General features: G+C 71.5%; 57 protein-coding genes and 1 riboswitch. Of the genes, 32 read left to right on the forward strand and 25 right to left on the reverse strand.

Annotated elements, in window-relative coordinates; genetic code table 11:
- Window positions 1–180: 180 nt before the first annotated feature.
- Window positions 181–1959, reverse strand: a complete 1779-nt coding sequence (gcl, locus tag ACGFML_RS12395; protein WP_393543739.1) for a glyoxylate carboligase — start codon at window positions 1957–1959, stop codon at window positions 181–183.
- A gap of 861 nt (window positions 1960–2820) precedes the next feature.
- Here gcl and ACGFML_RS12400 point away from each other — a divergent pair.
- On the forward strand, window positions 2821–2970 hold the full coding sequence (locus ACGFML_RS12400; RefSeq protein ID WP_393542763.1) for a hypothetical protein: 150 nt from the start codon (window positions 2821–2823) through the stop codon (window positions 2968–2970).
- Between the two features lie 317 nt (window positions 2971–3287).
- On the opposite strand, the gene ACGFML_RS12405 is transcribed toward ACGFML_RS12400, so the two are convergent.
- From ACGFML_RS12405 to ACGFML_RS12420, 4 genes are all read right to left on the reverse strand, one after another.
- A complete protein-coding gene (locus ACGFML_RS12405; protein WP_393542764.1) occupies window positions 3288–3941 on the reverse strand; it encodes a hypothetical protein in 654 nt (217 codons plus the stop codon).
- A gap of 378 nt (window positions 3942–4319) precedes the next feature.
- A complete protein-coding gene (locus tag ACGFML_RS12410; RefSeq protein ID WP_393542766.1) occupies window positions 4320–4718 on the reverse strand; it encodes a DUF6234 family protein in 399 nt (132 codons plus the stop codon).
- A 157-nt stretch (window positions 4719–4875) separates the two neighbouring features.
- Entirely contained in the window at window positions 4876–5442 is a 567-nt protein-coding gene (locus ACGFML_RS12415) for a YrhB domain-containing protein (RefSeq protein WP_393543741.1), read from the reverse strand.
- A gap of 80 nt (window positions 5443–5522) precedes the next feature.
- Window positions 5523–5867, reverse strand: coding sequence for a barstar family protein (locus ACGFML_RS12420; protein ID WP_393542768.1), 345 nt, complete (start codon window positions 5865–5867; stop codon window positions 5523–5525).
- A gap of 761 nt (window positions 5868–6628) precedes the next feature.
- Here ACGFML_RS12420 and ACGFML_RS12425 point away from each other — a divergent pair.
- Complete coding sequence (locus tag ACGFML_RS12425) at window positions 6629–7546, forward strand: GNAT family N-acetyltransferase (protein ID WP_393542770.1); 918 nt, start codon at window positions 6629–6631, stop codon at window positions 7544–7546.
- Window positions 7547–7596: 50 nt separating this feature from the next.
- On the opposite strand, the gene ACGFML_RS12430 is transcribed toward ACGFML_RS12425, so the two are convergent.
- Window positions 7597–8475, reverse strand: a complete 879-nt coding sequence (locus tag ACGFML_RS12430; protein ID WP_393543743.1) for a DMT family transporter — start codon at window positions 8473–8475, stop codon at window positions 7597–7599.
- Between the two features lie 161 nt (window positions 8476–8636).
- On the opposite strand from ACGFML_RS12430, the gene ACGFML_RS12435 reads away from it, so the two are divergent.
- The gene (locus ACGFML_RS12435) at window positions 8637–9557 is read left to right on the forward strand and encodes a LysR family transcriptional regulator (protein WP_393542771.1); all 921 of its coding nucleotides are present in this window, start codon (window positions 8637–8639) and stop codon (window positions 9555–9557) included.
- Window positions 9558–9941: 384 nt separating this feature from the next.
- Here ACGFML_RS12435 and ACGFML_RS12440 read toward each other — a convergent pair whose 3' ends face one another.
- Window positions 9942–11168: an acyl-CoA dehydrogenase family protein gene (locus ACGFML_RS12440; protein ID WP_393542773.1), complete on the reverse strand. Its 1227-nt coding sequence runs from the start codon at window positions 11166–11168 to the stop codon at window positions 9942–9944.
- Window positions 11169–11327: 159 nt separating this feature from the next.
- Here ACGFML_RS12440 and ACGFML_RS12445 point away from each other — a divergent pair, with 159 nt between their 5' ends.
- The gene (locus ACGFML_RS12445; RefSeq protein ID WP_393542775.1) at window positions 11328–11975 is read left to right on the forward strand and encodes a TetR family transcriptional regulator; all 648 of its coding nucleotides are present in this window, start codon (window positions 11328–11330) and stop codon (window positions 11973–11975) included.
- Window positions 11976–11995: 20 nt separating this feature from the next.
- On the opposite strand, the gene def is transcribed toward ACGFML_RS12445, so the two are convergent.
- Entirely contained in the window at window positions 11996–12550 is a 555-nt protein-coding gene (gene def / locus ACGFML_RS12450) for a peptide deformylase (protein WP_393542776.1), read from the reverse strand.
- A gap of 200 nt (window positions 12551–12750) precedes the next feature.
- On the opposite strand from def, the gene ACGFML_RS12455 reads away from it, so the two are divergent.
- The 5 genes from ACGFML_RS12455 to ACGFML_RS12475 all read left to right on the forward strand — a co-directional run bounded on the left by ACGFML_RS12455 (window position 12751) and on the right by ACGFML_RS12475 (window position 17307).
- Window positions 12751–13989 (forward strand): MurT ligase domain-containing protein, encoded by a 1239-nt coding sequence (locus ACGFML_RS12455; RefSeq protein WP_393542778.1) that lies wholly within the window; start codon window positions 12751–12753, stop codon window positions 13987–13989.
- A gap of 38 nt (window positions 13990–14027) precedes the next feature.
- A complete protein-coding gene (locus ACGFML_RS12460) occupies window positions 14028–14756 on the forward strand; it encodes a type 1 glutamine amidotransferase (protein ID WP_393542780.1) in 729 nt (242 codons plus the stop codon).
- A 185-nt stretch (window positions 14757–14941) separates the two neighbouring features.
- On the forward strand, window positions 14942–15967 hold the full coding sequence (locus tag ACGFML_RS12465; RefSeq protein ID WP_393542782.1) for a 6-phosphofructokinase: 1026 nt from the start codon (window positions 14942–14944) through the stop codon (window positions 15965–15967).
- Between the two features lie 117 nt (window positions 15968–16084).
- The gene (locus ACGFML_RS12470; RefSeq protein WP_393542784.1) at window positions 16085–17044 is read left to right on the forward strand and encodes a cytochrome c oxidase assembly protein; all 960 of its coding nucleotides are present in this window, start codon (window positions 16085–16087) and stop codon (window positions 17042–17044) included.
- Window positions 17045–17145: 101 nt separating this feature from the next.
- Window positions 17146–17307, forward strand: a complete 162-nt coding sequence (locus ACGFML_RS12475) for a hypothetical protein (RefSeq protein ID WP_393542786.1) — start codon at window positions 17146–17148, stop codon at window positions 17305–17307.
- Between the two features lie 25 nt (window positions 17308–17332).
- Here the strand turns inward: ACGFML_RS12475 and ACGFML_RS12480 are convergent, their stop codons facing one another.
- Window positions 17333–17737, reverse strand: coding sequence for an SSI family serine proteinase inhibitor (locus tag ACGFML_RS12480; RefSeq protein ID WP_393542787.1), 405 nt, complete (start codon window positions 17735–17737; stop codon window positions 17333–17335).
- A gap of 213 nt (window positions 17738–17950) precedes the next feature.
- Entirely contained in the window at window positions 17951–18937 is a 987-nt protein-coding gene (locus ACGFML_RS12485; protein ID WP_393542789.1) for a LacI family DNA-binding transcriptional regulator, read from the reverse strand.
- A 153-nt stretch (window positions 18938–19090) separates the two neighbouring features.
- On the opposite strand from ACGFML_RS12485, the gene ACGFML_RS12490 reads away from it, so the two are divergent.
- From ACGFML_RS12490 to ACGFML_RS12510, 5 genes are all read left to right on the forward strand, one after another.
- The gene (locus ACGFML_RS12490; RefSeq protein WP_393542791.1) at window positions 19091–20530 is read left to right on the forward strand and encodes an NCS2 family permease; all 1440 of its coding nucleotides are present in this window, start codon (window positions 19091–19093) and stop codon (window positions 20528–20530) included.
- A gap of 52 nt (window positions 20531–20582) precedes the next feature.
- Entirely contained in the window at window positions 20583–22292 is a 1710-nt protein-coding gene (locus ACGFML_RS12495; RefSeq protein WP_393542792.1) for an adenine deaminase C-terminal domain-containing protein, read from the forward strand.
- 116 nt (window positions 22293–22408) lie between these two features.
- Window positions 22409–22987 (forward strand): dihydrofolate reductase family protein, encoded by a 579-nt coding sequence (locus ACGFML_RS12500; RefSeq protein WP_393542794.1) that lies wholly within the window; start codon window positions 22409–22411, stop codon window positions 22985–22987.
- Window positions 22988–23059: 72 nt separating this feature from the next.
- Window positions 23060–23794, forward strand: a complete 735-nt coding sequence (locus tag ACGFML_RS12505; RefSeq protein WP_393542796.1) for a lysophospholipid acyltransferase family protein — start codon at window positions 23060–23062, stop codon at window positions 23792–23794.
- Between the two features lie 117 nt (window positions 23795–23911).
- Window positions 23912–24754, forward strand: a complete 843-nt coding sequence (locus ACGFML_RS12510) for a TIGR02452 family protein (protein WP_393542798.1) — start codon at window positions 23912–23914, stop codon at window positions 24752–24754.
- Between the two features lie 102 nt (window positions 24755–24856).
- On the opposite strand, the gene ACGFML_RS12515 is transcribed toward ACGFML_RS12510, so the two are convergent.
- Window positions 24857–26491, reverse strand: coding sequence for an alpha/beta hydrolase (locus tag ACGFML_RS12515; protein ID WP_393542800.1), 1635 nt, complete (start codon window positions 26489–26491; stop codon window positions 24857–24859).
- A 594-nt stretch (window positions 26492–27085) separates the two neighbouring features.
- Here ACGFML_RS12515 and ACGFML_RS12520 point away from each other — a divergent pair.
- From ACGFML_RS12520 to ACGFML_RS12535, 4 genes are all read left to right on the forward strand, one after another.
- Window positions 27086–27469, forward strand: a complete 384-nt coding sequence (locus tag ACGFML_RS12520) for a hypothetical protein (protein ID WP_393542801.1) — start codon at window positions 27086–27088, stop codon at window positions 27467–27469.
- A gap of 8 nt (window positions 27470–27477) precedes the next feature.
- A complete protein-coding gene (locus ACGFML_RS12525; RefSeq protein WP_393542803.1) occupies window positions 27478–28317 on the forward strand; it encodes a hypothetical protein in 840 nt (279 codons plus the stop codon).
- Between the two features lie 79 nt (window positions 28318–28396).
- Window positions 28397–28777 carry a roadblock/LC7 domain-containing protein gene (locus ACGFML_RS12530; protein WP_393542805.1) on the forward strand — a complete coding sequence of 127 codons (381 nt, stop codon included), beginning with the start codon at window positions 28397–28399 and terminating at the stop codon, window positions 28775–28777.
- 145 nt (window positions 28778–28922) lie between these two features.
- Entirely contained in the window at window positions 28923–29297 is a 375-nt protein-coding gene (locus ACGFML_RS12535; protein ID WP_393542807.1) for a hypothetical protein, read from the forward strand.
- Here the strand turns inward: ACGFML_RS12535 and ACGFML_RS12540 are convergent.
- From ACGFML_RS12540 to ACGFML_RS12565, 6 genes are read right to left on the reverse strand one after another with little or no spacing between them, the layout of a single operon-like run.
- Window positions 29274–30098: an urease accessory protein UreD gene (locus ACGFML_RS12540; protein WP_393542809.1), complete on the reverse strand. Its 825-nt coding sequence runs from the start codon at window positions 30096–30098 to the stop codon at window positions 29274–29276. The two genes, ACGFML_RS12535 and ACGFML_RS12540, sit on opposite strands and share 24 nt — an antisense overlap.
- Window positions 30095–30790, reverse strand: a complete 696-nt coding sequence (ureG, locus tag ACGFML_RS12545) for an urease accessory protein UreG (protein ID WP_393542811.1) — start codon at window positions 30788–30790, stop codon at window positions 30095–30097. The genes ACGFML_RS12540 and ureG overlap by 4 nt, the downstream gene beginning before the upstream one ends.
- Before the next feature lie 53 nt (window positions 30791–30843).
- Complete coding sequence (locus tag ACGFML_RS12550; protein ID WP_393542813.1) at window positions 30844–31518, reverse strand: urease accessory protein UreF; 675 nt, start codon at window positions 31516–31518, stop codon at window positions 30844–30846.
- A gap of 32 nt (window positions 31519–31550) precedes the next feature.
- Window positions 31551–33272, reverse strand: coding sequence for an urease subunit alpha (locus tag ACGFML_RS12555; protein ID WP_393542814.1), 1722 nt, complete (start codon window positions 33270–33272; stop codon window positions 31551–31553).
- The gene (locus ACGFML_RS12560; protein ID WP_393542816.1) at window positions 33265–33576 is read right to left on the reverse strand and encodes an urease subunit beta; all 312 of its coding nucleotides are present in this window, start codon (window positions 33574–33576) and stop codon (window positions 33265–33267) included. Before ACGFML_RS12560 ends, ACGFML_RS12555 begins: the two co-directional genes overlap by 8 nt.
- A 17-nt stretch (window positions 33577–33593) precedes the next feature.
- Window positions 33594–33896, reverse strand: a complete 303-nt coding sequence (locus ACGFML_RS12565; RefSeq protein WP_393542817.1) for an urease subunit gamma — start codon at window positions 33894–33896, stop codon at window positions 33594–33596.
- A 522-nt stretch (window positions 33897–34418) separates the two neighbouring features.
- Here ACGFML_RS12565 and ACGFML_RS12570 point away from each other — a divergent pair.
- A complete protein-coding gene (locus ACGFML_RS12570; RefSeq protein WP_393542819.1) occupies window positions 34419–35363 on the forward strand; it encodes a M28 family metallopeptidase in 945 nt (314 codons plus the stop codon).
- Between the two features lie 38 nt (window positions 35364–35401).
- Here the strand turns inward: ACGFML_RS12570 and ACGFML_RS12575 are convergent, their stop codons facing one another.
- A complete protein-coding gene (locus ACGFML_RS12575) occupies window positions 35402–35716 on the reverse strand; it encodes a type II toxin-antitoxin system Phd/YefM family antitoxin (RefSeq protein WP_393542820.1) in 315 nt (104 codons plus the stop codon).
- 58 nt (window positions 35717–35774) lie between these two features.
- Here ACGFML_RS12575 and ACGFML_RS12580 point away from each other — a divergent pair, with 58 nt between their 5' ends.
- The 3 genes from ACGFML_RS12580 to ACGFML_RS12590 all read left to right on the forward strand — a co-directional run bounded on the left by ACGFML_RS12580 (window position 35775) and on the right by ACGFML_RS12590 (window position 37703).
- On the forward strand, window positions 35775–36410 hold the full coding sequence (locus tag ACGFML_RS12580) for an ATP-dependent Clp protease proteolytic subunit (protein ID WP_393542822.1): 636 nt from the start codon (window positions 35775–35777) through the stop codon (window positions 36408–36410).
- A gap of 6 nt (window positions 36411–36416) precedes the next feature.
- Window positions 36417–36725 (forward strand): hypothetical protein, encoded by a 309-nt coding sequence (locus ACGFML_RS12585; protein ID WP_393542824.1) that lies wholly within the window; start codon window positions 36417–36419, stop codon window positions 36723–36725.
- 309 nt (window positions 36726–37034) lie between these two features.
- Window positions 37035–37226: riboswitch (cyclic di-AMP (ydaO/yuaA leader) on the forward strand.
- Between the two features lie 3 nt (window positions 37227–37229).
- Entirely contained in the window at window positions 37230–37703 is a 474-nt protein-coding gene (locus ACGFML_RS12590; protein WP_393542826.1) for a C40 family peptidase, read from the forward strand.
- Between the two features lie 155 nt (window positions 37704–37858).
- Here ACGFML_RS12590 and ACGFML_RS12595 read toward each other — a convergent pair whose 3' ends face one another.
- Window positions 37859–38533 carry a LysE family translocator gene (locus ACGFML_RS12595; protein WP_393542827.1) on the reverse strand — a complete coding sequence of 225 codons (675 nt, stop codon included), beginning with the start codon at window positions 38531–38533 and terminating at the stop codon, window positions 37859–37861.
- Window positions 38534–38703: 170 nt separating this feature from the next.
- Here ACGFML_RS12595 and ACGFML_RS12600 point away from each other — a divergent pair, with 170 nt between their 5' ends.
- Window positions 38704–39609 carry a LysR family transcriptional regulator gene (locus ACGFML_RS12600; RefSeq protein ID WP_393542829.1) on the forward strand — a complete coding sequence of 302 codons (906 nt, stop codon included), beginning with the start codon at window positions 38704–38706 and terminating at the stop codon, window positions 39607–39609.
- Between the two features lie 181 nt (window positions 39610–39790).
- Here ACGFML_RS12600 and ACGFML_RS12605 read toward each other — a convergent pair whose 3' ends face one another.
- The 4 genes from ACGFML_RS12605 to ACGFML_RS12620 form a co-directional block, all read right to left on the reverse strand.
- Window positions 39791–42178, reverse strand: a complete 2388-nt coding sequence (locus ACGFML_RS12605; RefSeq protein WP_393542831.1) for an ATP-binding cassette domain-containing protein — start codon at window positions 42176–42178, stop codon at window positions 39791–39793.
- A gap of 158 nt (window positions 42179–42336) precedes the next feature.
- Window positions 42337–42747 carry a VOC family protein gene (locus ACGFML_RS12610; protein ID WP_393542833.1) on the reverse strand — a complete coding sequence of 137 codons (411 nt, stop codon included), beginning with the start codon at window positions 42745–42747 and terminating at the stop codon, window positions 42337–42339.
- A 10-nt stretch (window positions 42748–42757) separates the two neighbouring features.
- Complete coding sequence (locus ACGFML_RS12615) at window positions 42758–43201, reverse strand: helix-turn-helix transcriptional regulator (RefSeq protein WP_393542835.1); 444 nt, start codon at window positions 43199–43201, stop codon at window positions 42758–42760.
- 160 nt (window positions 43202–43361) lie between these two features.
- A complete protein-coding gene (locus ACGFML_RS12620) occupies window positions 43362–44576 on the reverse strand; it encodes an 8-amino-7-oxononanoate synthase (RefSeq protein ID WP_393542837.1) in 1215 nt (404 codons plus the stop codon).
- A gap of 169 nt (window positions 44577–44745) precedes the next feature.
- Between ACGFML_RS12620 and bioB the strand changes: the two genes are divergently transcribed.
- Genes bioB through bioD form a run of 3 tightly spaced genes read left to right on the forward strand, consistent with a single transcriptional unit; the run spans window position 44746 to window position 47922 of the window.
- Window positions 44746–45906: a biotin synthase BioB gene (gene bioB, locus ACGFML_RS12625; protein WP_393542839.1), complete on the forward strand. Its 1161-nt coding sequence runs from the start codon at window positions 44746–44748 to the stop codon at window positions 45904–45906.
- Window positions 45899–47206 (forward strand): adenosylmethionine--8-amino-7-oxononanoate transaminase, encoded by a 1308-nt coding sequence (locus ACGFML_RS12630; protein WP_393542841.1) that lies wholly within the window; start codon window positions 45899–45901, stop codon window positions 47204–47206. The genes bioB and ACGFML_RS12630 overlap by 8 nt, the downstream gene beginning before the upstream one ends.
- 14 nt (window positions 47207–47220) lie before the next feature.
- The gene (gene bioD / locus ACGFML_RS12635; protein WP_393542843.1) at window positions 47221–47922 is read left to right on the forward strand and encodes a dethiobiotin synthase; all 702 of its coding nucleotides are present in this window, start codon (window positions 47221–47223) and stop codon (window positions 47920–47922) included.
- A gap of 19 nt (window positions 47923–47941) precedes the next feature.
- Here bioD and ACGFML_RS12640 read toward each other — a convergent pair whose 3' ends face one another.
- Complete coding sequence (locus tag ACGFML_RS12640; RefSeq protein WP_393542844.1) at window positions 47942–48313, reverse strand: fic family toxin-antitoxin system, toxin component; 372 nt, start codon at window positions 48311–48313, stop codon at window positions 47942–47944.
- Window positions 48310–48573: a hypothetical protein gene (locus ACGFML_RS12645; protein ID WP_393542846.1), complete on the reverse strand. Its 264-nt coding sequence runs from the start codon at window positions 48571–48573 to the stop codon at window positions 48310–48312. The genes ACGFML_RS12640 and ACGFML_RS12645 overlap by 4 nt, the downstream gene beginning before the upstream one ends.
- A 280-nt stretch (window positions 48574–48853) precedes the next feature.
- Here ACGFML_RS12645 and ACGFML_RS12650 point away from each other — a divergent pair, with 280 nt between their 5' ends.
- The 6 genes from ACGFML_RS12650 (at window position 48854) to ACGFML_RS12675 (ending at window position 55155) form a co-directional block, all read left to right on the forward strand.
- Window positions 48854–49744: an LLM class F420-dependent oxidoreductase gene (locus tag ACGFML_RS12650; RefSeq protein WP_393542848.1), complete on the forward strand. Its 891-nt coding sequence runs from the start codon at window positions 48854–48856 to the stop codon at window positions 49742–49744.
- Window positions 49745–50136: 392 nt separating this feature from the next.
- Window positions 50137–50706 (forward strand): carbonic anhydrase, encoded by a 570-nt coding sequence (locus ACGFML_RS12655; protein WP_393542849.1) that lies wholly within the window; start codon window positions 50137–50139, stop codon window positions 50704–50706.
- A gap of 186 nt (window positions 50707–50892) precedes the next feature.
- A complete protein-coding gene (locus tag ACGFML_RS12660) occupies window positions 50893–51465 on the forward strand; it encodes a hypothetical protein (protein ID WP_393542851.1) in 573 nt (190 codons plus the stop codon).
- A gap of 454 nt (window positions 51466–51919) precedes the next feature.
- Window positions 51920–53500 (forward strand): PP2C family protein-serine/threonine phosphatase, encoded by a 1581-nt coding sequence (locus tag ACGFML_RS12665; RefSeq protein ID WP_393542853.1) that lies wholly within the window; start codon window positions 51920–51922, stop codon window positions 53498–53500.
- On the forward strand, window positions 53497–54576 hold the full coding sequence (locus tag ACGFML_RS12670; protein ID WP_393542855.1) for a B12-binding domain-containing protein: 1080 nt from the start codon (window positions 53497–53499) through the stop codon (window positions 54574–54576). The genes ACGFML_RS12665 and ACGFML_RS12670 overlap by 4 nt, the downstream gene beginning before the upstream one ends.
- A gap of 153 nt (window positions 54577–54729) precedes the next feature.
- Window positions 54730–55155: a GNAT family N-acetyltransferase gene (locus tag ACGFML_RS12675; RefSeq protein WP_393542857.1), complete on the forward strand. Its 426-nt coding sequence runs from the start codon at window positions 54730–54732 to the stop codon at window positions 55153–55155.
- Window positions 55156–55348: the final 193 nt, after the last annotated feature.

Below are 55348 nucleotides of genomic sequence, written 5' to 3' on the forward strand. Positions count from 1 at the left end.
CAACAACGGAAGCTCGGTGAACAGAATCGACAGATTGACGTTGAAGCGCGTGTCCGTGAAACCCATGAAGGTCGGCGCCCCTTCCGAATAGCGGATTTATATTTCTGTTGTACGGGATAGTGGCGACACCGGGCGCGGGGGTCAAGCGCGCCCGGCACACCGTCCGGATCGGGTCCGGCGTCAGCCCTTGAGGGGCTTGATCGCGGTGGGCGCGTGGCCCGGTTCGGTCGCGATCTCCTCGAACTCGGTGACATCACTGATGTCCGCGGTCTTGCTCATCGCGATGTTGGTGATGCGCTCCAGGATCGCCTCGACGACGACCGGCACGCGGTGCTCGGCGGCGAGCTTCTTGGCCTCCTCGAAGGCGGCGCCCAGCTCGTTCGGGTCGGTGACCCGGATCGCCTTGCAGCCCAGCCCCTCGGCGACCTTGACGTGGTCGACGCCGTAGACGCCCAGCTCGGGCGAGTTGATGTTCTCGAACTCCAGGTTGACCTGGAAGTTGATGTCCAGACCGATCTGCGCCTGACGGATCAGGCCCAGGTAGGAGTTGTTCACCAGGACGTGGACGTACGGGATCCGGTGCTGCGCACCGACCGCCAACTCCTCGATCATGAACTGGAAGTCGTAGTCGCCGGAGAGGGCGACGACCGGCGACTGCGGGTCGGCGGTGGCGACACCGAGCGCGGCCGGGATGGTCCAGCCCAGCGGGCCCGCCTGGCCGCAGTTGATCCAGTGGCGCGGCTTGTAGACGTGCAGCATCTGCGCGCCGGCGATCTGGGAGAGGCCGATGGTGGAGACGTAGCGGGTCTCCGGGCCGAACGCCTTGTTCATCTCCTCGTAGACGCGCTGCGGCTTCATCGGGATGTCGTCGAAGTGCGTACGGCGCTGGAGTTCGGCCTTGCGCTGCTGGGTGGAGGCGGCCCAGTCGCTGCGGTCGGGCAGCTTGCCCTCGGCCTTGAGCTCCTTGGCGACCTCGACGAACAGCTCCAGCGCGGCCTTGGCGTCCGAGGCGATGCCGTAGTCGGGTGCGAAGATCTTGCCGATCTGGGTGGGCTCGATGTCGACGTGGACGAACTTCCGGCCCTTGGTGTAGACGTCCAGCTTGTAACCGGTGTGGCGGTTGGCCCAGCGGTTGCCGATGCCGAGGACGAAGTCCGACTCCAGGAAGTTGGCGTTGCCGTAGCGGTGGGCGGTCTGCAGACCGACCATGCCGGCGTTCAGCTCGTGGTCGTCACCGAGGATACCCCAGCCCATCAGGGTGGGAATGACCGGGGTCCCGGTCAGCTCGGCGAACTCGACCAGCAGCTCGGAGGCGTCGGCGTTGATGACACCGCCGCCCGCGACGATCAGCGGGCGCTCCGACTGGAGGTAGAGGGAGAGTGCCTTCTCGATCTGGGCGCGGCTGGCGACCGGCTTGTAGACGGGGAGCGGCTGGTACGTGTCGGGGTCGAACTCGATCTCGGTCTGCTGGACGTCGATCGGCAGGTCGATCAGCACCGGGCCGGGCCGACCGGAGCGCATCAGGTGGAAGGCCTGCTGGAAGACGCCGGGGACCTGTGCCGCCTCGAGCACCGTGGTCGCCGCCTTGGTGACGGGCTTGGCGATCGACGCGATGTCGACGGCCTGGAAGTCCTCCTTGTGGATCACATGGGTCGGCGCCTGGCCGGTGATGCACAGGATCGGGATCGAGTCACCGATCGCGGAGTACAGGCCGGTGATCATGTCGGTGCCGGCCGGGCCGGACGTCCCGATACAGACACCGATGTTGCCCGGGTGGGTCCGGGTGTATCCCTCGGCCATGTGCGAGGCGCCCTCGACGTGGCGAGCGAGCGTGTGATCAATGCCGCCGCCCTCCTTCAGCGCCTTGTAGAAGGGGTTGATCGCCGCGCCCGGCACTCCGAAGGCGTTGGTCACGCCCTCGCGCTTGAGGATCTCCACTGCAGCGCGGGCGGCTGTCATTCGAGGCATCGAGTACTCCTGCGTCGACCTGTCAGGGGCATGTTCCGGCGAAGGGCCGGAGGAACCAGAAAGTTCTTAATTCCGCATCATGGAATCAATGTTTTGCTTTATGGAAGAAACGTAGAACGAGTCGATCCCCTCGTCAAGGCCCGGATGCGGATGCGGACGCCACTGAGCCGCGCCCGGACATCTGCTCGGGGCGCGGCTCAGTGGCGTGCGGGTTGCCCGCTCAGGGCCGCCGACGACAACGGCGGACGCCCAGGCGGCGGACGGTGGTGCGGTGCGGGGCCACGCCCACGGGGCGGGTGAACAGCGACACCCAGCAACACCCACGCAACCGACTTGTTCGCTCGTCCCTGACTCGGCAACAGGCGATGGGACGGCTCTCGACGGGCCAAATCGAGCGACGGTGATGCAGCTTCGTGCCGGCATGAGTCGCCGTGATCAAGACGCAGACGGTTGCCGAGGAGCCAGCGTGAGACAGACCGCCGGATTGGCGATATCCCTGGCGGCTCTGGCGCTGCTGACCGCGTGCGAGGGTGCCGCGGGAGACACCCGTCCCTGCACCCTGGTGGATGCGCCCGCCGGGATCCGAGTAGAGGTCCACCCGCAACTGGCGAACAGGGTGGCCGACGCGACCCTTACGGCCTGCTGGGACGGCACATGCCGGCAGCGCACGCTCCGAGTTCGGGAGACCCCGTCCGGAGAACTGCCGCCCCCGGGGAACCCCGTGATGACCACGGAATCCCCCACCGCCGCACAGAGCCCGGCAGCGAGCCCGACTCAATCCCCCGAGCCGCTCATCGGGCATGGCTTCGCGGCCGTACGCGGCCTCCCGGAAAAGTCGATTCCGTCAGGCTGGTGTTCAAGAACCAGCAGGGCAGCGTCGTGCTCGACCGACCGATCAGCGTCACGCCGAAACCCACCTACCCCAACGGCCGCAACTGCTCGCCGGGCGGCCACCAGGCACACCTGACGGTCACGAAAGACGGCTCACTGATCCCGCGCTGACCGCGCGCTCCCCACCTGATGTGCTCCGGAGAGGCGCCGGGACCGCCCGACTCTCCAGGGATGGAAGGCGATGGCGACCGCTGCGGTGGGCGCGCTGATCGGGGAGATCGGAGGGATCGGGGAGATCCGGGGAGATTCGGGGGGGATCGGGGGGATCGGGGGGATCGGGGGGGAACCCCGTCCAGCGCACCGAGCTCGTCTTCCAGCCGGAGCTGTTCGTGTGTGTGGGGGGCCACGGGGAGCGTGCGCACCTGACGACGGCCCACGGGATGGTGCGCAGCCCCGAGCCCCCCGGCCCGGGGCTGAGCGTGCCCGGCTCAGCCCACGGCCACGCCGCCGTCCAGGCCCGAGCGGCGCAGGTCCGCCGCCATCGCGGAGGTGGCGCCGTCCGGGTTGCCGGACGCGATGCGGAAGGCATCCAGCAACTCCCTCGTCAGGGTGTGCTGTTCGGCGTGGGCGAGGAGTTCCGCTGCGCTCTGGTCATCGACCTCTCCGTCGAGATACCCGGCCAGCTCGGCCGCTGCGTCCTCCAGCGTGGCGAACCGGGCCATTCCGCAGTCGAGTCCGTCGTCGGCGAGGCTCGCGGGATAGGGCGCGCGGGCCCAGGCGCCGTTCTCGTACCAGTAGACGCAGCCCAGTTCGTACCCTTCGAGCAGGTCGCGGAGGGTCTTGTGGGGGAGCCAGTCCGGGGCGCCCGCCAGCATGTCGATGGGCGGCTTGTGCCATTTGACGTCGCTCGACTCGTCCTCGCCGTAGAGGACGGCCCGGCCGTCACCGGCCCGCACCAGCGTCCACCATGTACATCCGCAGTCGTCGAAATGCAGGCCGCCGCCGTCCAGCCAACAGCCCGTGGGGTACCGGCCCCGCTCCGCCGGGTCCTGCGCGGTGACGACGGCGATCGCCGCCCACCGCGCCCACAGCAGCTCGGGATCCGGCAGCTCCTCCGGCAGTCCGGGACGGTGCAGGCTCATGTGTTCCCCCTGGGTGTGCCGCGGCTCTCCGCCGTGGCCCGACGCTTGTGCGGCGTTCTTCCGACGCCCTTTCGCACAGGTTAGGCGCTGCCACCGACAACGCCCCTGCCGGACCGGACGGGCGGCGTAGGGGGTGAACGCCGTCGGCCGTGGGGCCGGTCCGGCCGGCACGATCGAAGGGGTCCTGGCTGCACGGACGGGACATGACGGATCATGACGGATGGGACATGGTCGTGCACGGCATCACCCGATCCAGCGCGGATGGCTGCGGTGGCCGTGACGGCCGGCCGCGTCGGGTCGGGTCGGCTTGCCGACGTAGCCGGAGCCGACCGCGCGACGGCCGCCGCAACCGCGTGGTCCGCGCCGCGCCCGGCTGTCTCAGCAGTTCGCGCTGTAGCGGATGCACCCGGGCGGCGGGGCGTGGCTGTTGTCCCACTGGTGTCGCGCGACCACCAGCACCCCGCCGGCCAGGAGAGCCACCAGCAGGTGCGTGATCACCGTCCAGCGGGCACGGAAGACCCCCGCGAGCACTGCCAAGGTGAGTACGGCGACCAGCAGTATCCACACCCGACCGATGTGTGCGAGGCCGGCCGCGTCGATCCGCACTTGGTCGCCTTGCGCCGCCCATACCTCCAAGCCGAAGCCGAAGATCCAGTCCAGCACGAGCCACGCGATCTCCAGCAGGAACAACGGGATCGCGAGGGCAAGGTCCACACCCGAGCGTGTTCGGTGCGACCAGGGGCGCCGGCGTTTCGGCGTGAGATGGGCGTCCGGCATGGCCTCAGGGTGCCGATCCTCGTGGTGATGCGCATGAGTAGGCGTACTCAACTCTGCGCCTCACCTCTCGCCGCCGGCCTTGACGACGTTCGGTCGCGCCGGCTTCTCCCTCCTGCGCACGCGAGTTCTCCTCGCTTCGTGAGGGCATCTGCTGCGGTCAGGCACCTCGGCGGTGCCCGGCTCCGCGGATGGTCACTACGGACAGAACCGGGTCGGTAGGCGGCACCAGCTCTCCGGAGGCGACCTCTACAAGGTGCGCCGGAGCATCGCCGTGCAGCAAGGCGGTCACGTACTCGATGATCTGAGCGTGGGAGAGCACCGGCACTCTTTGTCGCAGAGCGTGCATGGCATGCACCCTCCCGCGAGCGTCTGCCGCTGCCCGGACCTCATCGTGCAGATCGTCCACTGCGGTCCGCGTGACCTGCCTTCGAATACGGGCTCGGTAGTCCGACTCCCACGCACCGGTTACTGCAGAGACGACACCGATCTGGTGCAGGCTTCCGTCGACGCGGTCAACTAGGTAGGGCCCGTTCCCGGCCAGCATGAAGTCTGGATTCCGGGTGCGCAGATACTCCTCAGATGTCCAGGAGACGATCCATACCAGCTCGTGCTGCTCTACGTGCGATACAGCCAGGCGCATCGGGTCGATCCCCATCGACAGCTCCCGCTGGTAGTCGCGTTCCAGCTCTTCCTCAACCATCCGAACCGCGGCATCTCGCTTCATCACTCCGTCAGCATCCCGTACGGCCCGAATGGCTACCACCAGGTCTCCTGTGGGCTCCACGGTTGGGCAGACCACAGTCATCAGCGCAGCAGGACGTCGATGCGGCTCTCCTGGAGGACCTCCAGGATCCTGTCGAACGTAGTGGGACTGTTGGCAGCTTCCGTGCTGCTCTTCGACAGATACGTGGCAGCTGTTTCCGAGTGTTGCCAGTCCAGGGCGAACGGTGAGGCCGCTCCCCAGCGGCCGCGCAGGCAGTCGTCCAGCGCATCGAGGTTCCAGCCGAAGTAGCCGCCCGGTCCGTTCACCGCTTCGCCAAGGGCACAGTAGAAGCTGTCTTCGTCCACGATGTACCGGCCGTCGAGCGTGAACGTGGAACCTGCGGGGCTGTCGGGGAGGTTCCGACAGGCGTGATGCCGCAAGGCCACCGACAGCCAGCGAGACGCCCGGCCGGATCAAGTGGCTGCCACAATCCCCTGCGATCCAGTCGTCCAGTGCGGATCAGCTCCCAAGGCCCCTCGGACTGTGGAAGCAGGTCGTCGCACCACAGGCCCACCGTCAGGTCGACCAGGCCCGGCCCCATCGTCGAGGGCTGGACCGATTCGGGTGTCAGCCCGTTGACGAAGTAGCTGCCTGTCTCAGCCCCTGATGGAGCCAGCACGGCGAGATAGGCGTTGCCGGCGAGAGCACTTGCTACCGATCCGAGGGACGCGGGCCAGGAGCCCTCCTTGTGGCGCGCATCCGCGCAATTCGACCCGTCGCCGACCGTCCTCCAACGGGGCGAAGAGCCCGGACGCGTCCAGCGCATACCCCCAGAAGTCGCCTTCGTCCTCGTCACTGACCAGGGAGTACTTGGCCCCGCTCGCTGCGCCACTCATGCGCCAATTCTCGTCCGCGGGTGCGCCGCCGTGCTTCTCGGGGTCACCGATCTCTCGAATCCGGATCGGCTGTCCGTTCCGGATGCCTGCGGGGATACGGACCTTGTGGGTGCGTTGCTCGTGGGTGACCCGGTCTCCAGGCAATCGCCTCTTGCCCCCCGGCCGGATACCGCCCCCGACGACGGTCGGTCCTGCCCCTGGGACCGGCTCGGGCGGGCACAGGCCCACCCGGCGGCCTCGCCCAGTCGGCCCAGCGAACGAAACGCCACCACACGTGCTTCGTTGGCGCTCGCATGGGACGAGCATCAAAGATGCGGCAGACAGCGCGCCTCGGTCGCGAAGCCGAGGGAGACATCGTTCTCCGATCTGCAGGTGAGGACGACCATGACGCAGTCGAAGCTCTGCTGGCGACCGTGGAGTACCCGGACGCGCAGGGAGCCTTCGACACGGCCCGTCTGATCACCGCTTTGGGCCGCAAGGCGTCCTCACTCGGCGCCTGCGGGTGGGTGGCTGAGGCCCCCGATCGGCGAGTGGTGGGCGTGGCCGCCGCCTGCCCACCCGTGGACTGGATCTCCTCCATCGCCGGTATCAGCGACGCACACCGCCGACGGCTTGGGCGCCAGCTGGTGGAGGCAGAGGCCATCGCAGTCGCCGAGGGGTACCGGGGCAGCCGCCTGGGACACCGGCTCCTCGAGCAGGTCCGTATGCACTACCAACGCGTCGGTTACCGGTTGTTGACCGTCACCTGCTCGCGGAAGAACAGCCGTCTGAGCGACTACTACGCCCAGGCCGGCTTCACGATGCTGCCGTTGGGTGAACCGCTGCACCTTGTCGATCCCCTGGGCGTGGTGCTGTCCCGGCCGGTCGGGCCCGACATGATGCGGGGATGGCATCCGTTGCACCCTGCAGTGGAGGCAGTGCAGATCCCAGGGCCGCAGGGACCGTACGTTACGGCGCTCACTGGAGCTCTGGCGCCGCCGGCCGGTGCGCCCCAGGTCCTTGCCCACGGCGCGGACGGCAGCGCGACGGTCGACTTTGACGGCCAGGCCGTGAGCGTGTCGGCTCAGATGGTCAGGCTTGTTCTGGCGGCACGGGCCCAAGCGGTGAGCGCCTCCGAGATCATGGCTGCCGTTGCGGAAGCGGCGCACTACGGGCTGGAGCCGTTCGTCGTCGCTCAGCTGCGAAAGGCCTCCGGACACCCCACGCTGGCTTCTCTGTTCAGCCGCTGAGTCTCCCGCCCGGACAGCCCCACCGCCTGTGGGCGGCCGTGGCTCTGACCTCAACCCGCCCGTGGTGACGCCGCCTTCGGCTCCCGTCCTCCGGAGGTGCGGCTGTGGTACCAGACGGCGGCGACCACCAGGGCACAGCCGCCGGCCTGGGTGGGTGTCGGGCGTTCGCCGATGGCGACGCCGAGGCCGAATGCGAGTACCGGCTGCAGCAGCAACAGTGCCGCGCCGGTATGTGGCATCAGGCGGGGCAGGGCGGTGGTGATCAGCAGCCAGGCCAGCACCTGGCCCACCAGGGCCAAGGCGATCAGCCAGCCCCAGGCGGGCCAGCCGGGGGTGAGATCGATTCCTGTCCACAGGCTGCCCAGTCCCGCCGCGGCCGTGGCGGCCGCCATGGTCGACACACACACCGGTGCGACGGTGTGCTCACGGCCGCCGCCGAGCCGCATCAGGAACAGATATCCCGCGTAGGTCACGCCGGCCGCCGTTCCGAACGTCACACCGGCGACCGGATCGCTGCCTGGCGCCGGATGTCCGATTGCGCCACTCGCCAACGCGACACCCACGAGCATGAGCGGAGCCATCAGCACGAACCGCCCGGAGAGTTCGGCGCCCGACACCAGTCGGGCAAGGAGCGGAAAGACCACGACCTGGAGATTCAGCAGAACTGTGGCGACCGAGGCGCCGACGGTGCGAACGGCAGCCGCCCAGAACACCATGTCGATGCCGAGCAGCACCCCGGCCCCGATGTCCATCGCCATATAGCGCAGGGGCCGTGCGCCCACCTTGCGCCATTCTCGGCCGGCGAGTGGGACGAGGACGACCAGGGCGAGCGCACAGCGCAGAAACGCCGCCGTCCCCGCGTTCGTTCCTGAGAGCTTCATGAACACGGCCGAGGCCGAAATGCAGGCGGACCCTGCGACGGCCGCCACGACCGGCCGTGCCGGTCCATCGGCCGCCCGTTCTTTGACGCCGCTCTCGGCCGGCCGTATGGATGGAGACTTCTCCTGCAACGTCATGAAAGCCACTGTGCCCGGCGGGACTCATAACGAAAAGCATTGATTCGATGAGGGTATTCGGTAGCATCGCTGTCGTGTTCAGTGTAGACAGACTCCGCGCCCTGGCCGCAGTGGCCGCCCACGGTTCGATCGCCCAGGCCTCCCGCACTCTGCACATGACGCCATCAGGGGTGTCACAGCAACTGGCCAAACTGGAACGCGAGGCCGGACACTCCCTCCTGGAGCCGCACGGGCGCAGCATCCGCCTTACCCATGCCGGCCGGGTTCTGGCAGGTCACGCCGACCGGCTCCTCGAGCAACTCGCGGCGGCGCAGAGCGACTTGGCCGACCTCGGGGAGGAGGTGCTGGGCCCGCTCCGCATCGGTGGCGTGGGCAGCGCCGTCCGCACCCTGCTGCCTGACGCCCTGGCCGCCCTCGCCGCCGACCACCCCCGCCTCACTCCGACCGTCGTCGACGGAGAGGTTCTCGACCTGGTGCCCCGGCTGATCCATGGCGAACTCGACCTGCTGTTGATCGAGAGCTGGGCCGATCGCCCGGTGTCCGTCCCCGAGGGCGTGACACTGCGCACCCTTGTCAGCGAGGACGTCCACGTTGCCCTGTCCGAGCAGCATCCCCTCAGCGGCCGCGGGACCGTCGACCTGGCCGACCTCGCGGACACCGCGTGGGCCTGCTGCCCCCCAGATACCGCGCCCTACGAGGCCCTGCTCCAGCTTCTGCGCACCCGTGGGATCGAACCCGACATTCGCTATCTCGTCGCAGAGCACTCCACTCAACTCGCCCTGGTCGCACGGAATCTCACCGCATCCCTCGTCCCCGAGATGTCGTGTCGCCCCGCCCCGCCAGGAGTGCGATTCCTGGCCACCCGGCCGGCACTGCGCCGCGACGTTCGGGCCGCTTGGCTCACCCGCGCCGAGAGCCCGCCGGTGCGCGCCTGCGTCGCCGCGCTGGAGGGGGCCCGCCGGCAGTCCACCGACGAGGTCCGTCCGAAGGACTGAGGGAGGCTGATGCCGGGTCGGCATGGGGCAACACGACCGAGACGCTGCAGGACCCAGCGGTCCACCGGAACATCGGCTCCGACCACGACGCGGCCCGCAGCCTCAAGGACCGCCCAGTCGGGCGGGACCGCCGCGTTCCTATGCAGCCACAAAGGTCTCGCGCGACGAGGGAGCCACTCCGCCCGGTCCTGATCGTTGCGAGTTCGGGCCGTTCCCGGGTTCGGGCCGTTCCCGAGTTCGTCGCTCCCCGTCGCAAGCGATCTCCCGGATATCTCCCCGAGGTGGGTTCGAGGCTCCTGGGAGACGCGAGAGGGCCCCACTCCGGGAAGAGTGGAGCCCTCCGGCATTTCCCGCGAACTACGCGCGTTCCACAGGGAGTTGGACTCAGCGAATCGGCATCCCCGACAGCGTGCGGGCGATGACCAGGCGCTGGATCTCGCTGGTGCCCTCGAAGATGGTGTAGATGGCGGCGTCGCGGTGCATCCGCTCCACCGGGTACTCGCGCGTGAAGCCGTTGCCGCCGAGGATCTGCACGGCCTGGGCGGTGACCTTCTTGGCGACCTCGCTGGCGAAGAGCTTGGACATCGAGCCCTCGGCGGAGGTGAACGGCCGGCCGGCCACCGCCATCCAGGAGGCCCGCCAGACCAGCAGGCGGGCGGCGTCGATCTGGGTGCGCATGTCGGCGAGCTGAAAGGCGACGCCCTGGTTGTCGATGATCGGGCGACCGAACTGCTCGCGGGTCTTCGCGTACTCCAGGGCCTCTTCGTACGCGGCGCGGGCGGTGCCGACCGCCATCGCGCCGACCGCCGGGCGGGACGCCTCGAAGGTGGCCATCGCGGCGTTCTTCACGCGCTCGCCGCCGCTCTTCGCACGCTCACGGGCGCGGGCGAGCCGCTCGTCGAGCTTCTCCTTGCCGCCGAGCAGGCAGTGACCGGGGATCCGGACGTCCTCGAGAACGACCTCGGCGGTGTGCGAGGCGCGGATGCCGTGCTTCTTGAACTTCTGCCCCTGGGAGAGGCCGGGCGTGTTCGGCGGGACGATGAAGGAGGCGTGGCCCTTGGAGCCCAGCTCGGGGTCGACGACCGCGACGACGACGTGGACGTTGGCGATGCCGCCGTTGGTGGCCCAGGTCTTGGTGCCGTTGAGCACCCATTCGTCCTTGGCCTCGTCGTAGACGGCGCGGGTGCGCATCGAGGCGACGTCGGAACCCGCGTCCGGCTCGGAGGAGCAGAAGGCGGCGACCTTGACGTCATTGGCGTCGCCGTACATCTGCGGCACCCAGGTGCCTATCTGCTCCTCGGTGCCGTTGGCGAGCACGCCGACGGCGGCGAGGCCGGTGCCGACGATCGACAGGGCGATGCCCGCGTCGCCCCAGAACAGCTCCTCCATGGTCATCGGGATGCCCAGGCCGGTGGGGTCGAAGAACTGCTGGGCGTAGAAGTCCAGCGAATACAGGCCGATCTTGGCGGCCTCCTGGATGACCGGCCAGGGGGTCTCCTCGCGCTCGTCCCATTCAGCGGCGGCGGGGCGCATGACGTCCGCGGCGAATCCGTGAATCCAGTCGCGGACTTCCCTCTGCTCCTCATTGAGCTCCATGGTGAACTCGGCCATGACCCCTCCAGCGCTGCGATCTTTCATATGTTACTTGCGGTAACGTGAGTCTGTTACTCACGAGTAAGGGATGTCAACTCCCTGGGCTTCGAATTCGCCGTGGAGTTCGGGTGTTACGTTGCGCGAGCGCCACGGATTCACGAGGGTGGGAGCACGACCATGGAGAACACACAGCACAGTGGCCGTCGGCAGACGGCGACCGAGCGCAGACGGCGGGAACTCTTGGAGGCTGCGGAGCGGATCGTGCTGCGCGACGGCCCGGAGGCGTCGATGAACGCCATCGCCGCCGAGGCCGGCATCACCAAGCCGATCCTCTACCGGCACTTCGGGGACAAGGGCGGCCTGTACCGGGCACTGGCCGTACGACACACCGATGCCCTGCTGGCCAACCTGCGGACGGCGCTGGACGCGCCGGTCCTGCGCCGGGACCGCGTCGAGGCCACCCTCGACGCCTATCTGGTCGCCATCGAGACCCGACCACAGGTCTACCGCTTCCTGATGCACCCGTCCGACGAGCAGAGCCAGGCCGAGTCCGGCTTCGACGTCGGGCGGCACTCCGCCCCGCTGCTGCGCCGGCTCGGCGAGGAGCTGGCCAAGGTGATCGCCGACCGGCTGGACCTGGGAGCCGAGGGCGAGGAGCGGGCCCGGGTGTGGGGGCACGGCATCGTCGGCATGATGCATGCGGCCGGCGACTGGTGGCTGCGCGAACGCCCCTGTTCCCGCGAGCAATTGGTGCAGCATCTGACGGATCTGCTGTGGGGACAGCTGGCCACCGTCAAGGACCGCGCCGGCAGCCCCGGATTCTGAGGATCAGCGGATTCTGAGGATCAGCGACCGGACTCCCCCGCGGCCCACGGGGCGCGGGCGGCTGCGCGGAGCGCCCGGCGGCGGCGCAGCCCGCTGAGGCGGTCGATGTAGAGGCCGCCCTCGAGGTGGTCGCACTCGTGCTGGAGACAGCGCGCGAAGAAGCCGGTGCCGGTCACCGTCTTCGGTTCGCCGGTGGCGCTGAGCCCTTCCACAACGGCGTGGTCGTGGCGCGGCGTACCGGCCTCGATGCCGGGCAGCGACAGGCAGCCCTCGGGCTCCCGGAAGACCGGTCCGTCGGCGTCGACGAGCCGGGGGTTGACGAGATGCCCCAGGTGGCGACGGTCCTCGTCGTCGGGGCAGTCATAGACGAACACCCGCAGAGGGACGCCGATCTGGTTCGCGGCGAGGCCGACGCCGCGGGCCGCGTACATTGTCGCGTACATGTCCTCGATCAGTCGGGCCAGTTCGCCGTCGAAGGCGGTGACCTCCTGGCAGGGCGCGTGCAGGGCGGGGTCGCCGAGGAGGCGCATCGGGCGCGGGCGGCCGGTGCTGCCGGGGATCGTACGGGGGCGCATGGCGTCCAGCGTACGGTCCACAGGACACCGTTCCGGTCGTACCGGATGTCGCGCCACGGGTGGCGGGGTTCGGGCCCACGGCCGGATCTCGATAGGCTGATCCCCGACCGAAGCCTCCGGCCGGCCATCGGCTGCGGAGGAGGCGTTCCACCGGCAGACGCACGGCAGGCGGGCGCCGGATGCAAGGAGGATCAAGGACGATGGCAGGCAACACGGAGCCGCTGTCGCCGCGGGCCAAGCTGGCCGTGACGGCGGGCAAGGCCGCGGCGGCGGTGTCGCGCGCGGCGGGCCGCGGCAGCGGATCGGTGATCGGTGGCCGGGTGGCGCTCAAGCTCGACCCCGACCTGCTGGCCCGGCTGGCCCGACACCTGGACGTGATCCTGGTGTCGGCGACGAACGGCAAGACGACCACCACGCGACTGATCGCGGAGGCGCTGCGGGCCAGCGGACCGGTGGTCTCCAACGCGCTCGGCGCCAACATGCCGGCGGGCATCACCTCCGCGCTGGCCGGCGGCTCGGACGCCAAGTACGGCGTCATCGAGGTCGACGAGAAGTACCTCTCCGGCGTGGCCAGGGATGTCACGCCGAAGGCCATAGCGCTGCTGAACCTCTCGCGCGACCAGCTCGACCGCGCCGCGGAGACCCGCATGCTGGCCGAGCACTGGCGGGAGGGCCTGGCCGGCTCCAAGGCCCTGATCGTGGCCAACGCCGACGACCCGCTGATCGTGTGGGCGGCGTCGTCGTCCGCGAACGTGGTGTGGGTCGCAGCCGGACAGGAGTGGAAGGACGACGCCTGGTCCTGCCCCTCGTGCGGTGGTGTGATGCAGCGGCCGGGCGACGACTGGTTCTGCGGCGAGTGCGGCTTCCGCCGCCCGACGCCCAGCTGGGCACTGTCCGGTGATCACGTCCTGGACCCGCACGGCAGCGCCTGGCCGATCAAGCTCCAGCTGCCGGGGCGCGCCAACAAGGCGAACGCCACGACGTCGGCAGCGGTGGCGGCCGCCTTCGGGGTGCCGCCGCAGGTCGCCCTGGAGCGGATGTACAGCGTCCAGGCGGTGGCCGGCCGCTACGACGTGGTCACGTTCCTGGAGCGGGAGCTGCGGCTGCTGCTGGCGAAGAACCCGGCCGGCTGGCTGGAGACGTTCTCGCTGATCGACCCGCCGCCGACCCCGGTGATCATGTCGGTGAACGCCCGCGGCGCGGACGGCACCGACACCTCCTGGCTGTGGGACGTCGACTACACCCGGCTGGCCGGGCACCCGATCTTCGTGCTCGGGGACCGCAAGCTGGACCTGGCGGTGCGCCTCGAGGTCGCCGGGCTCGACTTCCACGTGTGCGACAACATCGACGAGGCGGTCCAGATGGCGCCGCCCGGCCGGATCGAGGTCATCGCCAACTACACGGCCTTCCAGGACCTGCGCCGCCGCGTGGGCAACTGAGTGCGGTCCACCGACCTGACGGACAAGGACGAGCGAGCATGAGTGACAACAGCCTGCGCCTGGTGTGGATCTACCCGGACCTGCTGAGCACGTACGGCGACCAGGGCAATGCCCTGGTCGTGGAGCGGCGGGCGCGCCAGCGCGGCCTGGACGTACAGCGCCTGGACGTACGCTCCGACCAGCAGATCCCCACCTCCGGCGACATCTATCTGATCGGCGGCGGTGAGGACCGGCCGCAGCGGCTGGCCTCCGAGCGGCTGATCCGCGACGGCGGTCTGCACCGGGCGGTGTCCAACGGCGCGATCGTCTTCTCGGTGTGTGCCGGCTACCAGATCCTGGGCCATGAGTTCGTCAACGACCTCGGCGACCAGCAGGAGGGCCTGGGGCTGCTGGACGTGGTCAGCACCCGTGGCGAGGCGGAGCGGTGCGTGGGTGACGTACTGGCCGACATCGACCCGCAGTTGGGGCTGCCGCCGCTGACCGGCTTCGAGAACCACCAGGGCGTGACGCACCTGGGCAAGACCGCCAAGCCGTTCGCCAAGGTGCGATTCGGCAAGGGCAACGGCGTCGGCGACGGCTACGAGGGCGCCTACAACGACACCGTCTTCGGCACGTACATGCACGGTCCCGTGATGGCGCGCAACCCGCACATCGCCGACCTGCTGATCAAGTTGGCGCTGGACGTCAACGCGCTGCCCCCGGTGGAGGACCGCTGGTACGAGGCGCTGCGCCAGGAGCGGATCGCCGCGGCCACGCAGCCCGCCTGACGGCCGACCGACGCCCCACCCGCGCCCGCCGGGCGTCAAGTCCGCTTTCCACCGCTTTCATGCGCCCGCAGTCCCGCACTGCGGGCGCACGTGTGCCCTTGGGCCCTGCGCTTGTAGGGTGAGCGGAATCCAACCGGACGACGGGGTCCGGGCGTCCGGTTGAGTTGCAGAGGGTTTTTCGAGCAATGCGTATTGGTGTCCTCACCTCCGGCGGCGACTGCCCCGGCCTGAACGCCGTCATCCGGTCCGTCGTCCACCGTGCCACCGCCGATCACGGCGACGAGGTCATCGGCTTCCGCGATGGCTGGAAGGGCCTGTTGGAGTGCGATTACCGCAAGCTCGACCTGGACGCCGTCGGCGGCATCCTGGCGCGCGGCGGCACCATCCTCGGGTCGTCCCGGGTACAGCCCGCCCAGCTGCGGGACGGCGTCGAGCGGGCCCGCGGCCATGTCGCGGAGCTCGGCCTGGACGCGATCATCCCGATCGGCGGCGAAGGCACGCTGAAGGCGGCGCGGCTGCTGTCGGACGCCGGGCTGCCCATCGTCGGCGTACCCAAGACCATCGACAACGACATCGCCGTCACGGACGTGACCTTCGGCTTCGATACGGCGGTGGGGGTCGCCACCGAGGCGCTGGACCGCCTCAAGACCACCGCCGAATCGCACCAGCGGGTAATGATCGTCGAGGTGATGGGACGGCACACCGGCTGGATCGCGCTGCACTCGGGCATGGCCGCCGGTGCCCACGCGATCGTCGTGCCGGAGCGGCCCTTCGACATCGACGAGCTCACCGCCCGGGTCTCCGAGCGCTTCGAGGCCGGCAAGAAGTTCGCGATCGTGGTGGTCGCCGAGGGTGCCAAGCCGCGCGAGGGCTCGATGTCCTTCGACATCGGCGGCAAGGACATCTACGGCCACGAGCGGTTCGCCGGCGTGGCCCGGCAGCTGTCCGTGGAGCTGGAGAACCGCCTCGGCAAGGAGGCCCGGCCGGTCATCCTCGGCCACGTCCAGCGCGGCGGTACGCCGACCGCGTACGACCGGGTGCTCGCCACCCGCTTCGGCTGGCACGCCGTGGAGGCCGCGCACCGCGGCGACTTCGGGATGATGACCGCGCTGCGCGGCACCGACATCACGCTGGTGCCGCTCGCCGAGGCGGTGGAGACGCTCAAGACCGTGCCCGCCGAGCGCTACGACGAGGCCGAGTGCGTGCTGTGACCCCGGCACCCCCGCCACGGTAGTTCCGTGTCGTACGAACCGCCCCCGGCCGCTGTCCTGGCCGGGGGCGGTTCTAGTCTTGTCGCCGGAGCATTGGTACGAATCAGGAGCGAGCGGATGGATCACAGCGGGCACGGCATGGACGGCATGAACATGGAGCTGCCGCCGTTCACGCTGGGGCGGGGCCTGGAGTTCGGTGGTGATCCGTTCTTTCTCGTCGGCTGCCTGCTGGGGCTCGGCCTGTACGGCTGGGCGGTGCTCCGGCTGCGGCGCCGCGGCGACCGGTGGCCGGTGGGGCGGACCGTCGCCTGGGCTGTGGGCGTCGTGTCGGTGGCACTGGTGATGTGCACCCGGCTCAACGACTACGGCATGGCGATGTTCAGTGTGCACATGGTGCAGCACATGGTCATCAGCATGCTGTCACCGATCCTGCTGCTGCTCGGTGCGCCGATGACGCTGGCGCTGCGCGCGCTGCCGGCCGCCGGGCGCGGCCGCAAGGGCCCCCGCGAACTCCTGGTGGCGCTGCTGCACAGCCGCTACATGCGGATCATCACGCATCCCGCCTTCACCATCCCCCTCTTCATCGCGAGCCTCTACGCCCTCTACTTCTCGCCGCTGTTCGACTTCCTGATGGAGTCCAGGGCGGGGCACATCGGGATGATGGTGCACTTCCTCGCGGTCGGCCTGGTGTTCTTCTGGCCGATCATGGGCGTCGACCCGGGCCCGCACCGGCCGGGCTATGTGATGCGGATGCTGGAGCTGTTCGCGGGGATGCCGTTCCACGCCTTCTTCGGCATCGCGCTGATGATGGCGTCGGAGCCGATGGTCACCACCTTCCTGCACCCGCCGGCCTCGCTGGGCATCGAGGCGCTGGCCGACCAGACGGCCGCGGGCGGCATCGCCTGGGCCTTCAGCGAGATCCCGTCCGTCGTGGTGCTGATCGCCCTGGTCTTCCAGTGGTACAAGTCCGAGGAGCGCCAGTCGCTGCGCTCGGACCGGGCCGCGGACCGCGACGGTGACAAGGACCTGGCCGCGTACAACGCCTATCTCGCCTCGCTCAACGCCCGGGGGCAGTGAGCGCGATCAGCTGGCGGTACGGGCCGCGGCCGGGGACGATGGGTCCCATGGCCGCGGCCCGTGGCGTGCGGGCCCCGGCCCGTCGTGAGGAGGTTGCGGGTATGCCCGGATCTGCCAGGACGATGGCCGTGTGCACGGTGAGCGGGCTGGTGCTCGCGACGGCCTACACCGTGGCGCTCGGCGCCAGTGGGCTGCTGTGGTTCCTGTGGGTCGTGCTGGCCCTGCTGACGACCGTGGCGGTGGTGTCGGAGCGGCGGGTCTGAGGAAACGGCGCGGAGCCGCCCGGCCTCAGAAGCGGAAGACCGGCCCGGTGTCGGCGTCCAGCACGCAGGCGTTGGGGAACGACTTGCGCCATGCCACCGGGCGGCCACGCCAGTCGCCGGTCGCCGCGACGGTGACCGGGTCGTACTGCTTGGTGCACGGGCGCGGGTCGCCCGGCAGGGCGTCCGGATCCCCGTCGGCCTCCTTCAGTGCCGCGCAGGCGGCGGCGCCGTGCGGATGACTGCCGTGGCCCTCCGGGCAGTTGAGCAGCACCCCGCGGATCCAGGTGTCCCCACCACCGGAAACCGTCAGGAACAGGCCACGGGCGCGGGGCGGCTCCACGGCTGCGGCGGGTACCCCGGCGACGGCCACCACGCTGAGCACGGCGGTGGTGAGCGCTACGGCACGGGGTGCGCGGCGGGCCTTGGGCATGCGGTCTCCTGAGGGTGGCTCGGTGGGGATCGAGCGCGGGTGCACGCGTGCCAGAGCACCCCGGCGCACGCCGGTGGGCAAGAGACCACGCCAGGAGGTCGCCCGGATGGCCCGCAGCCGCGTTCTCCGGGCTGCGCGGGTGGGCTGCGACGCCGTCGGGCGCGCCCGGCGGCCACGCTCCCCCGCCGCCCGGCCGCCGCTCCGGCCGCCGCCTCAACCGGGGCCGGAGGCCGCCGGGGCCGCCGTCGAGTCGCGCGGCAGCAGGCGGGTCTCGAGGACATTGCGGACCGTGCGACGACTGCCGGCGCACACCTCCAGCAGTCGCGTGACGGCGAGCGCACCCGCCTCCGCCACCGGGACGTCGAGCGCGGTCACCGAGGGATCGGTGGCGCCGAGCGCGGTGAGGTCGTCGGCGGCGGCGAGGCTCACGTCCTCCGGCACCCGCAACCCCCGCGCTTTCAGCCCGTGCAGCAGGCCCAGTGCCAGGTAGCTGTTGTAGGCGATGACGGCACCGGCCCCCGCCGGCAGCTGCCCGGCGGCGGCGATCCCGGCGTCGAAGGTGGGCGGCATCGGGCCCAGTACGCACAGCCGGCCGCCCGCCTCCCCCGCCGCCTCCGCCATCGCGGCGCGGCGCCGGCCGTCGGCCCACGAACCGGGCGGCCCGGAGACGTACGCGATGTCCCGGTGGCCCAGGTCCAGCAGATGCCGTACCAGTGCGGCGGCGCCCGAGGCGGTGTCGAGTACCACCGCCGGGAGCCGCCCGACCTGCCGGTCGACCAGGACCAGGGGGCGCCGGCGGGCGAGTTCGCGCAGCGACGGGTCGGTGCCCACGGGTGCGACCAGGACGATCCCGTCGACCTGGTCGGCGAGCCGCCCCACCAGCGCGGCCTCGCGTTCGGCGCGGTACTCGGAGACGGTGATCAGCAGGTGGTTGTCGGTCTCCTCGGCAGCCTGCTGGGCGCCGAGGACGAGCGGTGCGAAGAACGGGTTGGCGAGCGTCGGCACCACGAGTCCGAGCATGCCGGTACGGCCGGTGGTCAGCGCGCGGGCCACGCGGTTGGGCTGGAATCCCAGGCGGGACGCGGCGGCACGCACCCTCTCCCGGGTCTGGGGCGTGACGATCTCGGGGCGCATCAGGGCACGGGAGGCCGTGGCCTTGGACACACCGGCCTCACGGGCAACGTCCGCCAGTGTCGGCACCGTTCGCTCCTGGTGGTGGGGGTGGCCGCCCGCGGGTTTCGCCCGCGGACCGCTCGTGGGTTCTCTTGACGGCCGGACCGTGTCATCCTATCTGCAACCGATCTCTGAAACCGGTTTCACGCACGGAACCCCTCTTCCCCTGCCGAGGTAGCCATGCCCCTCTCCGACCGGACGCCCCCCGGCCCGCCCGGCGGCACCCCGGCCGCACCGGGATCCGACGGACCGGCCGGGCCCGCGTGCGACGGGCCGGCCGCTGCCACCGAGGCCGCCCGCCCGGCCCCTGCCGGCTCCTTCCTCGAGCGCCGGTTCCACCTCCGCGCCCGCGGGAGCAACATCCGCACCGAGGTCGTCGCCGGTCTGTCGATGTTCCTCGCGGCGGCCTACGCGGCCGTGGTCGTCCCCGGCCAGCTGGCCAAGGCCGGTGTGCCGTACGGCCCGGTGACCACCGCCGTGATCCTGGCGATCGTCCTGGCGACGCTGGCCATGGGCCTGTTCGCGAATCTGCCGTTCGTCCTCGCACCCGGTCTCGGCGGCGTCGCGCTGCTCGCCGTGACGATCGTCGGCCAGGACCACGTTCCCTGGGACGCGACGCTCGGCATGGTCCTGTGGTCCGGCGTCGCCTTCCTCGTGCTGACCGCGCTGGGCATCCGCGACTTCATCACGCGGCTGATGCCGCTGCATCTCAAGTACGCGATCAGCGGCGGCCTCGGGCTGTTCATCGCGCTGCTCGGCTTCAAGGACAGCGGTCTGGTGGTGGCCGAATCCGGCGCCGACTCGCTCTCGCTCGGCGATCTCGCGCAGCCCGGGGCGCTGCTGGCGCTTGCCGGGCTGGTCCTGCTGACGGCGCTGTCCGCGCGCAGGGTGCCCGGCGCGTTCCTGATCACCATGGCCGTGGTGACCGTGGCCGGCATCCCCCTCGGTGTGACCGAACCGCCCGACCATCTCCTCGCCGCACCGGACAGCCCGGCCGCCGTCGCGTTCCACGTCGACGTGTTCGGCGCGCTGCGGCCCGAGTACTTCCCCTACATCTTCGCGTTCTTCGTCTCGGAGTTCTTCTCCATGACGGGCACCCTGCTCGCCGTCGCGGGGCGCGCCGGGCTCACCGACGAGGACGGCAACGTCCCGGGCATCCGGCGCCCGTTCTACGTGGACTCCGCCGCGGTGATCGGCGGGGCGGGCCTCGGCGCGCCCAGCATGACCGCGTATCTGGAGTCCTCGGCGGGGGCGGACAGCGGCGGCCGTACGGGGCTGTCGTCGGTGGTCGCCGCGGGCGGCTTCGCGGCGCTGCTGCTGGTCACTCCGTTCGCCACGCTGATCCCGTCCGCCGCGACGGCGCCGGTCCTGATGTACATCGGCCTGACCATGCTGGGCGCGCTGCGCAACATCGACGCCAAGGATCCGACGAACGCGGTCCCGGCCGCGCTGATCGTCGCCACGACCGTCTTCTGGGGCAACTTCGGCACCGGCATCGCGGCGGGCCTGGTCGCGCACGTCCTGGTCAAGGCCGCTTCCGGGCGCTTCAGAGAGGTCCCCTGGGGCCTGTGGGTCGTGCTGGTCCCGCTCGTCTACTACTTCTGGACCCTCCTGCCCTGAGCCCGGCCGCATCCGACCCTCCCTGACCGCCTGACACCTTACGGAGAACCTCATGACCGACCAGCCGCACGATGTCCGCATCAGCGGGGGAAGGGTGGTGTCCACCTTCACCGGCGAGGAGTTCGCCGCGGATGTCCTGCTGCGCGACGACACCATCAGTGCCGTACTGCCGCCCGGCACCCCGGCCCCGGCCCGCGACCACGTGGACGCGGCCGGGCTGCTGGTCGTCCCCGGCTTCGTCGACGCGCACATGCACATCGAGAGCTCGTTCCTGACGCCGGAGACCTTCGCTGCCCTCACCCTGGCGCGCGGTACGACGACCGTCCTCGCCGACCCGCACGAGATCGTCAATGTGGCGGGCACGGCGGCGATGCGCTGGATGATCGAGGCCGGCCGCGGCACCCCGCAGACGCAGCTGTGGGGCGTGCCGTCCTGCGTCCCCGCGCTGGAGGGGCTGGAACACGCGGGCGCGAGCCTGTCGGTGGACGACATCGCCGAGATGCTGCGCTGGCCGGACGTCATCGCGCTGGGCGAGGTCATGGACTACCGGGCGGTGGTCGCCGACGACGCGCGAATGCGCGGCATCGTCGGGGCGGCCCGCGAGCAGGGGGTGATCCTGGACGGTCACTGCCCGAACCTCAGCGGCGCGGAGCTCAGCGCGTACATGGCCACCGGCGTGGACTCCGACCACACCAAGAACCGCACCGAGGTGGTCCTGGAGAAGGCCCGGCTGGGCATGCTGATGATGCTTCAGGAGAAGTGCCTGCTGCCCGAGGTCATCGACGCGCTACTGGCCCTGCCGCAGTTGCCCCCGCTGTGCCTGGTGACGGACGACCTCGCGGCCGACCACATCCTGGGCACCGGGCACCTCGACCACATCGCCCGGGTCGCGGTGCGCGCCGGGCTGCCCGCGACGGCCGCGCTGCGGGCGCTGACCTGGACTCCGGCGCAGCGGCTGCGGCTGCCCGACCGCGGGGTGGTCGCACCGGGCAAGCGGGCCGATCTCGTCCTGCTGCGGGGCGAGTTGGGGGATTTCGACCCGGCTCTGGTGTTCGCGGGCGGTCGGCAGGTGGCGCGGGACGGCGTCGCGTCGTACGGGGACCGGGGCGGGGCGGTCCGGCCCGGAGCGGGTCCGCTGGAGGGCACCGTGGATGTGGAGGCGCCGGCCCCGGACGGCTTCCGCTGGCGGGTGGACCTGCCGGACGGCTCGCATCGCTTCCGGGCCATGCGGGTCAACTCCCGCGACACCTATACCGAGGCCGCGGAGATCGAACTGCCGGTCCGCGGCGGCGAGGTGGACTGGGAGGGCCGGACCACGCTGATCCGCGTACGCAACCGCTACGGGCGCGCAGGTACGGTCTTCGCACCGCTGCTCGGCCGCACCCTGTCACCCGGTGCGGTGGCGACCACGTACGCCCACGACAGCCACAACCTCGTCACCATCGGCACCTCCCGCGCCGCAATGGCCGCGGCCGCGGCGGCGGTGGTCGCGGACGGCGGCGGGGTGGCCGTCGTCCACGGCGTGACGGTCGCCGCCCGGCTGCCACTGCCGGTCGGCGGCGTGATGTCCACCCGTCCGGCCACGGAGATCGCGCGTCGCTCGCAGGCCGTGCGCGACGCGCTGACGGCCTGGGGGTGGGAGCACCTCAACCCCTTCATGAGCGTCTCCACCCTCACCCTCGCCGTGTCCCCCAGTCTCAAGATCACGGACCTGTCCCTGGTCGATGTGGTCCGCCGCGAGCCGAGCGGGGCCGTCGTGTGATGCCGCAGTGAGCGGCCGGCCGCGGGCCGGACGAACCGGTGCGCGGGCGACCCGGGCCGAGGGATGCCCTCGGCCGGTCGCTCGCGGCGGGCACGGCCGACTGGTATCAGTAGCGGATGACTTCGACGAGGAAGATCATTTTGATGATGTCGATGTCCCTCGACGGCTACATCGAGGGGCCGAACCGCGAGATCGACTGGCATCTGGTCGACGACGAACTGCACCGCCACTTCAACGACCACCTCAGGGACATGGGCGCCCTCCTCAGCGGGCGGGTCACCCACGAGCTGATGGCCGGGTTCTGGCCGACCGCGGACGCCGACCCGTCGATCACCGGCCCGATGGCCGAGTTCGCCGGTATCTGGCGGGAGATGCCCAAGATCGTGTTCTCCCGGACCCTGGAGCGGGCCGACTGGAACACCACCATCATGCGGGAGGTGGACGTCGATCGGATCCGGGCGCTCAAGGCGCAGCCGGGCGGCGACCTCGCGCTCGGCGGCGCCGACCTCGCCGCGGCGTTCATGGCGCACGGCCTCGTCGACGAGTACCGCATCTACGTCCATCCGGTCCTCATCGGAAGCGGCAAGCCGCTGTTCCCGTCCTCGGACACCAGGACCGCTCTCCGGCCGGCCGGGACCCGGACCTTCGGCAACGGCGTCGTGCTCCTGCACTACCGGGCGCCCGACGGTCCCTGACGCGGCCCCCTCGCGCCCTGCCCGGGCGGCGGCTACTCTGCGTCGGCACGGTAACTACGGGGAGGCCAGGGCGTGTTGTACCAGCTGCTGAAGTACATCGTGCTCGGGCCCCTGCTGCGGCTGGTGTTCCGGCCGCGGATCGAGGGGCTCGAACATGTGCCGGAGGAGGGGGCGGCGATCATCGCGGGCAATCACCTGTCGTTCTCCGACCACTTCGTGATGCCGGCGATCGTGCCGCGGCGGGTGACGTTTCTGGCGAAGGCCGAGTACTTCACGCGGCCGGGGCTGAAGGGACGGCTGACGGCCGCGTTCTTCCGGGGCGTGGGCCAGATTCCGGTCGACAGGTCGGGCGGCCGGGCGTCGCAGGCCGCGATCTCCTCCGGGCTCTCGGTGCTGCGCAAGGGACGGCTGCTGGGCATCTACCCCGAGGGCACGCGGTCGCACGACGGCCGGCTCTACAAGGGGCGTACCGGTGTCGCCGCGATGGCGATCGAGGCGGGGGTGCCGGTGGTGCCGTGCGCGATGATCGGCACCTTCGAGGCACAGCCGACGGGGCGCCGGCTGCCCCGGGCGATGCGGATCACCATCCGCTTCGGTGCACCGCTGGAGTTCTCGCGCTATGCGGGGCTGGTGGACGAGCGCACCGCGCTGCGGGCCGCCACGGACGAGATCATGTACGCGATCCTGGGGCTGTCCGGACAGGAGTACGTGGACACGTACGCCGGTGAGGCGAAGGCCGAGGCACAGGCCCAGGCCAGGGCGAAGGGGCGCGCGCACGGGCGGCGCGGGCACGGCTCCGGCAGCTGAGCCGCCGTCCGCCCACGGCGGATCGGCCCGCGCACGGCACCCGGATATTCCGTCGCGGGGCATGCCCTGGCCCCGTACCTTGAGCGTCATGATCAATCGGATACGGGGGCGCCGACGATGAGCGCCCGGCTGCGCGGTATGGCGCAGGAGACGGAGCGGATCGTCGCGGCGGGTGCGTATCGGGCACCCGGCGGGCGGCTGGTGGACATCGGTGCGGCGGTCGAGCGGGCGCGGGCCGGGACCCGGCTGTACGGCCCGGAGGCGGTCGCCGTCGAGGATGCGGGGGCCGGCGCCCGGACGACCTTCGAGGTGACCGGGGAAGGCAGTCTCACGGCGGGCAGGCGGCTGGCCGAGGCCGGCGGCGGACCGCTGGCGGTGCTGAACTTCGCGTCGGCGCGCAATCCCGGGGGCGGCTATCTCAACGGCGCGCAGGCCCAGGAGGAGGTGCTCTGCCGGGGGTCGGCGCTCTACACGTGTGTGCGGGAGGCGCCGGAGTTCTACGCGGCGCACCGGGCCGAGCCGAGCCCGTTCTACAGCGACCGGGTGATCCTCTCCCCCGGTGTGCCGGTGTTCCGGGACGACCGGGGGGTGCTGCTCGAAGTCCCTTACACGGCAGGGTTCTTGACGTCGGCGGCGCCGAACGCCGGTGTCATCGCACGGCAGCGGCCGGACGAGACGGGCCGGGTGGCGGGGGCGCTGGTGGCCCGTGCGGAGCGGGTGTTGGAGGTGGCGGCGGCGGGCGGACACCGTCAGCTGGTGCTCGGCGCGTGGGGCTGCTGGGTGTTCCGCAACGATCCGACCCGGGTGGCCGGGGCGTTCGCGGCGCATCTGCTGGACGGCGGCCGTTTCGCGGACCGGTTCGACCGGGTCGTGTTCGCCGTGCTGGACCGCCGGGCGGACTCCCCCACCAGGGCGGCCTTCGCCGAGGTGTTCCCGGCGCGCCCGCTGCCCGGGTCCTGACGGAGGCTACGGCGACGCGGCGGCGGAGCGGCGGAACGGCGGCGCACGCGAAAGGGCGGCCGGGAGAGTTCCCGGCCGCCCCTTCTCATACGTTCCGAACGGTCAGGGCGCGGACAGGAGGTCCAGGGCACCCTGCGCGACGGTCTTGACCGTCGACGTGGCCGGCTGCGGCGTGGCGTGCGGGGCGCACGTCACGTCCTTGGCGTCGGTCTTCCCGTCCAGGAAGTACGCGTCGACCCGGTCGTTGATGCAGGGGTTGACCAGGCCGGTGACACCGTGCGATCCAGCGTCCCGCTCGGTGATCAGGCGGGAGCCGGCGAACCGCTTGTGCAGCTCGACCGCGCCCTCGTACGGCGTGGCGGCGTCCCGGGTGCTCTGCACGATCAGCACGCTGGGCAGGCCCTTGCCGGTCTTGACCTCGACCGGGGTCTGCTGCTTGGCGGGCCAGGTGGCGCAGGGCAGGTTCATCCAGGCGTTGGACCAGGTCATGAACGGTGCCTGCTGGTGGACCCGGGTGTTGTCGCGGTCCCACTTCTTCCAGCTGGTGGGCCACTTGGTGTCGGTGCACTCGACGGCCGTGTAGACGGCGTTGCCGTTCTCGGACGCGATGTTGCCCGCGGTGTCCTTGAGGTCCGGACCCGCGTTCTCGACCAGCGGCTTCTCGTCGCCGGCGGTGTACGCGCTCCAGACCTGGGCGACCGTGGCCCACATGGAGTCGTAGTACGGCGCGTTCTGGAAGAAGCCGGTGAGCTCGGCGGGGCCGACGACACCGCCGATCGGCTTCTTCTTCGCGGTCGCGCGCAACTTCTCCCAGCCCGCCTGGACCTTCTTGGCGGTGGTGCCGAGGTGGTAGGTCGCGTCGTTCTTGGCGACCCACTTCTTCCAGTCTCCCCAGCGCGTCTCGAAGGCCACGTCCTGGTCGAGGTTGGCCTGGTACCAGACCTTCTCGCGCGAGGGGTTGACGACGCTGTCGACGAGCATCCGGCGCACATGGCCCGGGAACAGCGTCGCGTAGACGGCGCCCAGATAGGTGCCGTAGGAGACGCCCAGGTAGTTGAGCTTCTTCTCACCGAGCGCGGCGCGGATCACGTCCAGGTCGCGGGCGGTGTTCGGGGTGGTCATGTACGGCAGAAGATCGCCGCTGCGCTCGGCGCACCCGTCCGCGTACTCCTTGGCGAGCTTGCGCTGGGCGCGCTTGTCGGCCGCGCTGTCCGGCACCGGGTCGGCCTTGGGCGCCTTGACGAACTCCTGCGGGTCCATACAGGAGATGGCCGCGGAGTGCCCGACCCCACGCGGGTCGAAGCCGACGTAGTCGTACGCCTTGGCCGTCTTGACCCACAGCGGGTTCTTGGTGGTGACGCGGGTCGGGAACTTCATGCCCGAACCGCCGGGGCCCCCCGGGTTGTAGATGAGGGAACCCTGTCGCTCCTTCTTGCCGCCGGTGTTGACGGCCCGGTCGACGGCGATCTTGATCTTGCGTCCGTTGGGTTTGGCGTAGTCGACCGGGACGGTGACATAGCCGCACTGGATGGGGGCCTTCAAGCCCCAGTCCGCGGGGCAGTCCTGCCAGTCGATGCCCTTCTTGGCGGCGCGTGCGGCGGCGGTCTGGACTCCGCGCGCTTCGGCCGATCCCGGCCGGTGGTGCTCGCCCGCACTGGCGGGCGTGGCTATCGCGCCTGCTAGGAGCGTGCCGGTCACCAGGGTGCCGGCGGCGCCGAGTGCTGCTGTTCGTCTCACGTGGTGGATCCCCCTGCATGGTGCGTCGCTTGTGGCAACGGTGATCACAGAGCTGGCTACAGAAGGATCCTGTCGTCTCCTGTCCCTTCCTGAACAGGTTTGACCACGGTTTCTTTACCAATCCGTAGGATTGGCGCAACCGCCGGACGAACGCCGGACAACTGGCGGGCCAGGAGAGTCGCGCCGCCCGGCCCGGGCCGGGCGGACGAGGCGGCCGACCCGAAGCACCGCACGCCTCAGTGCCGACCGGACGCTCAACTCCCTGAGGAATACGCCCGTTTGAGGTGCATGCAACACGGTCCGACGTCGAGCCCCCCGACCCACCGCCGGCGGCAAGAGGGCCCCGGTACGAGAATCCGCCGTGCTTCTGCCGTACCGACCGTCCCCAGGGGTGCGTACGGAGACGGGCACAGACAACGGGCCGCCGAGGGGCGATAACACGTCAATTGCCATGCACATGGGCTTCAGGCATGTGCCGGAGCCATTGGCTTCAGTAACCTTCCGTGCAGGCTCTCCCACACACCGCCACGAGGGAGAGCTTTGGCGTTTTCGCCTCGAGCGGCCCCGTCCGAGCTTTCCAGGAGGAGATCAGAAGTGCCCGGTATCGATCAGGTGTTGGCCCAAGCGATGGGGATCCCCGGCGTCCTGGGCGCCGGACTGATCGACTGGACCAGCGGGCTGACGCTCGGTACGGCCGGGCAGGCCCCGCACGCCGACCACGAGGCGGCCGCCGCGGACACCGCCGAAGTGGTGCAGGCCGTGGTGCGCAACGCCACCTTCGACGCAGCGGGCACCGGCGGCCCCGATCTGGAGGACCTCATCATCACGGCCGCGGGCAGCTACCACCTCATCCGCTTCGTCCACACCGCCTTCGACAGTCAGACCTATCTCTACCTCTGGCTGGACCGCGGACAGGCCAATCTGGCCATCGCCCGCTTACGACTGCGCGACCTGGCGGCGGAGCTGGTCGCGGCCTGACCCGCGCCATGACCGCCCCCATACCGCCCCGCCCGGCCCCGTCCGGCGGACTGCTCGACCGGTTCGCCGCCGAACGTGTCACCGGCGCCCTGCGCGGCCCGAACGGCTGCGTCTACCTGCGCGACGGCGCCGTCTACTGCGTGGAGGGCGCCACCGCACCCGGGCTCGACGCCCGGCTCGGCGCGGCCGGGCGGCTGCCCGCGGACCGCTGGCAGCGGGCGATCGAGACGGCCGGGCCGGATCACCGGGGCGGCCAGTTCCTGGTCAGCGAGGGCTGGCTGACCCAGAGCGAGCTGGAGATCTGCCATCTCGGCGCACTCCTCGACGCGGCGTTCTTCGCGCTGCCGCTGCCGCCGGAGAGCACGTCGTTCACGCCGGGCAGCATCCACTGGCTGGGCGTCGTACGGCGGATCAGCGTCGCCGACCTCCAGCAGGCGACGGCCCGCCGCCGGGCCCTGCTCGACCGGCTGCGGCCCTGGGCGGCGGTCGACTCCTGCCCCGTCGTCCCCCTCCCCCCGAGCGGCTCGGGGGCCTCCCCCGCCACCGGCGGGCAGCGCCGGCTGCTCGACCGCGCCGACGGTCGGCACACCCCCTACGAACTCGCCCGCGCGCTGGGCCAGTCGGCCTTCGTGACGCTGCTCGACATCCGCCGGCTCGCCGCGGCCGGACTCGTCCAGGTGCCCGCGGATCCGCGGGCGCTGCCGCGGCGGCGGCCCGGCGCCGCTCACCCCGCAACGGACGGCCCCCCGCCGACCTGGCACCTGCCGGTACCGGACATTCCCGAGACCGCCGACCCGGACATCGCCCTCCTTGTCCGACTCCGTACGGCGCTGGAGGAAAACCTGTGACCCGACGCGGATCCACGCCATGAGGCACGTACTCGGAAAGCGTGCCGCCAAGCGAAGAACCAGACGAACCAGGAGCCTCATGACGATCGAACCCGATCTCCGGGAAGAGTTACTCGCCCTGCGCGACCAGGTGCGGCATCTGCACGGCGGCATGGTGGCCAGCGCCGACGGCATGGTCATCGCACACGATCTGCGGGACATCGAACCGGACGGCCTCGCCGCGCTCACCGCCGCGGCCATCGGGGTCGCCAAACGCCTCACGGACGCCACCGGACAGGGCGTCTTCGAGGAATCCCTCACCCGCGGCACCGACGGCTACATCGCGGCCTATTCGGCCGGCAGCCGCGCCGTCCTGACGGCCGTCGCCGGCCCGGACACCAATGTCGGCCGACTGCACTGGCAGGCCCGGCGGACGGCCGCACGGATCGGCGCCCTGATGGACGACTCGGCCCGGCCCTGATCCGGCCCGGACCGCAACCCGGCTTCCCCCGCACCACCGCACCACCGCACCACCGCACCACCGCACCACCGCACCACCGCACCACCGCACCACCGCACCACCGCACCACCGCACACGGAAACATACGGAAAGGTCTGTCATTCCCATGGCTCAAATGGAATCCGCCCTCACCGACGCGATGTCGAGCATCGAAGGCGCCATCGGCGTCGCCCTGGTCGACTACACCAGCGGAATGGCGCTGGCCACGCTCGGCGACAACAACGCACTGGACCTGAACGTCGCCGCAGCCGGAAACACCGACGTGGTGCGCGCCAAGCTGCGCACCATGGAGATGCTGGAACTCGAGGGCGCCATCGAGGACATGCTCATCACGCTGACCGCGCAGTACCACCTGATCCGCCCGGTCACGGGCAAGAACGGCGCCGGGCTCTTCCTGTATCTGGTGCTCGACCGCAAGCGCGCCAACCTGGCGCTGGCGCGCCGCCGGCTGGCCCTGCTAGAGGCCGAGCTGGAGGTGTGAGGCGGCGGCCTCGTCCAGGATGCGCCGCAGCCGCAGCGCGTCCGGGGCGACGGCCGTCACCAGGGCCGCGGGACCGGCGAGCGGGGCGAGAACGCCCTGCCCGGTGCCGTCGGCCGCGTCCCCCAGCAGCCGCACGGCGACCGGATCGTCCCCCCACTCCGGTGCCACGACGAGGAGTTGGCCGGCGGCGCGGTGACCGTCCAGGACGGCCGAGGTGTCCCAGCCGGGAGCGCCGGGCCCGTAAGCCGTCTCCTGGTCCAGGAGGGTACGGCCCGCGCGGCGGAGAGTGAGCCGGCTGCGCAGCGCCCCGGTCCGCTCGCCGGTTCGGCCAAGGACCTGCTCCTCGCGCAGGACGAGACGTGCGGTGGGGGCCAGTTCGACCGTCGTGGTCATCCGCAGTTCACTGCCCGCGGCCGAGATCAACGGTTCCGGGAGCCACTCCAGGAGCCCGCCGTCGGCGACCGTCAGCCGCACGTCGTAGGTGGCGTGTCCGGCGGCGCGGCCGGGCAGCGCGACGGTGGCCGCGGCGGCCGTGACGCGCAGCTCCGCGCCCTCCTCGACCACCGCCTCGATGCCCAGCCGGTCCCCGCCGAGTGGGGCGCTCATGGCGCCGACGACGCAGACCCGGGCCTGCCGCCCGTGCGAGCGGATCCGGCGCAGCGCGAGCGGGCCGTCGCCGTCGAGGACCGGGACGCGCGTGGTGCGGTCCGCGGCGGTGCGTGCGGTGATCCGGGCTGTCGCCCGCAGTCCGGCGGCCGACGGGGCGGCGGCAGCGGGCCGGGCGGGGACGGCGAGGGTCATGCGGCGCCCGCGGTCCAGTGCGCCAGCTGGTGGCGGACCCAGTCGGAGACCGGCCGCACGCCGTTCTGCGACTTCAGGGCGGTGAAGGCGACGGGGAGCTCGCCGCGCTGTGCCTCGGCGTCGCGGGCCATGCCCGACAGGTCGACACCCACGTACGGCGCGAGGTCGGTCTTGTTGATGACCAGCAGATCGGCGGTGGTGACGCCGGGACCGCCCTTGCGCGGGATGTCGTCGCCGCCCGCGACGTCGATGACGAAGATCTGGGCGTCGACCAGGCCCTTGGAGAAGGTGGCGGTGAGGTTGTCGCCGCCGGATTCGACCAGGACGAGGTCGAGCGGCCCGACCGCTTCCTCCAGGTCCTCGACGGCCTCGAGGTTGGCGGAGATGTCGTCGCGGATGGCGGTGTGCGGGCAGGCACCGGTCTCGACGGCCGCGATCCGCTCGGCCGGCAGCACGGCCTCGCGGAGGAGGAATTCGGCGTCCTCGCGGGTGTAGATGTCGTTGGTGACGACGGCGATGGACAGCTCGTCGCGCAGCGCGCGGCAGAGTGCCGCGACGGTGGCGGTCTTGCCGGTGCCGACCGGGCCGCCGAGGCCGATGCGCAGGGCGCGGCGCCTGCCGTCGGGGCGTACGGGGTCGGCGGCGCTGTAGGTGTGGCGTTCGGGGAAGGTGTCCGCGTGGTCGAGGTGCACGGTTGCTCCGGTCGTTCAGGGGGCCGCGGGTGCGGCTCGGCGGTCGGTGGGGGTCAGGACGCGAAGAGGCGCACCGGCCAGGCGGCATGCTGTTCGGCGGTGATGTCCAGCAGCGGCGCGGAGGCGGCCGGCAGCGCACCGGTGCCTTCGGCGGCAACCCGCTCCGCGGCCTCGGCAGCCTGCTCCGCGACCCGGTCGACCTCGGCGGCGAGGCGGGCGAGGACGGCCGTGGCGTCGAAGGGATCCAGGCTCAGTAGCCGGACGGCCGCGGTGGCCGGGCCGCTGATGTTCTCGTACGCGATGGCGTAGGCGGCGTCGAGCGGGGCCAGGTCCGCGGAGCGGGCGGCGAGGCCGAGGACGATCGGCTGGTGGGCGCCGCGCGGGCGGGCCGCGGCGAGCGCGTCGAGTTCGGGGGCCGGCCAGGTGGCGCGGGCGGCCCGCATCATCTGCCGGCCGAGCCGCCTGGCGACCTGGCGCAGCGCCGGTACCGGCGTGCGGGCGTCCGCGGCATCGTCCAAAAGGAGCGGGTCGCAACCGGCGGCGGCCGCGGCGGCGAGCGCCGCGGCGACCAGGCCCGCGGTGTGCAGCCGGCCCCGGCAGAAGTTCTCCAGGGTGGCGGCGTCCTTGATGCGTCCCGCGGTGACGGCCGGTTCGGCGCCGCCGGAGTGGGCGTGCCCTCCGGCGGGGAACCGGCCGTCGGCGAGGACGAGCAGCGCTGCGCGGCTCATCGGTGGTGTCCCGGATTGTTCATATGTGCCACTCAGAAGAGGAAGTACCGCTGGGCCATGGGGAGTTCGGTGGCCGGGTGGGGTTCGACCACTTCGCCGTCGATGGTCACCGTGAAGGTGTCGGGGTCGACCTGGACACGGGGCAGCGCGTCGTTGTTGCGCATGTCGGCCTTGGTGACGCCACGGGTGGAGCGGATGGCTCGGTACCGCTTGGCGAGCGGGAGGCGCTCGGCGAGGTCGTCGTCGAGGGCCTGCTGGGAGACGAAGTTGACGGAGTTGCTGCCCGGGGCCCGGCCGGTGGCGCCGAACATCGGGCGGGGCAGGATCGGCTGCGGCGTGGGGATGGACGCGTTGGCGTCGCCCATCTGCGCGTACGCGATCTGGCCGCCCTTGATGACGAGCTGCGGCTTGACGCCGAAGAACGCCGGGTCCCACAGGACGAGGTCGGCGAGCTTGCCCTCCTCGACCGAGCCGACGATGTGGTCGATGCCCTGGGCGATGGCCGCGTTGACGGTGTACTTCGCGACGTAGCGGCGGGCGCGGGCGTTGTCCGCGCTGCCGTCGCCGGCCAAGGTTCCGCGACGGCGCTTCATGACGTGCGCGGTCTGCCAGGTACGCATCACGACCTCGCCGATGCGGCCCATGGCCTGGGCGTCGGACGACATGATCGAGATGGCGCCGAGGTCGTGCAGGATGTCCTCGGCCGCGATGGTGGAGGGCCGGATCCTGGACTCGGCGAAGGCGAGGTCCTCGGGGACGGCGGGGTTGAGATGGTGGCAGACCATCAGCATGTCGAGGTGTTCCTCGATGGTGTTGACGGTGTGCGGCCGCGTGGGGTTGGTGGACGCGGGCAGCACATTGGGCTCGGAGACCATCGCGATCATGTCGGGGGCGTGGCCGCCGCCGGCGCCTTCGACATGGAAGGCGTGGATCGATCGGCCGGCGATGGCCGCGAGGGTGTCGCCGAGGAATCCGGCCTCGTTGAGGGTGTCGGTGTGGATCGCGAGCTGGGCGCCGCTCTCCTCGCAGACCGTCAGGCAGGCGTCGAGGACGGCGGGCGTGGCGCCCCAGTCCTCATGGATCTTGAAACCGAGGATGCCGGCCCGCAGCTGGTCGCGCATCGACGCCAGGGACATGGTGTTGCCCTTGCCGAGCAGGCCGACGTTCACCGGGAGGGAGTCCATCGACTCGAACATCCGGGCAACGTGCCAGGCGCCGGGGGTGATGGTGGTGGCCTTGCTGCCCTCGGCGGGGCCCGTGCCGCCGCCGATGAGGGTGGTGACGCCGGATGCCAGCGCCTCGTCCACCTGCTGGGGGCAGATGAAGTGGACGTGGGTGTCGATGGCCCCGGCCGTGAGGATCTTGCCGTTGCCCGCGATGACTTCGGTCTCGGGGCCGATGACGAGGTCGGGGTGGACGCCGTCCATGGTGTCGGGGTTGCCGGCCTTGCCGAGCGCGGTGATCTGCCCGTCCCGTATGCCGACGTCGGCCTTGACGATGCCCCAGTGGTCGAGCACGACGGCGCCGGTGATCACGGTGTCGGGGGTGCCCTCGGCGCGGGTGGCGCGGGACTGGCCCATGGACTCGCGGATGACCTTGCCGCCGCCGAAGACGGCCTCGTCGCCGGCCCGGCCGGGCCCGCCCGAGCGGTCCTCGGTGATCTCGATGACCAGATCGGTGTCCGCGAGCCGGATCCGGTCGCCGGCGGTCGGGCCGAAGAGATCGGCGTACGCCTGGCGGGTCAGCTCAGCCATCGAGGGTGCCTCCGGTCTCGCCCCGCAGGCCCACGACGATGCGCTTGCCCCCGATGGGGACCAGCTCGACCTCGGTGGGTATGCCGGGCTCGAAGCGCACGGCGGAGCCGGCCGCGACGTTCAGCCGCATGCCGTGCGCGGCCGCGCGGTCGAAGTCGAGGCCGGGGTTGGCCTCGGCGAAGTGGTAGTGGGAGCCGACCTGGACGGGGCGATCGGCGGCGTTGAGGACGGTCATGCGCGTGAGGGGGAGGCCTTCGTTGAGGCGCACCGGCTCGTCGGCGTAGAGGATCTGTCCCGGGATCATCTTCTGCTCTCCCGTGGTCAGTTGATGGGTTCGTGAACGGTGACGAGTTTGGTGCCGTCGGGGAAGGTGGCCTCTACCTGCACGTCGTGGATCATCTCGGGGACGCCTTCCATGACGTCGTCCCGACCCAGGACCTTGCGTCCGGAGGACATGAGCTCGGCGACCGTGCGGCCGTCCCGGGCACCCTCGAGAATGTGCACGGTGAGCAGCGCGATGGATTCCGGGTGGTTGAGCTTCAGCCCCCTGGAGCGCCGTTTTTCGGCCACGTCTGCCGCCACATGAATCATCAAGCGCTCTTGTTCATGCGGGGTCAGTTGCATACCTTCCACCTCACAGTCTTCCCGCCTGGGCACATTCCCCCAGGTCACAGGCGTGGGCACACCCGCGAGCTTAGATGTATCACGCAATAATTAAAGGGGGAGCAAATCGGCTTCCAGCACTTGGCCATCAACAGCCTCGCGGCGCGAGACTAGTTCGGCGTGATTTCGACAGCGTTACGGACAGCGACACCTCGCATTACCTGTTACGCCCGCCGTAACGCGTCGCACAGCCTCCCGTCACGGTGCCGCAACCGGAGCCCCCGACACCCGCGCACGCCCCCGGCTCCGGGCGGCGGACCGCAACGGCCGCCCCGCTCCCCGCCTCCAAGGCGTCGGCGCACCGCGAAAAGTGCGCGTCCGGCAGGTCACAGAAAGCCGCCAACTCCCGTAAAAGGGACGCGTTCCGCTCCTCGAACACGACTGTCCGGTATCCGCTCTTGACGGTTTGCGAAGTGATCGCAATCCTCATGTGCGCGTCAAGACGCTCCGCACAACCCCCCACACCAGTATCGGAGCCATACCGTGACTCGTTCCACGCGAATACGCCGGGCCGCGCTGGCCACCGGCGCCGCCACCGCCCTCGCCGCCACGCTCTTCACCGCGGCCGGCGCCTCCGCGGACCCCGCACCGGCCGCCGCCCCCGACATCGACGTCAAGGCCGTCAAGGCGGACCTGGACCAGCTTCAGTCGATCGCGGACGCCAACGGCGGCAACCGCGCCCACGGGCAGGCGGGCTACAAGGCGTCCGTCGACTTCATCAAGGGCAAGCTGGACAAGGCCGGATTCACCACCAAGCTCCAGGAGTTCGACAACAACGGCGCCAAGGGCTACAACGTCATCGCCGACTGGCCCGGCGGCGACGAGAGCAAGACCGTGATGACCGGCGCCCACCTGGACTCGGTCGACGCGGGCCCCGGCATCAACGACAACGGCTCCGGCTCCGCCGGCACCCTCGAGGTCGCCCTCGCGGTCGCCAAGGCGGACCTCAAGCCCACCAAGCACCTTCGGTTCGCCTGGTTCGGCGACGAAGAGGACGGCATGGTCGGCTCGACGGCGTACGTCGACAAGCTCGGCGCCGACAAGTCGAAGCTCGACTCCTACCTGAACTTCGACATGATCGGCTCGCCCAACCCGGGCTACTTCGTCTACGACGACGACCCGCGCCTGGAGAAGGTCTTCAAGGACTGGTACGCGACGAAGAAGATCGCCACCGAGAAGGAGACCGAGGGCGACGGCCGCTCCGACCACGCCCCCTTCAAGGACGCGGGCGTCCCGGTCGGCGGGCTCTTCTCGGGCGCGGACTACAAGAAGACCGAGGAGCAGGCGAAGAACTGGGGCGGCGAGGCCGGCACGGCGTTCGACGCCTGCTACCACCAGTCCTGCGACACGTCGAAGAACCTCGACGAGAAGGCGCTGGACACCAACAGCGACGCCATCGCCCACGCGATCTGGGAGCTCAGCTCCTGACCCGAGCTCCCCGCTGAACGACCCGCATCACCCATAGGTCAGCTCTCGCGACCCGGCCGCCGATCCCCGGCGGCCGGGTCGCGGTGTTCTGCCGCGATGCCGAACCGCCGCCGTTCGCCCGGAGCGGGTGGCAGCTGCCGCACGGCGGAGACCGTGCTGATCACTTGCTCCTCCCCCACATCGTCCGCCCGCCGCCCGAGTTCTTCGAGTAGCTCCAGGTCAGCGGCGGAAACCAGCGCCACCAGCGGCTTTCCGTGGCGGGTCACCACCACCCGCTCGCTGCCGTAGACGACGCGGTTGATCAGATCCGCGAGTTCGGCTCGGGCTTGCGTCACCGGAATTTCATAGGCCATGCTCCCATTCTAACGGGATGTACGTCCTGTACATTTTTAACGGAAGAGAGGAACGGCCATGCAGCGACCGACGGCCCGCTACGTCCTGCCGGAGTTCACAGAGCGCACCACCAACGGCACCCGCACGCTGGATCCGTACTCCAAGCTGCTGAGCGAGCGCATCATCTTCCTGGGCACTGCGATCGACGACACCGCCGCCAACGACGTCATGGCGCAGCTCGTCCACCTCGAACACAGCGCTCCCGAGCAGGACATCTCGCTCTACATCAACTCCCCCGGCGGCTCGTTCACCGCAATGACCGCCGTCTACGACACGATGCGGTACGTGTCCTGCGACATCGAGACGGTGTGCCTGGGGCAGGCCGCCTCAGCGGCCGCGGTACTGCTGGCGGCCGGCGCACCCGGCAAGCGGCTCGCGCTGCCCGGCGCCCGGGTGCTGATCCACCAGCCGTCGCTGGCGGAGCCGGTCCAGGGCCAGGCCACCGATCTGCACATCCAGGCGACGGAGCTGCTGCGCACCCGCGACAAGCTGGAGGAGCTGCTGGCGCGGCACACCGGCCGGCCGCGCGAGCAGATCGCCGCGGACATCGAACGCGACAAGATCTTCGACGCCCGCGCCGCCCAGGAGTACGGCCTGATCGACGGCGTCACCCGCAGCCGCAAGCCGTCGTCCGCTCAGCTCGGCACGCGGTGAGCGCGGGTGCTGCCACCGGAGCTGCCGCCGCTGCCCGCACTGACCCGGGCCGAGGGTGAGGTGATCGACCGGTATCTGGAGGCCCTGGACCTGCTGGGCCGGATCAATCCGGCCCGCAGCGGTGACACCTATCGCGGCCTGCGCGCCGCCCAGGCCCTGGTCGGCAAGGCCGCCGAACTGCGCGACGCGCTCGCCCTGATGCACGGCCGCGGCGAGAGCGAACTGCACTCCGCGACGCTCGCCAAGGCGCTGCGCGTCCTGGACGGCGAGCGTCGGGCCGGGCTCGTCGCGGTGCCACCGCCCTCCGGGCCGTGACGCGACACGCGCCGTGACACGACACGCCCTCACCCGAGGAGCCCGTACGGCGTAGCCCGGGGACCTGGTAGAGGCGGGCGACAACTTGCAGAAATCGGCTCCACGCCAGGTGGAACCGATGCCGTCGGCCCTGGTCCCGGCCTCGGCTGCCACCTCACCCCGTCCACAGAATCCGACATTGGTCACCATTTGGAGCAAATGTGACTAATGTCACGCACGGCACTTCTTACGAGATTTCGGGCGCCAGCGGCGTAAGGATCCCTCCACGACAAGACCCCGCCACCTCGACGGGGCGGTCCGGACGGGCGCCTAATCCTGCCGCCGTGCCGGATGTCAGGTCGACGCGGTTGGATCGGCAGGAGCGGAGGACCCGAGCACGACGGGGCCCCGGCCGCCCTCGCGGCCGACGGGCTCCTTGGGGTGAAGCCGTACGCACGGCCGGGCATCTTCGCCTGCCCGAACCCGACAGGTCTTCCTTCGCAGGCGGCTGACGAAGGGTTGCGCATGAGCATGCGCAGGCATCTGCCGAATCTGCTGGCACGCGCCGGCACCGTCTCCGCCCTCACGATGGCCACCATCGGGGCCACGACCGTCGCCCCAGGAGCGGCCCCGGAGGCCGAGGCGGCCGCGGTATCCGCGAAAGCACTGCGGATCGCGGCCTCCAAGCGGGGCTCCCCCTACCAATGGGGGGCACAGGGCCCCCACCGCTTCGACTGTTCGGGGCTGACGCTCTACTCGTTCAAGCATGCGGGCAAGGCACTGCCACGGACCGCGGCCGCGCAGTACAACGACACCAGCCACATCTCCCGCGCGGCGCGCAGAACCGGTGACTTGGTCTTCTTCCACGGCGGCCGCGGCGTCTACCACGTCGGTATCTACGCGGGCCGAGGCCGGATCTGGCACGCGCCCAAGCAGGGCGCGGTGGTGCGGCTGGAGCGGATCTGGAGCGCCGCGGTCTGGTACGGCCGGGTGGGCTGACCTGCGGAGATCATGATCGCCGGCCAGGTGCCGGGCGGCGTGGCCTCATGGGTCGAGGGACCGGTGGTCCTCACCGGACGCTGCCCGGCCCCCGCGGCCCGTGCGGGGGCGCGGACCACGTACCCGAGCGGCGGCGAAGGCGGCTTGCGCGGGCCTCAGCCGAGCACCAGCCCGGCGAGCAGGGCGCCGCCGAGCGCGGTCAGCAGCGTTCCGGTCGTCGCCTCCAGGGCGCGCGCCGCCCGAGGGCGGCGCAGCAGCCCGCCGAGCCGGTCGACGAGCAGGGCGACGGCGGGGAACCACACCGCCGCCAGGCCGACCACGACGGCCGCGAGCAGCAAGGTGCGCGGCAGCGCCGGTTCGCCCGCGGGGACGAACTGCGGGAGCAGGCTGAGGAAGAGCACGGGTGCCTTGGGGTTGAGCACGTTGGTGAGAAAGCCCTGGCGCAGGCACTTTCCGGTGCCGGGGCCGGCCGTCGGGTACGGGCCCGCGGCGCCGTCCGGGGCATCGTCCGGGGTGCCGTCCGACGACGGTGCGACAGCGGCCGGGCGGCGGGCGAGGGCGACCAGCGCGCGGATGCCCAGGGACAGCAGATAGGCGCCGCCCAGGAGTTGGATGGTCTCCAGCAGCGCCGGCACGGCGACCAGAACCGCCGCGAGCCCGGCCGCCGCCAGCGCGGTGTGCACCAGCAGCCCACCCGCGACCCCGAAGGCGGTGGCCACCCCCGCTCGGCGGGTAGCGAGTGCGTTGCGCACCACGATCGCGAAATCCGCGCCCGGCATGGTCACCATGCCCGCGGCCACTCCGGTGAAGGCCATCAGCTGTCCGTCCATGAGAGCAGCATCGCCGACCGGAGCCTTTAATAGGTATGAGGAATCTTCTCGGTCTGCCTGAAGAGATTCTTAAGGCTGGGCTGGTGGGACGATCGAGGCAGGCGCCCGACGGCCGGGAGCGGTAAGGCGGCTCCCACCGCCCGGCGGCGCCCAGGACTACGGAGGTGCTGGTGTACGACCCCACCCGGCTGGCCGCCCTGGTGGCGGTGGCGGAGGCCGGTTCGATCACCCGGGCCGCCGAGCGGCTCGGCTACACCGCGCCCGCGCTCTCCCAACAGCTCGCCAAGCTGGAGCGGGAGGCGGGCGCGGCGCTGCTGGTGCGCCATCACCGTGGCGCCCGGCTGACGGCGGCCGGTGAGCTGCTGCTCGTACGGGCACGGCGGGTGCTGGACGAGCTGGATCTGGCGCGGCACGAGCTGGCCCAGCTGACGGGGCTGTCGGGCGGCCGGCTGCGGGTGGGCACGTTCGAGACGGCCGGTACGCATCTGCTGCCGCCCGCGCTCAGCGCGTTCCGGCGGGCCCACCCGGACGTGGAGCTGAGCGTGACGGAGTTCGTCCCTCCGCAGGAGATGACGGCGGTGGCGCTCGGCGAGGTGGATCTGGCGCTGACGCACGAGTACACGCCGGGCGAGGCGGTGCCGGTGCCGGACGGGGTGCGGTTGGAGCCGCTGCTGGCCGAGGAACTGGTACTGGTCACGGCCCCGGGGCATGCGCTGTCGGCCGGCGCCGGACGGCTGCCGCTGGCCGAGCTGGCCGGTCAGCCGCTGGTCAGCATGGCACCCACCAATCCCAACCGGCGGGCGGTGGAGGCGACCCTGGCGGCCGCGGGGGCGAGTGTGGCGGTGCGGTGCGAGTCCCCGGGCTACGCGGTGGTGTGCGCGCTGGTGAGCGCGGGGCTGGGGGTGGCGGTGGTGCCGGAGATGATGGCGGCGGGTTCGGTGACCCCGTTGGGGGTCCGGCGCCTGGACCCGCCGGAACTGCACCGGCGGATCTCGTTGGCCTGCCGGTCCGGGGACGCCACGCCTGCGGCGGAGACGCTGCGGGCCCTGCTGCAGGGCGCGTTCACCCGCAGGTGAGAGGTGCCGGGCCGTTCACCGGCGCCGGGCCGGGGCATCGCGGTGAGAGATGCCGGGGCCGTTCAGCGGGCGCCGGGCCAGGGCATCGCGATGCCGACGGTTCCTCTCCCCCGGTCGGCCCGGCGAGGACGGGGACGCCCTCGCCGGACGATGGACGTGCCGGGCCGGTCGCGCGGCCGGGTCAGCTGCCGACGTAGGCCGCGAGGTGCTCGCCGGTGAGGGTGGCGCGAGCGGCGACGAGGTCGGCGGGGGTGCCCTCGAAGACGATCTTGCCGCCGTCGTGGCCGGCGCCGGGGCCGAGGTCGATGATCCAGTCGGCGTGCGCCATGACCGCCTGGTGGTGCTCGACGACGATGACCGACTTGCCGGAGTCGACGAGCCGGTCGAGCAGACCGAGCAGCTGCTCGACGTCGGCGAGGTGGAGGCCGGTGGTCGGCTCGTCGAGCACGTAGACGCCGCCCTTCTCGCCGATGCGCGTGGCCAGCTTGAGGCGCTGCCGCTCGCCGCCGGACAGCGTGGTGAGCGGCTGGCCGAGGCCGAGGTAGCCGAGCCCGACGTCGGCGAGCCGGCCGAGGATCTTGTGCGCGGCCGGCGTGTGCGCCTCGCCCGAGCCGAAGAACTCCTCGGCTTCCGCGACCGACATCGCCAGCACCTCGCTGATGTCGCGGCCGCCGAACGTGTACTCCAGGACCTCGGCCTGGAACCGCTTCCCCTCGCAGTCCTCGCAGGGGGTGGCGACGCCGGCCATCATCGCCAGGTCGGTGTAGATGACGCCGGCGCCGTTGCAGGTGGGGCAGGCGCCCTCGGAGTTGGCGCTGAACAGGGCCGGCTTCACGCCGTTGGCCTTGGCGAACGCCTTGCGGATCGGGTCGAGCAGTCCGGTGTAGGTCGCCGGGTTGCTCCGCCGCGAGCCGCGGATCGGGCTCTGGTCGACCGCCACCACACCCTCGCCGGCCGGGATCGACCCGTGCACGAGCGAGCTCTTGCCGGAGCCGGCCACGCCGGTGACGACGGTGAGCACCCCGAGCGGGATGTCGACGTCGACGCCCTGCAGATTGTTCGCCGTCGCGCCGCGGATCTCCAGTGCGCCGGTGGACTTGCGCACCGTCTCCTTGACGGAGGCACGGTCGTCGAAATGACGGCCGGTGATCGTGCCGCTGGCCCGCAGCCCCTCGACGGTGCCCTCGAAGCAGACGGCGCCGCCCGCCGAGCCGGCGCCGGGGCCGAGGTCGACGACGTGGTCCGCGATCACGATCGTCTCCGGCTTGTGCTCCACGACGAGCACGGTGTTGCCCTTGTCCCGCAGCTGACGGAGCAGGTCGTTCATCCGCTGGATGTCATGGGGGTGCAGCCCGATGGTGGGCTCGTCGAAGACGTAGGTGGTGTCGGTGAGCGAGGAGCCGAGGTGGCGGATCATCTTGACGCGCTGCGCCTCGCCGCCCGACAGCGTGCCCGCCGGCCGGTCGAGCGCGAGGTAGCCGAGGCCGATCTCCACGAACGAGTCGAGGGTCTGCTGCAGCGCGGTGAGCAGCGGAGCGAACGACGGTTCCTTGAGGCCGCGGACCCATTCGGCCAGATCGCGGATCTCCATCGCGCAGGCGTCGGCGATGCTGATCCGCTTGATCTTCGACGACCGGGCACCCTCGCTGAGCCGGGTGCCCTCGCACTCGGGGCAGGTGGTGAAGGTGACCGCCCGCTCCACGAACGCCCGGATGTGCGGCTGCATCGCCTCCTTGTCCTTGGAGAGCATCGACTTCTGGACCCGCGGGATCAGCCCCTCGTAGGTCATGTTGATGCCCGCGATCTTCATCCTGGTCGGCTCGCGGTGGAGGAAGTCGTGCAGCTCCTTCTTGGTGTATTTGCGGATCGGCTTGTCCGGGTCGACAAAGCCCGACTCCTTGTACAGCCGCATGTTCCAACCGTCCGCGCCGTAGCCGGGGATGGTGATCGCGCCCTCGGAGAGCGACTTGGCGTCGTCGTAGAGCTGGGTGAGGTCGATGTCGGAGACGGTGCCCCGGCCTTCGCAGCGCGTACACATGCCGCCGGTGCGGTGGAAGGTCGCCTTCACCGTCTTCTTGGCGCCGCGCTCCACGGTGATCGCCCCGCTCGCCCGGACCGAGGCGGTGTTGAAGGAGTACGCGCCGGGCGGGCCGATGTGCGGCTTGCCGAGCCGGCTGAAGAGGATGCGCAGCATCGCGTTGGCGTCGGTGGCGGTGCCGACCGTGGAGCGGGGGTCGGCGCCCAGCCGCTGCTGGTCGACGGTGATCGCGGTCGTCAGTCCGTCGAGTACGTCGACCTCGGGCCGTGCCGGCGTCGGCATGAAGCCCTGTACGAAGGCGCTGTAGGTCTCGTTGATCAGGCGTTGCGACTCCGCGGCGATCGTGTCGAACACCAGAGAGCTCTTGCCCGAGCCGGAGACACCGGTGAACACCGTGAGGCGGCGCTTCGGGATCTCGATGCTGACGTCCTTGAGGTTGTTCTCCCGCGCGCCGTGCACGCGGATCAGGTCGTGGCTGTCGGCAGCGTGCGGCGCAGGCGACTGCGCGGGCTTCCTCTTGGCCGGGCTCATCGTGTCTCCATCTGTCGGGCGGGGTCCGCCCTCGCGGCCCCCGTCGGCGTCGCCTGGCTGATCTCACCGGCTTCGAACAGCACGTCCGGTTCTGCTTCGTCGGGGCGGACGCGGCGACGGTCCGCCGTCCGCCCGGCGCCGATACCGGGTGTCGCGGTTCAGCGGATCTCGTTGATGCGGATCAGGTTGCCCGCGGGATCCCGGAAGGCGCAGTCGCGCACCCCGTACGGCTGCTCGGTCGGCTCCTGGACGACCTCGGCACCGCCGGCCTGCAGCCGCTCGAAGGTGCCGTCGAGGTCGGCGGTGGCGAGGATGAGGCGGGCGTAGCTGCCCTTGGCCATCATCTCGACGATGGTGCGGCGCTCGTCGTCGGTGATGCCTGGGTCTGCGGCCGGCGGCTCCAGGACGATGGACGTGCCGGGCTGATCGGCGGGGCCGACCGTGAGCCAGCGCATCGCGCCGTACGCGACGTCGTTGCGTACCTCGAAGCCGAGGATGTCGCGATAGAAGCCCAGGGACGCGTCCGGATCGTCGTGCGGGAGGAAGGTCGAATGAATCGTGAGGTCCATGACGGTCACGCTAGCCGCGGCTCGGGGACCGCGCTTCTCGATTCCTGATCGGTCTGGTCACCTGTTTCGCCACGCACGACGGCATGCCCGCCGTCCCGCCCGCCGCCTGGCGCCGGTAGACGCTGGGCGGCACGCCGACCAGCTCGGTGAAGCGGGTGCTGAAGGTGCCCAGCGACGAGCAGCCCACCGCGAAACAGACCTCGGTGACGCTGAGGTCGCCACGACGCAGCAGCGCCATCGCGCGCTCGATGCGCCGCGTCATGAGGTAGCCGTACGGCGACTCGCCGTAGGCGAGCCGGAACTCGCGGCTGAGGTGCCCGGCCGACATGTGCGCGCCGCGGGCGAGCGCCTCGACGTCCAGCGGCTGCGCGTACTCCCGGTCGATCCGGTCGCGGACGCGGCGCAGGCGCGCGAGGTCGCGCAGGTGCTGGGCCGCGGTGGGTCTGCTGGTCACATGCCAGAGCGTACGTCGCGCCGGAGTCCGCCCGCCGCCGCCGGCGTTCCCGCTCCGTCCCGTGATCGCTCCGGCGAGCCCTCGGAGCGCCGCCGGCCCGCTCTTCCGCACGCGTACCGAGCAGGCCCCGACCTGCCTCGTCGCGGCGAAATATGCCCTTTCAGGACGCCGGCGCGGTGGCCAGGATCGTGTGCACCGCGGCCTCTACCTGATCCTGCGTCAGGTCCGCTCGGGCGGTGAGCCGCAGCCGGGAGACGCCGTCCGGCACGGACGGCGGCCGGAAGCAGCCGACCGCGAGCCCGGCCTCCCGGCAGTCGGCCGCCCAGCGGAGGGCCTGCTCGGGCGAGGGCGCCCGTACGGAGACCACCGCGGCGTCCGGCCGTACCGCCGTCAGGCCGGCCGCGGTCAGCCGGGCGTGCAGTTCCCGGGCGCGGTCCCCGGCCCGGGCGGCGCGCTCGGGTTCGCGGCGCAGCAGCCGCAGCGCGGCGAGCGCGCCACCGACTGCCGCGGGCGCCAGCCCGGTGTCGAAGATGAACGACCGGGCGGTGTTGACCAGATGCCCGATGACCCTGGCCGGGCCGAGCACCGCACCGCCCTGCGCGCCGAGCGCCTTGGACAGCGTCGCGGTGGCCACCACATCGGCGTCCCCGGCAAGGCCGGCGGCCGCGACCGCGCCGCGACCGCCGTCGCCGAGGACGCCGAGGCCGTGCGCGTCGTCGACGACGAGCGCGGCGCCGTGCGCCCGGCACGCCGCGGCGAGGGCGGTCAGTGGCGCGGCGTCACCGTCGACGGAGAACACCGAGTCGGTGACGGCGAGCGCCCGACCGCCGTGGCCGCGCAGCGCGGTGCGGACGGCGTGCGGGTCGGCGTGCGGGACGACCGCGGTACGCGCCCGTGAGAGGCGGCAGCCGTCGATCAGGGAGGCGTGGTTGCCGGCGTCGGAGACGACGAGCGAGCCGTCGGCGGTGAGCGCGGTGACCGCGGCGAGGTTGGCGGCGTAGCCGGAGGACAGGACGAGTGCCGCCTCGAAGCCGCAGAAATCGGCGAGTTCGCGCTCCAGTCGGGCGTGCAGCTCGGTGCTGCCGGTCACCAGTCGGGAGCCGGTCGCCCCCGCACCCCACTGGCGGGCGGCCGCCGCCGCGCCGCCGGTGACCTCGGGGTGGCGGGCCAGCCCCAGGTAGTCGTTGCCGGCGAGGTCGAGCAGCGGGGAGTCGGCGGGGCGGGGCCGCAGCGTGCGGACCAGTCCGGCGCGCCGGCGCTCGGCGTGCGCTTCGTCGATCCAGTCGAAGGCCGCGCCGTACCCCTGCCGGCCGGGGCCGGCGGTCGTCGCGGGCGAGGCATCGCGCAGCGGCGGCGGGGCGGAGTCCTGAAGCATCGGCGTCCTTCGTCTCTCGGCCTCGTCGGGCGGCCTCGATTGTGGGCTGTCGATAGACGTTAGCGGTCGTTCCGGGCGGCCACGGTGTGGCGATACACACACCCCGATCGCATGGCGTTGTGGGAATCCTCCTTGGCCCGGAGCAGTGGCGTACGTCAGGATCAACGCCATGGACCTGCTGAACACACTGGTGGACAAGGGACTGCGGCGCGAGTTGCCGACCCGCGAAGAGGCGCTCGCCGTACTGGCGACCTCCGATGACGAACTGCTCGATGTCGTGGCCGCGGCCGGAAAGGTGCGCCGTCAGTGGTTCGGGCGGCGGGTCAAGCTCAACTACCTGGTCAATCTCAAGTCGGGCCTGTGCCCGGAGGACTGCTCGTACTGCTCCCAACGGCTGGGCTCGAAGGCCGAGATCCTCAAGTACACCTGGCTCAAGCCGGATGACGCCTCGAAGGCCGCCGCCGCCGGGGTGGCGGGCGGCGCCAAGCGGGTCTGCCTGGTGGCCAGCGGTCGCGGTCCCACCGACAAGGACGTGGACCGCGTCTCGCAGACCATCTCCGCCATCAAGGAGCAGAACGACGGTGTGGAGGTGTGCGCCTGTCTCGGCCTGCTCTCCGACGGCCAGGCCGGACGGTTGCGCTCGGCGGGCGCCGATGCGTACAACCACAACCTCAACACCTCGGAAGCCACTTACGGCGACATCTGCACCACACACGACTTCTCGGACCGGGTCTCCACCGTCCAGCAGGCCCAGGCGGCGGGCATGTCCGCGTGCTCGGGGCTGATCGCCGGCATGGGTGAGAGCGACGCCGACCTCGTCGACGTGGTCTTCGCGCTGCGCGAGTTGGACCCCGACTCCGTACCGGTGAACTTCCTCATCCCCTTCGAGGGCACCCCCCTCGCCAAGGAGTGGAACCTCACCCCGCAGCGCGCGCTGCGCATCCTGGCGATGGTCCGGTTCGTCTGCCCGGACGTCGAGGTACGGCTGGCCGGCGGCCGCGAGGTGCATCTGCGCAGCATGCAGCCGCTCGCCCTGCACCTGGTCAACTCCATCTTCCTGGGCGACTATCTGACCAGTGAGGGCCAGGCCGGCAAGGACGACCTCGCGATGATCGCCGACGCCGGTTTCGAGGTCGAGGGCACGGACACCACGACGCTGCCGGAGCACCGTACGGGCGCCACGGCGGAACCCACCGCCGAGGACTCCGGCAAGGACACCGCCGAGGACCCCGCCGCCACCGTCCCCTCACCCGTCTCAGACGACACCCGCCGGAACCTGGTCTCGGTCCGCCGCCGCGGTGCCGGCACCGACCTGCCGCCCAATGCCTGAGCCGGCCCTGTCCCCCGACGAACTCCTCGCGCTCGACCGGCAGCACGTGTGGCATCCGTACGGGCCGATGCCCGGCCGGGCCGAACCGCTGCTGGTGGAGTCCGCGTCCGGCGTCCGGCTGCGACTGGGCCGGCCCGTCGAGGGGCGGGCCGAGTTGGTGGACGGCATGTCGTCCTGGTGGTCGGCGGTACACGGCTACAACCACCCGGTGCTCAACGACGCCGCGCGCGGCCAGCTGGAGCGGATGAGCCACGTGATGTTCGGCGGGCTCACCCATGAGCCCGCCGTGCGGCTGGCAAAACGCCTCGTGGACATCACCCCCGAGCCGCTCCAGCACGTCTTCCTCGCCGACTCCGGCTCGGTGTCGGTCGAGGTCGCCGTCAAGATGTGCCTCCAGTACTGGCGCTCGGTGGGCAAGCCGCGCAAACAGCGGCTGCTGACCTGGCGGGGCGGCTACCACGGCGACACCTGGCAGCCGATGTCCGTCTGTGACCCGGACGGCGGGATGCACGAGCTGTGGCAGGGCGTGCTGCCGCGCCAGATCTTCGCGGACGCACCGCCGGCCGGCTTCGACGCCGCGCCCGACGAGGCCTACGCGGCGCATCTTCGCGAGCTGATCGGCCGCCATGCCGACGAGCTGGCGGCGGTGATCGTGGAGCCGGTCGTCCAGGGCGCCGGCGGTATGTCCTTCCACTCCCCCGGCTATCTGCGGGTGCTGCGCGAGGCCTGCGACGCGCACGACGTCCTCCTCGTCCTGGACGAGATCGCCACCGGCTTCGGCCGTACGGGCTCGCTCTTCGCCGCCGGACACGCCGGCGTCAGCCCGGATGTGATGTGCCTCGGCAAGGCACTGACCGGCGGATATCTGACCCTCGCGGCGACGCTGTGCACGCCCCGGGTGGCGGACGGCATCGCGCGCGGCGAACTGCCGGTCCTGGCGCACGGGCCCACCTTCATGGGCAACCCGCTCGCCGCGGCCGTCGCGGAAGCCTCCATCGACCTCCTGCTCTCCCAGGACTGGGCCCAGGAGGTCAAACGGATCGAGGCCGCACTGCGGGGCGGCCTGGCGGCTGCCGAGGGCATCAGCGGGGTGCGCGACGTCCGCGTCCTCGGCGCAATCGGCGTCGTCCAGCTCGACCACGAGGTGGACATGGCGGCCGCGACGCGTGCCGCGGTACGCGAGGGCGTCTGGCTGCGGCCGTTCCGGGACCTGATCTATACGATGCCGCCGTACATCACCGGCGACGACGACGTGGCGCGCATCAGCGCCGCGGTGTGCGCCGCGGCGCGCGCGGGCTGAAGGGAAGCAAGCAGATGTCGGTGCTGTTCGTGACGGGTACGGGTACGGAGATCGGCAAGACCGTGACCACGGCCGCCATCGCCGCCGCCGCACTCGCCCAGGGGCGCTCGGTGGCCGTGCTCAAGCCCGCCCAGACGGGAGTCACCGCCGACGAGAACGGCGATGCCGCCGAGGTCGAGCGGCTGGCCGGGGCGGTCCGCACGGCCGAACTCGCCCGCTATCCGGACCCGTTGGCGCCCGCCACGGCCGCCGCCCGGGCCGGTCTGCCACCGGTGCGCCCCGAAGAGATCGCCGAGACCGCCGCCGAACTGGCCGCCTCGCACGACCTGGTGCTGGTCGAGGGCGCCGGCGGTCTCCTCGTCCGCTTCGACGCCGACGGCAACACCCTCGCCGACGCGGCCCGCCTGGCCGGCGCCCCCGTCCTGGTGGTTGCCCAGGCCGGTCTCGGCACTCTCAACGCCACCGCGCTGACGGCCCTGGCGCTGCGCGCGTACGGACTGCGCTGCCCCGGTGTCGTCGTGGGCAGTTGGCCGGCCGAGCCGGGCCTCGCCGCCCGCTGCAACCTGACCGACCTCCCCGAGGCCGCGGGTGCACCGCTGCTCGGCCTGGTCCCGGAGGGCTCCGGTGCCATGCCGCCCCAGCACTTCCGGGCGGCGGCACGCGGGTGGCTGGCGCCGGAGCTGGGTGGTTCGGGGGCACTGCGCATCCCGTCGTGACGGCGGACGCGCGCTGCACTCACACCGTCCAGCCGCGCAGGGCGTCCGCGATGGTGGCGACGTCCGCCGCGCCCTCCTTGACGAGGCGGGCGAGGTCGCGGACCTGTTCGGGGGAGGTGGCGACCTTCAGGCCGCTGGCGATGAGATAGCCGTAGGCAACCGCGGTGGCGAACATCGCGTTCGAGCGCTCCAGCGCCGGTACCTGGAGGAGCAGGTGGAGCAGGGCGGCGGCACGGTCCGGCGGATCGGCGTAGACGGGGACGCCGAATATCTCCGCTTCGTGGCGGCTCACGGCGGCCACCAGGGCACCCCAGTCGGTGACCTCGGGGTCTCCGGGGGTGTGCTGTTCGGCGATCAGCAGGAGCCAGGCGAGGTCGATGCGCAGCGTCACGTGGTGCCCGGCTGTCCTTCCTGGTCCGCCGCCGACGCGGGGCCACCAGGGCCGCGGCCGAATTCCTCGGCGAAGACGCGTTCGTACTGCTTCATGAAGTCGGCAGCGGCCTCGACGAAGGTCTGGCCGGCCTCCCCGGCGTCCCGCAGGACGAGCTCTTCGATATAGCGGTTCACGCTCACTCCCCGCTGGAGGGCGCGCTCCCGCGCCGCGTCGGCGGTGGCTTCGTCCACTCGGACGTTCAGCTGTGTCTTCGCCACGCCTTCACGCTAGCGCGGGCGCGCTAGCACCGGCAAGTGCCCCCCTCCGACCGGTCACCGCCTGCGACCGGCCGGCCCTGCGCCGTGCGCGGGCCGCGGCCCGCCCCGCGCAGTACGTCCGGGAGCGCCCGCACGTGGCCGGGTCGCTCCCTGGACATCGGGTGCGGTCCGGGCCGGGCGGCGGGAAGGGATTCGCCGGGCGCAGCGTTGGGACGACCATGGCGATACCGGCCGTGCCCGGCACGGCCGACGCCACCCGTCCACTCTCCCAGGGGGTCCCATGTCACGCCCTTTCCGCTTCGGCATCAACATGCTCGCGCTGGAGGACCGGGAGTCCTGGCGTCAGAAGTGCCGTCGCGCCGAGGAGTTGGGCTATGACGTCCTGCTGGTCCCCGACCATCTCGGCATGCCGGCGCCGTTTCCCTCGCTGATCGCCGCGGCGGAGGCGACCGAGCACCCGCGGGTGGGGACGTTCGTGCTGAACGCCGGTTTCTGGAATCCCGCGCTGCTGGCCCGCGAGGTGGCCACCACCGACGCGCTCACCGGCGGGCGCCTGGAACTCGGGCTGGGCACCGGGTACGTCCGCGCCGAGCACGAGAGCGCCGGGCTGCCGTGGGGCTCGCCCGGCGAGCGGGTGAACCACCTCACCCGCACCATCGAAGAACTCGACCGGTTGCTGGGCGACGACGGGCAGGCGCCCCGACCGGTGCAGCGGCCGCGTCCGCCGCTGCTCATCGGCGGCAACGGCCCCCGGATGCTGCGGCTGACGGCCCGGCACGCCGAGATCGCCGCCTTCACCGGCGGCCGGCAGTCCCCCGGCAAGCCGGAGGGGGTGCTGGAGCTGCTGCCCGCCGACGAGGTGGCCGCCTCGGTGGCCAGGTACCAGGAGTACGCAGCCGGGCGTCCGGAGCCCGCCGAGCTGAACATCCTCGTCCAGCAGGTGCTGCCCACCGACGACCGCCGGGCCGTCGCCCGGGAGATCGCCGCCCGGGGGATCGGCGTGGACGAGGAGCAGGTGCTGGACGTCCCGACGCTGCTGATCGGCACACCCGCCCAGATGGCGGAGCAGCTGCGGGAGCGGCGGGAGCGGTACGGCTTCTCGTACATCACCGTGCTGGACCCGTTCCTGGACGCGTTCGCCCCGGTGCTGGCGGAGTTGCGGGGCAGCTGACGCCGGAGCGCCGCCGTGGGCCCGCGCCGCGCAGGCCGGGCGGGCCCCGGCGTCAGACGCTCGGGCCGCCGTCCGGGCCGGTTTCTGTGGGCCGTCGGTGGCAAAGTGGCCCGCGCCCGCTTGCGCCTGTCGCCGGGTCGGCCGTCGCCCGCGGAACACTTACCCGGTCAAGACGGGCGGACGTGCAGCGGCACTGAGGGGAATGACCGATGGACAGAGCAGTACGTCCGGATCGTCGAGCTCTGTTTGCCGGTGCGATGGCGGTGGCGGCGGTCGCACTCCCGGGATGCTCCTCGACGAGGACCGCGCCGTCGACGAGAGCCGCGAAGGCGACGGCCGGTACTTCGCCGGAAGCGCCGCCGACCACGCCCGCCGCCGCCTTCGCGAGACTGATGGCCGGCAACAAGCGCTGGGTGAGCGGGGACCTTCAGCACCCCGACCGGGATCCGGACCGGCGTCAGCTCGTGGCGCAGAAGCAGGAACCGTTCGGGTCGGTCCTCTCGTGCATCGACTCCCGAGTGCCGCCCGAACTCCTCTTCGATACGGGGCTGGGCGACCTCTACGTGATGCGCACCGGTGGGGAGGCGGTCGGCCCGGTGGTCACGGGCTCCGTCGAGTACGGGCCCATGACGAGTGGCACCCCGCTGATCGTGATTCTCGGGCATCAGCGCTGTGGCGCCGTCCAGGCGGCGTACACATCCCTTCATGACGGCAAACCCCTGCCCGGCAACCTTCAGGCGATCGTCAAGGCCCTGCAGCCGGCGTACGAGCAGGCGGTCCGGGAGGGCGGTGCCGATCCGGTCGAGACCATGGCCCGGGCGCAGGTCACGCTGACCGCGGCCGACCTGCGCTCCAACAAGGACCTCGCGCCGCTCGTGCGGAAGGGCGCCCTCGCCGTGGTCGGCGCCTACTACTCGCTCGACACCGGCAAGGTGGAGATCCTGGCCGGCGCGCCTTCCTGAACGCTCATCGGTGGCGACGACGCCGACGGCACGGCGTGGGCGGCACGGCGTGGGCGGCGTGGCCGTTGGCACGCCTCTCGGCGTCTCTCCGCGAGGATGGGTGCCGCGGCATGATGACGGCGGACACCGTTCGACCATCCGTGCCGCACAGCCCGCACGACGAACCGACGACCAGGAGCAGCACGCGTGAAGACAGACATACCGGTCCCCTTGACCAAGTGCGCGTTCGACGATCCCGCCACCCGGCACGCGCATGAGCGGGCCCGCCGGAAGGCTCTCCGCAGCGTCCTGCTCAGGGTCGGTGTGTGGCTGGCGCTGCTCGTCGTGGCGAAGGTGGTCGAGAGCGACTCGCAACTCATCGAAGGGACCGCTGCGTTCCTGCTGATTCCCGCCGTCTTCCTCCCGCTCGGTCCGGCCAAGGCGCTGTTGTGGATGCGCTCCGTCGAGGGCGTTCTGAGGTCCTTCCCCTGGCAGCACTGCGCCGTCCTCCGCAGCCAGGATGCGCGAACCGCCGTACAGCTCAGGCTCGCCGACGGCGCCGACGAAGCGTTCCTGACGCCGGTGATGGCCGCCCGGACCTGGCGTCGGCGCAAGCGTTGGTCGGGGGAACCGGAGGACGGAGCGTGGTTCGCGGGCGCCCCGGACCGTGGCGGCGTCATCGCCCGGCCCGGCGGCCATGGCGTGATGACCCTGCAGTGCCAGGAGTCACGCAGCGGCGCTCAGCGGACGGCGAAGCGGCAGACCCCGCACCCGGGCTGAGGCCGAAGCCGAACCCGGCAAGGACCGGGTGGGCATCCGCGGTCACGACCGGGGTGCTCGGGATCGCGGGGGGGGCTCGGAGACCGCGCCAGGACATTGCCCGGAGCGGGGGCGTCGAGGCCGGTGCACCCGCCTCGGTCGGCCTGCCATCCGTGAATATCGCTATCGGGCGGCGGAGCGTAGCGTGGAATCGAGGTGGACTCGAAGAGCCCTTCGACCGGAAGCGGCCGTTCGCGCGGGCCGGTCGGAGCCAGCACAGTCCATCGGGCCACAGGCAGAACATGCAGGCCAGAGGGCAGGCGGCCGTGGTCAGCGGGCGACGCCGCAGGAGGACGCGGGCCACAACGGATGACGGAGGCCGGAGGAGACCGCGAGGAGGCCCATGGCCGAGGACCGCTCAGCTCCGTCGGGGTCCGCGCAGCGGCAGCCGTGCCACGCAGCGTCGGAAACCCCGGTGAACCAGGTGGACCCGATGGAGCTGCTGGACCTGGTGAACCTGGTCGACCAGGCCGTGGTGACATGCGATGCGGCCGGTGTGGTGTGCGCGTACAACAGGCCGGCCGCCGGGCTCTTTCCGCTCCTGCGGGTGGGGGAGGCGCTGAGCGCGTCGGCGGCCGGCCCGATGGCCCTGGCGACGGAGCAGGGAGCGGACGGCTTCGACGCGGCCTTCGAAGGCCGCGTCCTCCTCGGGCACCGGGAAACCTTGCAGGACCACGTGGTCTGGCTGGTGCGTGACGTCAGCGCCGTGCGGGCCTGTGAGGACACCCTGCTGTCCGAGCGGCACCGGTCGGCGTTCCTGGAGCGGGCCGGCCGACGGCTGAGCGCCTCGCTGCATCATGGCCGTTCGGTACGCACCCTGGTGCGGATCGTACGGCCGGAGCTGGCCGATATGGCTGTCGCCGTGCTGCCGGTGCACGGACGCGGCACGGTGTGGCACCGCGCCGGGCCGGCGGACACGGAGGAATCGGGGCAGGTGTCCGCAGCGGCGCTGCAGCGGATACCGGTGCTCGCGGACGCGCTCTCGGGCCTTCAGTCCCGCCCGGCCGTCGCCTCCCGGCACGAGCTGGACGGCCTCGGCGACGCGGTACCCGCGGAGCGCGGGGAGGGCGGCGAGGCTCTGGTGGTCCAGCTCGCCGGCAACGGGGTCTCGGCCGGTGCGCTGATCCTCGTCCGGGGACCGGAGCGGGCGGGCTTCACGGCGCCGGACGTCGAATTGGCAGGGCGGTTCGCCGAACGGGCCGGCCTTGCGCTGGCCACCGCGGACCTCTACTCCCAGCAGGCACGGAGCACCGCCGTCCTTCAGGAGAGCCTGGCACCCGAGCCGCTGCCCTCGGTCGAGGGGGTCAGGCTCGGTGCGGCCTACCGGCCGGCCGCGCAGGCGCTGCGGATCAGCGGCGACTTCTACCGCGTCGCGCCCCATCCCGGCGCCGGAGTGGCGTTCTTCTTCGGCGATGTGTGCGGCAAGGGCGCGGAGGCGGCAGTGCTGGCCGGACTCGTCCGGCAGAGTCTGCGCACCCTGGCCCTCACGGAGACCGATCCGGTGCGGGCCCTGTATTTGCTCAACCAGGCGCTGCTGGGCGACGAAAGCCGCTTCACCACCCTGGTGAACGGAACCGCCGGGCCGGCCCCGGGCGGCGGTCTGACCGTGGTGACCGCGGGGGGAGGCCACCTTCCCCCGCTGATCCTGCGCCGCGACGGCCGGGTGGAGCAGGTCGCGATCGACGGCACGCTGGTCGGCATCCTGCCCGATCCGTTCTTCGACCGGGCGGATTCCCACCTGGCCCCCGGAGAGCTGATGCTGCTCTACAGCGACGGGGTGACAGAGGCGCGTGGCGGACCGACCGGGCAGGAGCTGTACGGCGACGAACGGCTGTCGCGCGAGCTGGCCGACTGCCTGGGCATGCCGGCCGGCGCGGTCGCCGAGCGAGTGGAACTCCTCACCACCCAGTGGCTGGGCGGCCGTTCGCACGACGACATCGCCGTGCTGGTCCTCCAGGCTCCACCCGATCCGCGCCGGGGGGAGACCTCCCCATGAACCACACCCGCCCTGGGATCACGAGCGACGTCCGAGCCGCTTTCGACAGCTGCCTCGCCCGGGCCGACGAGGAGGGCGCTGTGGCACTGACCGGGCGCCTCCTGGAGGACGGCGTGCGCGCGGAGGACATCCTGCTGGGGCTGGTGACGCCCGCTCAGCGGGAGGTCGGCGCCCGTTGGGCGTCCGGTGAATGGACCGTGGCGCAGGAGCACGCGGCCACCCACGTCAGCGAACGGTCCGTCGCCGCCGCCGCGACCCCGGACGCGGGCTCGGCGGGCTCGGCGGGCGACGTGTTGGTGACCTGCAGCGACGGTGAATGGCACACGCTTCCCGCCCGGATACTCGCGGAAGTGCTGCGGCTGCGCGGCTTCCACGTGCGATTCCTCGGCGGTCATGTGCCCGCCGCCCACCTGGCCTCCGATCTGCACCAGAACGGTCCGGACGTGGTCGCCCTGTCCTGCACCCTGCTGATGCGGCTTCCGCTCGCCCACCGCCTCGTCCAGGTATGCCGCCCGGCCGAAGTGCCCGTCATCGCCGGCGGCTCCGGATTCGGCCCGGACGGCACCTGGGCCTACACGCTCGGCGCCGACCTCTACGCCCCCGACGCCCCGAGCGCCGACACCCTGCTGCGCCGTCGGTGGCCGCCACCTCTCTCCGGCGCGTCGTCCATCGACGCAGGCTCCACCGAGGCGTACGCCCACCTCGCCCGCCACCGCGCCGTACTTCTCCGCCACCTCGTGCGGGGCCTGCACGACCGCTTCCCCGACATGCGCGACCCCGCCCTCCACCAGTACGAGGCCACCGCCGAAACCCTCGGCCAGCTCCTGGACTCCCTCGCGGCCGGCGTGTTCGTGGACGACCCGCGCGTGTTCATCGACTACCTGTCCTTCGCCGTCGCGTTCCTCGCCGCCCGCTCCACCGACCCGGCCCGCCTGCCCGCCGCGCTGGAGATCCTGGCTGCCCCGCTCAGCGACCTCCCGTCCGTCGCCCGGCACCTCGCCGCAGGACATACCTGGCTCGAAGCGCACCCCGCCGGCCCCTCCGCCGAGCACCAGCCCCCCAACGGCAGGCCCTGAGCAGGGCCGGGCCCCCTTTCCGCGGCTTCTTGACGCCCTCCGGATGACCCGTGCATGGGACGCTCCCCCTGGGCTCGGAGCCCCTGGACCGGGCTCGTTCCTCCGTACGGAAACCGTTCGCCGAACAGGTCGGCGCTCTGCTTGGCTCGTCCCATGAGCGATCTCCACATCCGCCACGCCACCCTCGCGGACGTCGACACCGTTCTGCGGTTCTGGCGCGAAGCCGCGGAAGGAACCAGCATCAGCGACGACCACGACGGGATGACCCGCCTCGTCACACGGGACCCCGAAGCCCTGCTCCTGGCAGAGCGCGACGGCCTGCTCGCGGGGACCGTGATAGCCGGCTTCGACGGTTGGCGCTGCCATCTCTACCGACTGGCCGTCCACCCCGACCACCGCAGGCAGGGCATCGGCGGCGCGCTGCTGGCGGCGGCCGAGGAGCGGTTCACCGCGCTCGGCGGACGGCGGGGGGACGCGATGGTGCTGGACCGCAACGAGCTGGCGCAGCACACCTGGCGTGCGGCGGGATATGCCCCGGAGCCGCAGTGGAGCCGCTGGGTCAAGCATCTCGACGACTGATCCGGGCGCGGCCGCCGGGCCGCCGCCGCGTGAGGGTCCGCCTCCGGGGCCGGAGGCGGACCCTCACCGCTTCCCCACTTTGCCGACCCTTTACCATGGTGGGACCCCAGATGTGAAAGGTGTGTGAGCGTCCAACCATGGGCGAGCCTCCTAGTTGCCGGGCCAGTAGCCGGGCACCCTCCCGACAGAGGGC

Origin of the sequence: Streptomyces sp. NPDC048650 (assembly GCF_043199095.1) — a bacterium.
GTDB lineage: Bacteria > Actinomycetota > Actinomycetes > Streptomycetales > Streptomycetaceae > Streptomyces.

Excerpts from the sequence above, each read along its gene's own strand:
- gcl (WP_393543739.1), bottom strand. The coding sequence starts at position 1,959 with ATGACAGCCGCCCGCGCTGCAGTGGAGATCCTCAAGCGCGAGGGCGTG.
- ACGFML_RS12405 (WP_393542764.1), bottom strand. The coding sequence starts at position 3,941 with ATGAGCCTGCACCGTCCCGGACTGCCGGAGGAGCTGCCGGATCCCGAG.
- ACGFML_RS12410 (WP_393542766.1), bottom strand. The coding sequence starts at position 4,718 with ATGCCGGACGCCCATCTCACGCCGAAACGCCGGCGCCCCTGGTCGCAC.
- ACGFML_RS12415 (WP_393543741.1), bottom strand. The coding sequence starts at position 5,442 with ATGAAGCGAGATGCCGCGGTTCGGATGGTTGAGGAAGAGCTGGAACGC.
- ACGFML_RS12425 (WP_393542770.1), top strand. The coding sequence starts at position 6,629 with ATGCGGCAGACAGCGCGCCTCGGTCGCGAAGCCGAGGGAGACATCGTT.
- ACGFML_RS12440 (WP_393542773.1), bottom strand. The coding sequence starts at position 11,168 with ATGGCCGAGTTCACCATGGAGCTCAATGAGGAGCAGAGGGAAGTCCGC.
- ACGFML_RS12445 (WP_393542775.1), top strand. The coding sequence starts at position 11,328 with ATGGAGAACACACAGCACAGTGGCCGTCGGCAGACGGCGACCGAGCGC.
- def (WP_393542776.1), bottom strand. The coding sequence starts at position 12,550 with ATGCGCCCCCGTACGATCCCCGGCAGCACCGGCCGCCCGCGCCCGATG.
- ACGFML_RS12455 (WP_393542778.1), top strand. The coding sequence starts at position 12,751 with ATGGCAGGCAACACGGAGCCGCTGTCGCCGCGGGCCAAGCTGGCCGTG.
- ACGFML_RS12460 (WP_393542780.1), top strand. The coding sequence starts at position 14,028 with ATGAGTGACAACAGCCTGCGCCTGGTGTGGATCTACCCGGACCTGCTG.
- ACGFML_RS12465 (WP_393542782.1), top strand. The coding sequence starts at position 14,942 with ATGCGTATTGGTGTCCTCACCTCCGGCGGCGACTGCCCCGGCCTGAAC.
- ACGFML_RS12470 (WP_393542784.1), top strand. The coding sequence starts at position 16,085 with ATGGATCACAGCGGGCACGGCATGGACGGCATGAACATGGAGCTGCCG.
- ACGFML_RS12475 (WP_393542786.1), top strand. The coding sequence starts at position 17,146 with ATGCCCGGATCTGCCAGGACGATGGCCGTGTGCACGGTGAGCGGGCTG.
- ACGFML_RS12480 (WP_393542787.1), bottom strand. The coding sequence starts at position 17,737 with ATGCCCAAGGCCCGCCGCGCACCCCGTGCCGTAGCGCTCACCACCGCC.
- ACGFML_RS12490 (WP_393542791.1), top strand. The coding sequence starts at position 19,091 with ATGCCCCTCTCCGACCGGACGCCCCCCGGCCCGCCCGGCGGCACCCCG.
- ACGFML_RS12495 (WP_393542792.1), top strand. The coding sequence starts at position 20,583 with ATGACCGACCAGCCGCACGATGTCCGCATCAGCGGGGGAAGGGTGGTG.
- ACGFML_RS12500 (WP_393542794.1), top strand. The coding sequence starts at position 22,409 with ATGACTTCGACGAGGAAGATCATTTTGATGATGTCGATGTCCCTCGAC.
- ACGFML_RS12510 (WP_393542798.1), top strand. The coding sequence starts at position 23,912 with ATGAGCGCCCGGCTGCGCGGTATGGCGCAGGAGACGGAGCGGATCGTC.
- ACGFML_RS12525 (WP_393542803.1), top strand. The coding sequence starts at position 27,478 with ATGACCGCCCCCATACCGCCCCGCCCGGCCCCGTCCGGCGGACTGCTC.
- ACGFML_RS12530 (WP_393542805.1), top strand. The coding sequence starts at position 28,397 with ATGACGATCGAACCCGATCTCCGGGAAGAGTTACTCGCCCTGCGCGAC.
- ACGFML_RS12535 (WP_393542807.1), top strand. The coding sequence starts at position 28,923 with ATGGCTCAAATGGAATCCGCCCTCACCGACGCGATGTCGAGCATCGAA.
- ACGFML_RS12540 (WP_393542809.1), bottom strand. The coding sequence starts at position 30,098 with ATGACCCTCGCCGTCCCCGCCCGGCCCGCTGCCGCCGCCCCGTCGGCC.
- ACGFML_RS12550 (WP_393542813.1), bottom strand. The coding sequence starts at position 31,518 with ATGAGCCGCGCAGCGCTGCTCGTCCTCGCCGACGGCCGGTTCCCCGCC.
- ACGFML_RS12555 (WP_393542814.1), bottom strand. The coding sequence starts at position 33,272 with ATGGCTGAGCTGACCCGCCAGGCGTACGCCGATCTCTTCGGCCCGACC.
- ACGFML_RS12560 (WP_393542816.1), bottom strand. The coding sequence starts at position 33,576 with ATGATCCCGGGACAGATCCTCTACGCCGACGAGCCGGTGCGCCTCAAC.
- ACGFML_RS12565 (WP_393542817.1), bottom strand. The coding sequence starts at position 33,896 with ATGCAACTGACCCCGCATGAACAAGAGCGCTTGATGATTCATGTGGCG.
- ACGFML_RS12575 (WP_393542820.1), bottom strand. The coding sequence starts at position 35,716 with ATGGCCTATGAAATTCCGGTGACGCAAGCCCGAGCCGAACTCGCGGAT.
- ACGFML_RS12580 (WP_393542822.1), top strand. The coding sequence starts at position 35,775 with ATGCAGCGACCGACGGCCCGCTACGTCCTGCCGGAGTTCACAGAGCGC.
- ACGFML_RS12590 (WP_393542826.1), top strand. The coding sequence starts at position 37,230 with ATGAGCATGCGCAGGCATCTGCCGAATCTGCTGGCACGCGCCGGCACC.
- ACGFML_RS12595 (WP_393542827.1), bottom strand. The coding sequence starts at position 38,533 with ATGGACGGACAGCTGATGGCCTTCACCGGAGTGGCCGCGGGCATGGTG.
- ACGFML_RS12605 (WP_393542831.1), bottom strand. The coding sequence starts at position 42,178 with ATGAGCCCGGCCAAGAGGAAGCCCGCGCAGTCGCCTGCGCCGCACGCT.
- ACGFML_RS12610 (WP_393542833.1), bottom strand. The coding sequence starts at position 42,747 with ATGGACCTCACGATTCATTCGACCTTCCTCCCGCACGACGATCCGGAC.
- ACGFML_RS12620 (WP_393542837.1), bottom strand. The coding sequence starts at position 44,576 with ATGCTTCAGGACTCCGCCCCGCCGCCGCTGCGCGATGCCTCGCCCGCG.
- bioB (WP_393542839.1), top strand. The coding sequence starts at position 44,746 with ATGGACCTGCTGAACACACTGGTGGACAAGGGACTGCGGCGCGAGTTG.
- ACGFML_RS12630 (WP_393542841.1), top strand. The coding sequence starts at position 45,899 with ATGCCTGAGCCGGCCCTGTCCCCCGACGAACTCCTCGCGCTCGACCGG.
- bioD (WP_393542843.1), top strand. The coding sequence starts at position 47,221 with ATGTCGGTGCTGTTCGTGACGGGTACGGGTACGGAGATCGGCAAGACC.
- ACGFML_RS12650 (WP_393542848.1), top strand. The coding sequence starts at position 48,854 with ATGTCACGCCCTTTCCGCTTCGGCATCAACATGCTCGCGCTGGAGGAC.
- ACGFML_RS12655 (WP_393542849.1), top strand. The coding sequence starts at position 50,137 with ATGGCCGGCAACAAGCGCTGGGTGAGCGGGGACCTTCAGCACCCCGAC.
- ACGFML_RS12670 (WP_393542855.1), top strand. The coding sequence starts at position 53,497 with ATGAACCACACCCGCCCTGGGATCACGAGCGACGTCCGAGCCGCTTTC.
- ACGFML_RS12675 (WP_393542857.1), top strand. The coding sequence starts at position 54,730 with ATGAGCGATCTCCACATCCGCCACGCCACCCTCGCGGACGTCGACACC.